Raw genomic sequence first — 57,671 nt, 5'->3', positions numbered from 1 at the left:
CACCCGGGCCACGCGGGAGATGCTGGCGGCCGGCGCCGACCTGGTGGCGCTCGGCCGGCCCTTCCTCGCCAACCCGGACCTGGTTACCCGGCTCCGCCTCGGAGCACCGCTCAACCCGGTCCGGGACCGGTACTTCATGTACGTGGGCGGGGCCGCCGGCTACAACGACTACCCCACCCTGGCGGATCAGGCGAAGCCGCCGTCCAGCCCCTCGACCGTGGCGTTGGACGGGGCACGGGGCGCCTGAAGATCGCGGGCCACGTCCTCCGCCGCGCCCAGCACCCGTACCGCCACGGCGAAGCCCGCACCGACCGAGCGTCCCCGCCGCAGCTCGCGGTCGGGTGGTGCGGGGGCTGAACCGCCGGTAGCCGGACAGCCACGACATGGTGCGCTCGATGTCCCAGCGACGCCGCCCTGATCGCTCGCTGGACTCGATGCCCATGCGGGCGATGCGCACTCCGATGCGCTTACCGCGTAGCCATCCACGCAGATCAGTACGGTCGTAGGCGTTGTCCGCGTGCAGGCGCTGGGGCTTGAAGTACCGGCCGTGGTGGAGGGTGTCTCGACGTAGTCGAGGTTCCAACGCCAGGCTGGTTCTTGGCGCGTTCGGCGAAGGTGTCCCCCGCGGTGTAGCCCGGTTCACCGGAGTCGTCGCCGAAGACGGCTACGGTCCGGACGGAGTTGGCGGAGCAGGCGCTTGAGGCGGGTGTCGCCGGGTGCGGTGCGGTCTGTTCACCGATGGCTTCCGCAGCGGGCGTAGGCTACGCCGCCGGCAACGGTCAGCAGTACGGCCACGGTCGTGGAGGTGACGGTTCCGGGATCCTGAACCATCCAGGTCAGGGCTTGGCCGCCGACGGAGGCGCGGGGTCCTGCCGCGACCATGGCCAGGGCCCAGCCGAGGGAGGGGACCCAAGCGGCGTGGGCGCCGACGAACACTGCGGCCAGGGCGGTCAACGCGGTGAGCGCCGCCACGGCTTGTGCGAGAGTGCCGAAGGAGACGACGGAGTGCCGCCGGCCGGCGATCAGGTGGGCGGCGGTGAGCAGGACGAGGAGGGTGCCGCCGAGCGACGTGAGGTGGAGTGCCCGGATCAGTCGCCAGGGGGCGGGTGTGCCGCGTTCCAGTTCCTCGTCGGGTCCGCAGAGGGTGCGGGCGAGGGGGGCCACGCCCAGGACGACGGCGATCAGGGCGATGGTCCGGGCTGTCGTCGGGTCGTCCAGCAGGTATGCGGCCCAGGTGAGGCCGGCCGCGGCCAGGAAGATCCCCACGGTGGCGGGGACGGCCCGGCTGCGCAGGTGCAGCATGACGCCGCGGAGATCCGGGGTCATCGACCCGCTCCCTGGCCCGTGATGACGGACAGCGGGTCCGCGCAGCTCAGCCCGGCCTTTCGGGCCTCGCCGATCCGCTGGTAGCGCATGTGGGGAGGCAGCGCGCGCAAAGTGTCGTACGCCCTGCGGGCCGCGGGACTCAGCCCGTCCGTGGTGGTACCCAGGAGCAGTGCGGTGATCGCGTCCGACGCGTCGCCGGCACGGGTGAGTTGCCGCTCCGTGGTGGCGCAGCTCAGGTCGACGGTGGCGGTCTGGGCCACGAGGGCGAGGAGCGTGGTGTCGTCCCAGCGGATGCCGCCTTCCCGGGTGCGGTAGGGAAGCTCGACCCGGACCGTGCCGGGATGCTTGGCGGGATCCCCGGGTGTGCGGTCGTCGAGCGTGGAGCTGACCGGGTCCTCCTGCACCCGGCGCGGGCCGTCGGGCACCTTGGCGTAGGCGTCGAGCACCTTCCGGGCGGGAGCCACGAGGTCGGGCAAGGTGCGGGCGTGCACCTTGGTGACGCAGATCCGGTGATCCGCCGGTGCGCACACCAGGGCCGTGGCCTGCGGGGCGGGCACGACCGCGCCCGACGGCGCCAGCAGTGTTCCGACGGCCGCCCCGGCCACGGCGGGTGCCAGGGCCAGCAGGCGGTCACGCGGTCCGGCCGCGACGGCCAGCAGTACGCCGGTGACGCCCAGGGCGGTGAACCAGATCCCCTGGGCCGCCGACAGCGAGGGCAGCACCCGGTGGAAGTCGTCCGTCACGGGCAGCGTGGGCAGTACGGTGTCGATCAGAGGATGGCTCTGCCTGCCGTCCCGTTCCTGGCTCACCGTCAGGATCAGGAAGAGCAGTACCGCGCCGAGCGGTGCCGCGACCGGCGCCGCCACCACGCGTCCGGTGCCCAGCCCGAGCAGGGTGACGGCGACCGTGGCGAGCAGTCCCACGGCGAGGCCGAGCGGCCACTGCCCGTCGTCGTATGTCGCGTGCCCGGTGACCAGCACCACGGCCCAGGCGGTCACCGCGGCCGGCGCTGCCGCCACCGTGCCGGTGATCACCAGGAAGGCGGGTGTCAGCCGGACCGGGACCGGCCGTGGTGTGGCGGCGAACAGTTCGCGGACGTCGGCGCGCCGCTCCCGGCCGCCGTGCCAGATCGCGGCGGCGAACGCCACCGGGAGCACGAGCCAGGCGGCCCCGCGCGCCGAGTGGACCAGGGCTGGCCAACTGGCCGCCCATTGCTGGACGTCCATCCACAGAACGACGCGGGTCAGTGCGGCCAGCACGAGGAGCAGGGGCAGGGCGAGCGAGCGCTTGGCCTCCAGGCGCACCATGCGGAACATCGCAGCCTCCAGTGGGCGGGGGAGAAGGACGGGGGGTGTCGTGCGGTGATCGGTGGCGGATGGTCGTGCCGCGGCGCTACGCCCCGGCCCTGCCCGACCGGTGAAGGCGCAGCAGCGCGGAGTAGCCGCGCTCGATCTCGCTGTCGCCCGGGTCGAGTTCGGTGCCGGCGGCCCGGAGCCGGTCGATGTGGCCGGCGAAGACGGTGTGTCCTTCGTCCATCAGCACGACACTGGCGCAGGCGGCTCCGACGTCCTCGACCAGGTGGGTGGAGACCAGCACGCAGGAGTGTGCGCCGATGTCGCGCAGCAGGTCGCGGAACTCCATGCGCTGGGCGGGGTCAAGGCCGACGGTGGGCTCGTCGAGCAGCAGGATGTCGGGGTCGTTGACGATCGCCTGGGCGATGCCGGCCCGGCGCAGCATGCCTCCGGACAGGGACCCCATGCGGTCGTCGGCCCGGCTGGTCAGGTCGACTCGGTCGATGGCGTACTGCACCGCGTCGGCGGTCCTGTGCCGGGGCACCTCCTTGAGCCAGGCCATGTACTCGACGAACTCCCGTACCGTGAAACGCCGGTAGTGCCCGAAGGCCTGCGGGAGGTAGCCCAGGCGGCGGCGCAGTGCGCGCAGGTCACGGCGGTCGCGGCCGGTGCTGCCCAGGAGTTCCAACTCGCCGCTGTGCGGGGTGAGCACGGTGGCGAGGGTACGGATCAGCGTTGTTTTGCCCGCCCCGTTGGGACCGAGCAGGCCGTGCACACCGGGGCCCAGGTTCAGGTCGACGCCGTCGACCGCGGTGCGGCGACCGCGCCGGACGGTCAGCGCGTGTGCGCGGATGTGATGGGCGTAGCGGGTGGGGGCGATCTCGCTCGCGGTGATGTTCCTGGGCATGTCTCGGCTCCTGGCGGCGCAAGTGGAGGGGTGCGGATCGAGGCGGGCGGGTTCAGTGACGGCGGGTGCGGGCCTCGCCGGGGTGCAGATGGGCGCTGCGGCACAGGACCACGGCGCCGCTCAGCAGCACGGTGGCGGCCCCCCACGCCGGGGTGGCGGACTCCCGCAGCAAGGGCGGGGGCGTGGTGTCGCCGAGGGCTGGAACGATGACGAGAAGGGCCCATCCCGTACTCAGCAGGGCAGCGGCACGCGAGACTCCCACCACGCCGCCCAACGCCAGACAGGCGCAGACCAGCGCGAGGGCCGGCAGCAGGACCAGGGCGGGCGAGCCCCCGGCGAGACCGCCGACGGCCGCCAGGGCGGGGATCACGAGGGTGAGGACGGCCAGGGTCCGCCTCAGGAGCAGGCCGAGCCCCGACCGGGCGGTGGTCGCGATCAGTTCGTGCGCCGGGTCGGCGTACGGGCCCCAACTCAGCGCCACGCCCAGCAACGGCATCAGCGGAGCCAGCAGCAGCGGCAGGGGGGTGCGGGCAACGGCCGATGACAGGATCAGGGCGGTGAGGACGACGAGTACGACCGCCGCCGTCCACGGCCCGAGGGTCGGCGCCGCCCACCGGGTCAGCGCGGCGCGGACCCGTCGCCCTCGCCGACGGGCCACCGGCACGAGCGCGGCCGACAGGCGGTCACCCACCTGTGCGATCAGCTCGGAGTCAGCCGGGCACCGAGTGAGGGACACCTCCCTCACTACGGCCTGGCAGACGGCGCACCGCTCCACATGGGCCTCCAGCGTCCATTGCGCCCCGGCGCCGGGAGCGGCCTGGGTGTGGGGGTTCAGCACGTAGTCCGTCAGCAGTTCGCGGGGAATGTGCGCCGTCATGACAGGGCCTTCCGCAAGTCGAGTCGTGCGCGGCGGGCACGGGTTTTGACCGTGCCCTCGGGGATTCTCAGCAGCACGGCGGTCTCCCGGACCGTCAGCCCGTCGAGAACCATCGCGGTCAGGACCTGGTGCAGCTCGGGCGCCAGCCGGCTGAGTGCCGCGCCCAGATCGCCGCCCACCTCGGCGTTCACGACTTCGTCCTCGACCGAAGGCGTCAGGTCGGCGGTGGCGGCCGCCGGAGGCGGGGTGCGATGCCGGCCGCGTACCCGGTACGCGTCCACCAGCCGCCGTGCGGCGATCGTCCACAGCCAGCCGCCGGCTTCCTCACCGCGCATGCTGTCGGCGAAGGACCCGGCCGCCCGCCACACCGCCAGGTACGTCTCCTGCAGTACCTCGGCGACCATCTCGTCGTCCGCGCAGCGTCGACGCAGCCGGGCCGTCAGCCACGGGGCACTGCGCCGGTACAGTTCGTCGAAGGCCGCGGTGTCCCCCCGGGAGATCCGCCGGACCAACTGCGCCTCGGTCATCGAGGCCGGTGAACGTCTCACGTCCTGGTCTGACGGGACAGGGAAGCCGCAGGATTTCCCCAGCCATGTGATCCACGCCACAACATGGGCGATCCCGTACGCAGCCTCGTGCAACGGGCCGGGATCGACCTGGGGTTGTCCGTCCCGCGGGCCGGCCGGCTTGCCGAGAAGGAGGACGAGCCGCGGCGGGAGATGCGGTGACTGATCTCCGGTGACCCTTCACCGATCTCCGTGCAGGCCGGCTTCACGCGACCCGCGGCACAGCCGCGTGGGGCTCTGCCCGGGGGCTGCGACGCCGCGTACCGGACTCTCAAGTCCAGTGCTGTGGAAATCCACTGATCGCGAGGTCAGGTAGATAGGCGAGGTCAGGTAGATACCGGAGGGAAGCCCTATGACGCAGGTGCGGATCAGCGACGCCGTCCGGGAGGTCGCGTTCGAGTCCAGCCGTGAGCTGGACGAAGTGCTGGACACGTACTACGCCCCCGATTACGTCCACCGCAGCGACGGCCACCAGCTTGACCGTGCCGGCTTCGCGAACATGGTGGCCGGCATACGCAGCCGGGTCGTGGAGGGTTCGGTGACCGTCCTCGACGAGGTGTACGAAGGCTCGCACTACGCGGAGCGGCACCGCTACACGATGAAGCTCATCGACGGGACGCTCGTCGATCGGGAGATCTACGTCTTCGCGACGCTGTCCGAGGACGGTCGCTTCCAGCGGGCCGACGAGACCGGCTTCGACGTCGGCTGAGAGCAAACCCATGCGCGCTGACGCACTGCGCAACCACCAGCGGATCATCGCGGCCGCCCGCGACCTGTTCGCTGCGCACGTTGCCACCCTCCGACGCGCCGCACGCGATCGAGGCGGTGGCGCGTGCGCTACCAGGTCCTCGACGTTCTTCAGGACCTGCTGAGGTGCTGGACCGGTGCCCGCCCCACCTGCGGCCGCCCTCTGCCAAGCCCCCGGGACGGCCGCGGAGTTCGAGGTCGTCGAGCTGGATCTGACGAAACCCAAACGGGGAGAGGTACTGATCAAGGTCGAGGCGACCGGCCTGTGTCACTCGGAACTGCACATGCTCACCGGTGACTGGCCGGTTCCGCTGCCCATGGGCGGCGGCCACGAGGCCACGGGCATCGTGGAGGAGATCGGTCCCGGCGTCGGGCGGGGTCGGTCAGGACCGCGTCCACGGTTTCACTTTTTCGCCAACCTAGGCTCCAGGGTGCGCAGCCCATGCCGCAGTCCACGATCCAGCGCTGGTCGGCAGCATCGGCGCAGGCCCGGGCCGGAGCGAGGGAATGAGCCCTCGGGTGCTCGCCGTTCCTCCCCCTCTTGCAACAGCTAGTGACCTGAGTCAGAGATTCGTCGGCAGTAGGCGGCGACTTTGTCGAGGATCTCGTCGGCGGTCTTCGTCCAGACGAAGGGTCTGGGGTGTTCGTTCCAGTCGGCGAGCCAGGCTCGGATGTCGCGCTCGAGCGCTTGGACGGAGCGGTGGACACCGCGGCGGAGCTTCTTGCTGGTCAGTTCGCCGAACCATCGCTCCACCAGGTTCAGCCACGATGAGCCGGTAGGTGTGAAGTGCAGGTGGAAGCGGGGGTGTGCCAGCAGCCACTTCTTGATGGCGGGTGTCTTGTGTGTGGCGTAGTTGTCCAGGATCAGATGCACGTCGAGGTCTGCGGGCACCTCCTTGTCGAGCTTGGTCAGGAACTTCTTGAACTCGGTGGCCCGGTGCCGGCGGTGCAGTGAGCCAATCACTTTGCCGCTGGCCACTTCCAGGGCCGCGAAGAGGGTGGTGGTGCCGGCGCGGACGTAGTCGTGGCTGCGGCGTTCAGGGACCCCGGGCATCATCGGCAGCACCGGCTGTGAATGGTCCAGGGCCTGGATCTGCGACTTCTCGTCCACGCACAGCACCAGGGCCTTCTCCGGCGGGTCGAGGTAGAGACCGACCACATCGCGGACCTTGTCGATGAACAACGGGTCCGTGGACAGTTTGAACGTCTCGGAGCGGTGCGGGGCCAGGGCAAAGGCACGCCAGATCCTGGAGACGGCCGACTGGGACATACCTGTCGCCGCGGCCATCGAGCGGGTGGACCAGTGTGTGGCGTTCGGCGGTTTCTCCTCCAGTGTCTTGACGATGACGCGTTCTACGTCGGCATCGGTGATTTTCCTCGGGACACCTGGCCTGGGCTCGTCGGACAGGCCCTCCAGACCGCGGTCGAGGAAGCGCCTTCGCCAGGTGCGGACCGTGTCCGGAGCAACCTGCAGCCGCCGTGACACCTCCATGATCGAATGCCCCTGGGCACACTCGAGGACGATACGGGACCGCAAGGCCAGAGCCTGAGCCGTCGACCGACGACGCACCCACCCCTCAAGTACAGCCCGCTGGGCGTCCGTTACCGACAACGGTGGGATCTTCGGTCCACGACGATTCACACCAAACCAACGACGAACCTCTGACTCAGGTCACTAGCAGAAAGGACGCCGCGGGCTGACCTACAGAGACTTTGGCGCTCCGTCGGCGACGGCCCGCGTCAGGGATTGCTCCAGCAGTGTCAGAAACTGCCGTAGGTCATCGGCTACCTTGTCGAGCTCCGGCTCGTCCAGCGACGCCGTCCGTGTCCGATGAACCGACCCATCAGGGCTCGCGACGTAGAACAGGCCGCCGCCGTTCGAGCCGATGACCAGACCAGGGCCCTTCTGGTTCGCGCCGACGTCGACAGCGCCGTACTCGTGGAGTCGCAGAAGGACGTCACTTGCCGGATCGAGGAAGTAGCCGTTGCCTACGTCCGCCCACGTGACGTCACCGACGCTGTCGTAGAAGGTGACCAGGTCAGTCGGTATGAGAGCCGCTTGGGCGAGCGCGTGAGCCGCAGCTTGATCGTCGCGGTCGGCCGACCGGACCTCGTTGGTGCCAGGAGGGAAGCCGTGCCGACGCTCGAAGTGGCCTGTCATCGCTGTGCGGGTGACGGAGACTCTGCCTGTCCACGAATGCAGCCAGACGGGTGACAGCGAACGGTCACTCATGAGACCGGTTCATGGCACGATCCCCGCACCTTCAGGGGGTGACCAGCGGCCTTGCATCCGAGGTCAGCGTTCACCGTCGACGAAGACACGCTCGGCCGGCAGCCGGCGCACGGTCGCATCCCGCGAGGTGTCGTACCTGGCCATGACCGCGGTCCAGGCATCAACGGCCGATGAGCACCGGAGCACTCGGCCCCGAGCGCGCCACCCGATCGGACCGCGCCACCGTGCCCACCCCGTCGTCCACGGGAACGCTGAGGTGCGCGGCACAGGCGGCGGAAGAGGCGAGGGAGTACTCGTGTGACCACGGTGAGCGAAGCCTTCTACAGCATCCTCCGACAGCACGGAGTGAGCGCGGTGTTCGGCAACCCGGGCTCCAACGAGCTGTCCTTCCTGACGGGGCTGCCCCCCGACATCCCCTACTACCTCGCGTTGCAGGAAGGCGCCGCGATCGGTATGGCCGACGCCTACGCGCAGGCCAACTCCGTTGGTCCGGGGGCGGCCAGGAAACAGAGTAGGGCCCTGCCCCCTCTGACCAGCTCGTGCACGGTAGGCGGTGAGACGTCGAGAGCTGCGGTAGGTCCCGGTGTTCACCTCTGTGGTGCCGGAAGCAGGTCCCCAGTTCACTGAGGGGACAGGAGGGCGGCGATGGCTGGGACGGTGTCACTGACGTGCTCGGGAGGGCCAGGTGGCAGGCGAGGTCCCGCCAGTTCTTGAGATGGGCGATGCCGTGCTCGACCGGACTACGAGCACCTCACCAGGCCGGAGCGGGGCACGCCGCTCGCCAAGGTGATCAGGCGGTCCGCCGCCCTGCGGGAGAGCGGGCAGCCGCCGACCATACACAGCGGCCCTGCCGTGCTCCGAGGCCGCCTTCCAGGCCTATACCGGCCACCTGGACGGCGTGCAGTACGACAGGCTCCGCCGGCGCGGCACGCGGGCCGACGACCATCTGTGCCGACTGTGCAAAGCGAGCCAAGAGTCCGCGTGGGATCACTGCCACGAACATGGCCATGTCCGAGGACCGCTCTGACCCTGCCGCGTCGCTTCCAGCTGGACGTGGTCCGCACGCGCCTGGAGCAGACAGGGCGGCACGGCCGATGCCGCCGACAGCCGTACGCCCGCGAGACGGAGCACACCCACGGTGTCCACCGCTTCCAGCTGCGATGCGGCGTCTGGCACACGACCGGCAACTGGACGGAGGACGTCACCGCGTCCGAGGTGACGGCGCTCGTGCGGGCCTTCGTCGACGCGACCCTCGCCGCACGGGAAGGCCGGCCTTCTCCCGGCGCGGCCCCGGGTACGGAGGGACCGGCGCCCGGCGGCGTCGTTGCACACGGCTTCGCGTGCATGACCATCCGACTCTCCGCGAATGCGCGAACGAGCCCCGGACCCCATCGGTCCGGGTGAGACCGAGTGCTTCAGGGCGGGATGCGCCAACTGAGGCACTCAGCCGCGGGCGTGCCGTGGAGGGGTGTCAGACCGTGGCCAGGAAGTCCCGGACCGCGTCCGCGAAGCCGGTCGGGTCGTTGGCGTACACGAAGTGGTCCGTCTTCAGCTCGACCAGGCGAGTGCCGGGGCGGCGGTCGACCATCTGCTGCGCCTGTTCGGCAGGCAGTACACCCCCGTCGGTGCCGCGCACCAGCAATGCCGGGCAGTTGGTGGCGGTCCAGTCGGCCCAGTGGTTGCCGTGCACCTGGTCCTCGGAGTCGTACATGTCCCTGGGTTGGAAGTGCAGGCCCCAGGTGCCGTCCGGCCGCTGGCGGACGGCGGATTCGAAGTGCGCGGCGAAGGGGCCCAACTGTGCCACGAACGCCTCTTTGGTGGCAGCGGTGCCGCTGGGCATGTTCAGGACGAAGGCCAGCGGGTTGCTGCCGTCCAGTCCGAGCTCGGCGCAGCCTTCGGCGTTGATGAGCGCGGTGACACGGTCGGGATGACGGGCGGCGAACTGGTAGGCGTTGATCGCGCCGAGCGAGTGGCCGAGGAGGACGGCCTGGTCCAGGTTCAGGTGGTCCAAGAGGGCTTCGAGATCGGCGAGATAGCCCTCCCGGCTGTAGTCGGCCGCCCGATCGGAGGTGCCGTGGCCGCGCTGGTCGGGCGCTATGACCCGCCAGTCGGGAGCGATGCGTGCGGCGAGGTCGGCGTAGGACATCCCGTCCGACATGTGGCCGTGCAGGGCGAGCAGCGGGCGACCGGGCCCGCCGAAGTCCACGTAGGACAGGGTTCGGCCGGCGATGGTGAGTTCGGAGTGCTTGATGTCGTTGGCGTCCATGACTTCACCGTACTCCGGATCTATACGGTTGTTCAATACGTTTGTTTAAGACGCCTGTTCACATTGCTACAGGTCGAACTCGAGGTGCTCGATGTCCGTGAAGCGGACTTCCTCCAGCTGGCCGGCGCGGCAGTTGTCCTGGCGCACCTCCTGGCCCGGCGCCTGCGCCGCCGCGGCGACAAGGTCACCTTCCAGCCACCGCGACCCGCACCGGCCCGTCGTACGGCGCTGATCACCGTTCCGACGGCTCCTTCTGCCGCCCGAGTCCCGGCGTCCGGGCTGGGGCAGTGCACAGGACCGGACAGCCCGGTCCCGCACCACCGGCGGACAAGGTCCCGCCTCGCACGACGAACGCGCAACGCATCGACCGCCACCTTCGCCGCTCTGCTCGGACTGACCCGCAGCGGCAGCAAGTTCGGGGACTACTGGGTCAACGCGCTGAAGGCCGTGTCCACCTTCCCTCGTGTCGCGGTCAGTGCGTCCCATCCGATGTATCAGCTTCGGCCCGGAGTGCGTCTCTCGGGGTGATCGCTACAGGACGTCCGGCGCCCGCTTGGTCAGTCCCCATCGGACGGCGGCTGGTCGACTCGGCCCCCCTTGTGCGGCGTGGGGATGTAGTCCTGCGCACCGCTGGGCAGTGCGGCGACGCAAGCCGATGAGCAGGCGTTCACCAGTAGGGGCAAAACGTCAGTGGCAACGCGCAGTGAAATCCACATCTGTTGGAGCCCAGCCTGTTCGATCGGACGGTCGCAGACGCTGCATCTGTGGATGGCTGTGGTGCCCCAACGTCTGGGATCGAGGTCTTCCAGGGCGAGCTCCGTGACGGAGTCCAGGTCAGGCTGCAGGCGGGGAAAAGGCGGTCGTAGCTTGTAGTTGCCGAACAGTGCGCGTGTACTCACCGTGCTGCGGGACAGCTTCTCGCACCGGGTGAGTTCGTAAGGAAACCAGTGCAACCGGTAAGAGGTGTAGGGCGTGAACTCCTCCAGGCTCGTCATGGCCCCGATCTCGGGCGGAATCCGGACCAGGTTGCTGCCGTAGAGCACAAGGTGCTTGACCATGGTCAGCCGCGCGATGCTGGGAGGCAGGGTGACGATCTGCCGCCGTTCCTCCGGGCTGAGCTCCACGAGAGGGCGGAATTCCTCGCGCCCGTCGGCCGCGGCTTCGTCAATCAGCTCCAGCAGACGCAGCCAGCCCGGAGCGGACGTGTCCTGGCGCTCGGTGTGAAATCCGACCCGGGCTCGCGGATGCGGCCGGGACTGATCGAAACACGCGCAAGCGTCCTGGCGGATCCCGCGTCGCTCCGGGGCCGGATCCGACGTGTCACCCCAGCGGTTCACGTAAGGCTGCGACTCTCTCCCGCTCGTCATGGCGCAAAGATACGAGGGTGCCGCAGACCCCAGGCCATCACGTCGTCTGTGGGGCTCGATCTTGCCGGTCACCGTGGTGTGACATCAGCGGCGCGGCAGGGTGACGACACCAGCAGCGTCGTCACCCTGGTCCACGTCCGAGACTCGCAGCGGAGCCGCTGGAGCTCATCGTCCTTGGCGGCCAGGACAGACAGGAGACAGACAGGAGGAGCCGATGACGCTCCTCGAGCTGGGTGAGCGGCTGGTTGAGGTCCCGCAGTCGGGCGATGCGGACCTCGCGTTGGTCGGGTTGCTGGCCAGCTGCCCAGACGGCTGCCCTCCGCTTCTCGAACTCGCCCTTGAGGTGGCTCCAGGTCCGGTAGAGGGAGGCGCGGGAGATTCCCGCCTCGCGGGCTGGCGTCTTGACGTCGCTGGCGCCGCCGGCGGGATCTGCCCCGCCAGCACCCGGTCGATGGCCGCGCGGACGCGCCGCTCGGTCTGGTCGCGTTGCCGGTGACACAGAGCCATGTCCCATGGAACCCGGCGCTGGCCTGCGGAAAAGGAGCGATCCGGGAGCTGGTCGACGAGCGGGCCGGGAGACGAGTACGGCGAAGCTCCCAGCAGTCGGTAGGCGGTCATGACACCGACTGCTGGGAGCTTCCTCATTGCCTACGAGCCCGGAGCCCTTTCGGTGCAGGCCCGGCATCGTCTGGAGGACGGCATCGTGCGTGAGCCCTCCCTTGGCGGTCAGGGGACATCAGCAGGGGAAAGCGCCGCTGTAGAGGGCGTGTCCGTAGGAGGAGCTTCCGGAGCCGAAGCCGTAGATGCCGTCATCGCTCCAGACCGCTTCGCGGAAGCCGTTGACGCAGGTCGACGTGGGCGCGATGGCGAAGCCCTCCAGGTTGTTGATCGGCATGACGGCCGGGTTCGTGTAGGTCACATCGGGAACGATCGCGCCGGCGGTGTTGACCTTCATGAAAGTGTGCGTCTCGCCGCAGGTGTTGTCGCAGGTCGCGACGATGCGCTGGGTTCCGGCGTCGAACATCACGTCCATCACGGACGCCTTGCCGGTCGCGACGGTGCCGAACGTGGTGAACGTGCCGTCGGAGTTCAGGCCGTAGACGTGCAGCGTGCCGTCCCACTCCAGACCGGCGAAGAACAGGCCGGACCCGTGGAGCGGGTAGTCGGCCGGGTCGTAGGCGGCGTGGGTGAGCGGGTCGATCCAGCCGTTCGCGGTCAGCCAGCTGTCGGGCACGAACCCGACGCCCTCGAAGCCCAGGTTGGCGTCATCCTTGCTGCCGGTGTTGAGCTGGGGGAACTGCGAGGTCATGTCCCACTGGTGGACCGGCGTCAGCGTTGATCCGGTCGCGGCCGGGTCGAACTCCATGATCGTGTCCTTGGGGACCGTGTTGTTGGCGTTGTCGCGCTCGGACGTCACGTAGATGTGGCCGTTGCCGCCGACCGTCACTCCCTCGGAGTCCGGCTGGCCCGAACCGCCCGCGAAGCGGATCTGTTTGCCGGTCGCACTCCACGACGGGTCCGGGACCCACTTGCCGTTGCTCTTGACCAGCTTGTACAGCCAGTTCTTGTTCTTCGCGGCCCACAGCACCGACGGGTTCGCCGGGTCGAACGCCAGCCCGCTCACGTCGCGGCCCTCCGGGCCGGTGGACGTGGTGAACGCGCAGACATTGTCCGTGATCGTGACGTCCAGCCCGCCCGGCCACGCCGACGTCCCCGGCGGAGTCGCGCTCGTGCCGGAGGGCGCCTCAGGGGTGCAGCCGCTGGTCAACGACCCCCCGCCGCCCAGCAGATGGCCGGTCTGACCGCCGCCACCACCAGCGCCGGAGCAGGAGTTGGCGCTGCCGAGCGTCGCGGTCGTGGAGGTCTGGAACCAGCCGGTGCCGTTCGTGCAGCGCTCATCGGACGGCTTGGCGCCGTCGGTGGCCCAGGTCACCGAGTCGATGGTGGTGCCGTTGCTGTCGAGGAGGAAGAGCGAGTCGTTGTCACCCAAACCGAGGGCGGAGTTGAACGTGACATAGCCGCGCGCAGGGATGCTCGTCGCGCTCGGAGAGGAGGACGAGATCGAGACCGGGGAGTGACTGGTGTCGTTGTCGACGTACTTCCACGACCCGATGCTGACCGCGCTCGTTCCGCCGTTGTACAGCTCCACGGTGTCCGAGCCGTCGGAGGTGACCTCGTTGATCCGCACCTGGCTCGCCGACGGGATCGACGGCGGGCAGACCGAGGCGTTCGCGGCGCCGAACGTGGTTGCGGTGGTCGCGGTCACCCACGCGCCGGTGCCGTCGCCCCCGCAGCGTGCCATCGCCGGTTTCGCCTTGTCGGTGGTCCACTCAACGCGGTCGACCACAGCGCCGCCGGCCGTGTAGATCACCAACTTGTCCGAGTCGCCGAGCCCCTTGGGCGAGTTGAAGGTGACGAACCCCCCGGCAGTGATCGTGGTGGCGGACGGGGTGAACGACTGCGGCGAGAAGCTGTCGTCGGACATCTTCCAGCCGCTGAGGCTCACCGCGGTGGAGCCGGAGTTGTACAGCTCCACGGTGTCATTGTTCGAGGAGGTGACCTCGTTGATGCGAACGTTCTGGTAGCCGGCCGGGTCGGCGGCAGCCGCGGGCTGAGCGGCAAGCAGCCCGGTGACAACGAGTCCTGAGAACGTCAAAGCCGCGGCACATACCGAGGCGACGCCGACGCGTGAGTGTGAAGTAGGCACGAGGCGGAACTCTGGTGAAACGACGTTGAAACAGCGTGTACTTCGACTGAATGCCACCTGCTGACCACCAGAACGCCAGGCCACATCGCCGCCACACAATCGCGACAGTCCTGCCGAATGGAGTCAGAAGCACCGGCCTGGCCCACGCGGCCAGCGGAACGCGCCACGACTGCGGCCGGGTCGTCGCCGGGGTCGGGGCACTGGTGGAGTGTCGGTATTCGAGAGTGCTCCCGGGCCGTGGCCACGAGATTTCGACAAGCGCGCCCGCGTCTTCCACGGCACCGTCACCGTGGCTTCGATCCGCCTTCGGTTCGAGCCGTGATCACTTGGCCTTCGTGACAAGATCTGGGCGTGACGACGTTGTTCCTGACGGTCGGCCTGCCCGGGGCCGGAAAGACCACGAGAGCTCGACAGCTGGCCGAGGAACACAACGCGCTGCGGCTGACGCCTGATGAGTGGATGCTCCCGCTGTTCGGCGATCCGCAGCCGGCCGGGAAGCGCGATGTGCTGGAAGGACGGCTGCTCTGGCTGGGTCTTGAGGCGCTGAAGCTGGGAACGAACGTGGTCCTGGATTTCGGATGCTGGTCTCGTGACGAGAGGTCCGCGATCCGCTGGTTGGTGACGTCTGCGGGCGCGTCCTGTCAACTCGTGTACGTGCCGGTCGACCATGAGACCCAACGTGTTCGGATCGCCCATCGCCAGTCGATCACCCCTGATCAGACCTTCGTGATGAGCGAGACGGACCTCTTGCACTGGAGGACGCTGTTCGAGGAGCCCGACACCGCGGAACTCGACGGACATGAGGTGGGAGGTCCGCCTCCCGGGTGGTCAGGATGGCTGGAGTGGGCCGCCGACCGGTGGCCATCGCTCGCGTGACTGTCCGGCCAACCTTGGTGCCGCCCGGTAGGCGCCTGTATCCGATCCCAGCGCCGGCACGGCGTTGTCGGTCCTCCCCTCTAGACTCTCGCCGACTTGATCGAAGGGCGGGAACACTGTGGAAGACCCAACGGGGATAGCAGCGTTGCGGCAGGTTCTGCCGCCGGACCTCGGCGCGGACGAGCACATCGATTGGCAGGCGGCCGAGGCGCGGTGGGGCACCAGGTTCCCGCGGGACTACATGGCTTTCATGTCCGTGTACGGCGTTGGATCGATCGGTTCGCAGCGCTCGATCGGCGAGGTCGGCATAGACGCGCCGCTTCCCACGGAGTCCCCCCTGTGGCCCCACGGTGACCTTCAGGAGGAAACGGAGAATGCCCGTGCCACCTGGGAGGATCTGGGAGGGCAAGAAGGTCTCGACATTGAACCGGAGCACATCCTCGCCTGGGGCAACACTTCCGGAGCCGACATCCTGTGCTGGCTGACCACCGGCTCGGACCCTGACCAGTGGCCCGTCCTGATTTTTGACCGCCAGATGCTGTTGGAGCCTTTCACGATCTTCCGTTGTGGCATGGTCGAGTTCTTGCGCAAGCTTCTCCTGGGCGAACTCGACTCGTACGGCGTAGAGTTCCGGCCCGTACCGCGCTTCGTACACTGGCGCGTGGCGGAAAGCCGCTCTGCGGGTCGGTCCGAGCTCTACGCACCCGGGCCGGGCGCGGGTCGTCGACGATGATGGTTCGCATCCTGGGGGTGTAACGCGTTCTGCCTGGCCAGGCGGAGATCCGGTGACTCGCACGGTGGTCCGATGACGGTCTTCCGGTGGCGATGGGACGATCGGGCCCAGGCCCCAGGAATCGGGCGGCTTCTGGGTGGCGGTGGTGACCGTCACCGCCCTATTGGTCATGAGCGTGATGGCTGCCCAGGTAATCAGCGACTCCGAGTGCTGGATGAGCCATTCGCAGTCGCGTACGCGTCTGCGGGCGTGCATGACCCGGGCCAGGGACCGCTCGACCACCCAGCGGGCAGGGTCGGGCGCGTCCCAGCACAGCCATTTGGTGGTCGGGGAGCGCCGGTTGCTCACGCTCTTGCCCGGCGGCGTCTGACGTCAGCCCGGCACCAGCACCTGCTGCCTCCGAGCCCTAACTGCCCGACGGCATGGCCTCACCTTTTCGAAGAACACAGCCCCTTCAGACCCTGCCTTCCCGGAGGGACAGCCCTGACCTCTGCTTTCGTTCAGGACTGAAAGGGCAGAGGTAGAAGCGGCTAGCAGCCTCGGCCCGGTCGCCCCGGCGGCAACTGAGCAGCAGACCGGTCGAGCAAAACCTTGTTCCGGAAGCCGACATGGGGCTTGGCGGGCGGCAGAGAGCCCCGCCGCTCGCACTCGGTCATGCCGCCAACCTCCCCCGTGCTCGACACGGTTGGCGGGGGGCTCCCCGCCAGGCACTCGGTGCGCACCGGGCATGCCGTTCAGCGACCTGGCGGGCCCTGTCGCACCAGGACTCCGCACCGAGGGCGGCGAAAGGGTCGCGGAGCTCTTCCGCCTCCTCGTCGTCCGCGGGGACCACGCGGGCGAACGCCAGGTGAACGCGGACCAGTTGGACCTCGCGCGCTCCGGCGGACGTGTCGAGCCGCTCCAACGCGGCCTTCGCCGCCCACTTCAGCCGGGGCCTTCCGGCACCGCGTACGGCATGCCTCCGAGCCAGTGGCGCGACACGCACGGTCGTGGTGCCGGGCGGCAGGTCAGGCGATTCCGTCCGGGTCAGCCGGTCGTTGGTCCTGTGATGCGCGTGCCCATGAGGGCGCCCCGTTCTCCGCACCGGCGCCCGGCAGTTCGGGGCACAGTTTCGTTCGGAGCTGCTCGAACGCGGTGGGAAGCGGTCGTCGCGGCAGGAAGGCGCTGATCCGCCGGGCGCAGTCCGCGGCGCCGGCCGTGGTGGTGTCGCACTCCACGTCGTACAGGCCGTGCGCGTGGACTCGCTGGAACTGGTGGGCCGCGAGACCCACCGGACGGTCGCCGCGTGCCTGTTCACGCCGTGCGAGTTCCTCCGGCGAACAGCGCACTCCGACGAGGACGACGTCTCTGGCGTTGAAGAGCCTCAGACAGTCCAGCAGACGCCATTCCTCGCTCAGCACATGGTCGACCACCACGTTGTTGCCGGCCATGGCCATACCGGCGACCGCCCGGTGGAATCCCATCCACGTGCGCCGCAGCACCTCGGGCAACCGTTCCGGACCGACGTCTCGACGGGTTCGCATCGCGTGGAAGGCGTCCACCGGCATGTGAAAGTACGGCTCGTCCAGGATCCGCAACAGCTCTTTGGCGATACTGGACTTGCCCGAGCTGGACGTTCCGTTCAGGAAGATGATCAGCCCGTTGCGGGCCGGAGCGGGGTCGGCACCGTGTTCGGGCGACTCCGGGGCATCGTTGTCCCAGGCTGCCGGCATTCGGGCTCCTTCGCTGTCACCGGTGACGTGTGCTCATTGTCGCCCGTGGACATCGTCAGGCCTCGTCCGGGCCGAACAGGGCTTCCTGATCGGGTGAGTGGCGAAGCCGGGGTCGTAGGTGACGAAGGGCCTCGCGGCCCGCCCGGTGCGGCAGTCGTCGGAAGCCCGCCGAGCGGTGCGGGCGGCCGGTCACCACGGGGGAAGCAACGGGCCCGGCCGGCAGCACAGTCCCGCGCCCTCGGCGGCCGCACGCCCGTATGGGCGGAGTTGCCGTGACCTCGGGCAGGTGCCGGGCGCGCGGGGCGGGTCCCGGGCATGCGAAAGGTCCCCGGCCTGTTCGAGGCCGGGGACCTTTTCGTGGAGCGCCGGGCAGGCCTTGCACCTGCATCTCCCCGCAGGAAGCGGGGCGTCTTTCCTTGGACCACCAACGCATCACCGGGCGCCGCCTGTTGGGCGACCAGTTCTAGATCAAGTGTACTTCACTCAGGCCGTCGGCCGAAACTTCAGGGTTCGTGAAGCACCGCGAGACATCCGGCGCACTGTCGCTTCGTGAGCCGGGGACTGCTTCCAGGGTGCCCGGGAAGGCCAGGACCGCGGCCCCACGGCCGGCACCGGCCCGATCCGGGCCGTGCGTGCGATGCCGGACGCCCCATGGAGCCTCGCGCGGCGTAGTCGACTCGGTTCATCCTGAGGGACGGTGGCGAAGGGCGCTGCCCGGGACCGAGGAGCGCCCCGCTCCCCTGGTGCTGCGCTCACCGTACGGGCTGCCTGTGCGGCGGCCCGTACGGTGAGCGCAGGTGCTGTTACCGGGTGCGATAGGCGTCCAGAATCGTCTGCGAGAAGGCGTTCCCCTGGCGGTCCGTGAACTCGGCCTTGAAGGAGACGGACTCGCCCGCGGCCGGGTTGAGCACGGTGACCTTGCCGTGGCGCACGGCGGTCCGGGACCAGTGCGCTCCCCGGTCGTAGGAGACGTACACGGTCAGCGATCCGAGGCGGTGGCCGGCTGCCGAGCCCTGAACGGTGAGCGGGACGGTCTGCCGGGCGCCGGCCGGCGCGGTGGAGTCCAGGCCGAGTTCCGGCCGGTAGCGCACCACGCTCGCCGGGAGCGGGGTGGGCCTCGCCGTGTGGCCCGAGCTGAACTCGGCGGACCAGGAGACCTCGGTGCCCACGGTGGACACCGCCGACCGAGCGCGGCTGACGGTGGTGACCAGCCGGTAGCGGGCCTTGCCCGGGGGCAGGTCGAAGGCGGTCTCGTCGAGGACGCCGGGCAGCGTCGCGTATTCCACGCCGTCGCGGAAGAGTGTCGTGGTGGCGCTCTCCCCGTCGTACACACTCTCCCCGTCGTGTCCCGCGCCGTCGGTGAACGGGTGCACCGCTCCGGTCAGCCGGTCGCCGTCCCTGACGAGTCCGGTCGCCGGCCCGGCGCCGGTGTCCGTGTCGAGCGCGGGACCGAAGACCCCGGTGTTGAACGTCTCGGTGTAGGCGCGTCCCGCGCGGTACTTCCTGGCCGGCAGCCGGTACCGGGCCTCGGTGTCCCGGACCGCCTGCTGCTCGAAGGTGTGCTTCCACTCGATGCCGCCCTGGAGGTACAGGGTGGTGGTGTGGGGCAGGTCGGTGGAGATGGCCGCCGGCGGTGTGCGGTACTCGGGCTCGGACACGATCGCGCCCCATCGCGGTGTCATGGTGGTGCCCTGCCGGATGGTGAGCCTGGCCAGTTCCTTGGCCTTCGCGTGGTGCCGGTAGCCGGTGAAGAAGGCGTCCTTGAGCTCGTCCGCCAGCAGGTAGTTGGTATCGCCGTGGGCGAGGTCGAGGAGGAGGGTGGAGGTCACCGTGCCGGGTTTCGGCTCGGGGCCGACCTGCTGGAGCCGGATGCCCTCGGCCATCGGAAAGGTGGAGAGGGCGATCGGCAGACCGCTGATGTCGTGCGGGATGATGTTGACACTGCCGGACTGGAGGGTGGCGGCGGGATCCTGGACGGTCACGTCGAGAGGCTTGGCCTGCCTCGCGTCGAAGGCGAGGCTGGTGTCCTTGGTGAGGCTGAGCCGGGGGGCGACCATCCAGTCCTCGCCGACGTAGGCGACACCTTCCTCGTCCAGCGTGATCACTTCGCCCAGGATGGTGTAGTCGCCGGCGTGCAAGCGCAGTTCGAGCGTGCCGTCGTCACTGGTGACCGGGTAGAAACGGTTGCCGGTCAGGTCGTATATCCAGGCTTTCCAGGTGTCCTCGTCGGGTTCGGAGCCGTCCCGCGCGGTGGCCTTCATCCGCAGGTCGTACATCTCGCCCTCGATCTGGACACCCCCTGCGGTGCGGACGGTCTGGCCGTCTCCCGTCGCCGTGACGGCCAGGCTGAACACGCCCTCCGTCGAGCCGGCGAGGCGGGGGTTCGCGGTGACGTCGACCGATGCGGTACCGCCTGCCGGGACGGTGAGTCGCCGGGTTCCGAGGGTGAAGAAGCCGTCGGGTACGGGGGCACCCGCCGGGCCGTCGGCGGTGGCCGCCAGGTCCAGCGTGACCGCCGTGGTGCCGGTGTTGCGGTAGGTGAGCGTCTTGGTGACCGGCTGGTCGTCGCCGTGCGGCCAGCCGGGCCGGTCGAAACTCAGCGAGGCGGGCCGGGCGGCGATGCTCTGGGTGATGGCGTGTGCCACGTCGACCCGTCCGCTGCCCTGTTCGACGGCGCTGTAGGGGCCCGGCTGGGCGGAGCCGACCAGCGCCTCCTTGAGCAGATCGGGGCTCCAGTCCGGATGCCGCTGGGCGAGCAGTGCGGCCGCGCCCGCCACGTGCGGCGTGGCCATGGAGGTTCCCGAGAGCGTCAGATAGCCGGGGGCGGGGTGCGGGACACCGCTCTGGTCGACGAGGCTCCCGTCCGCGGCCGCCGCGGTGATGTCCACCCCGGGCGCGGTGAGGTCGGGTTTGATCGCGCCATCCAGCCGGGGGCCTCGGGACGACATGTCGGCGAGCACGTCCTGCTTGTCGACGGCGCCGACGGTCAGGGCCGCGTCGGCCGAACCCGGGGTGCCCACAGTCATGGCGCCCGGTCCCGCGTTGCCGGCGGCGATGACGAACAGGGCACGGTCGGAGAGCCTGTTGACGGTCTCCTCCAGCGGGTCGGTCCCCTGCGTGTCGGAACCTCCCAGCGAGAGGTTGACGATGGTGGCGCCCTGCTCGACGGCCCACTCCATGCCGGCCATGATCGAGGATTCGGTGCCCCTGCCGTAGTTGTCGAGCACCTTGCCGCTGATCAGCTCGGCGCCGGGTGCCACTCCCCGGTACGTACCGTGTGAGGCGGCCCCGGTTCCGGCCAGGATGGAGGCCACATGGGTGCCGTGGCCGTTGTGGTCGGCGGCGTCGGGGGCACTGGTGAAGTTCCTCTCCGCGACCACCTGGGTGGCCAGGTCGGCATGGCGCGTGTCGACGCCGGTGTCCAGCACGGCGACCTTCACTCCTGTGCCGTCGTATCCGGCACGCCATGCTTCGGGGGCGCCGATCTGCTTCACGCTCACGTCCAGCGACGCCTTGACCAGTCCGTCGAGACGGATGGAGCGCACCCCCGCGGCGAGCCGAGGGCTCCGGCCGGGGCCGTCGGTGAGGGAGGTCCACACCCGCGAGGCCGCTGCCCCCGGCACGGTCAGCGCCTCGCTGCCGGTGGTGGCGATCTCCGCCCGCACCTTCGCACCGCCGGCCCTCGCGACGGTCCTTCGCTCCGCGCCCGTGTAACTGACGAGCAACGGTACTCCGTCGCCGACGAGTTGACGGTATTCCGGGCGGCTGAGCTCGGTGACGTCGAACAGCCGCATGTCCAGTCTTCCGGAGGCGATCAGGCCGCCGACATCAGTGGGCAGCACATAGGTGTGTCCCTTCGCCGAGAAGGTCTGAAACGGTATCGACTCCCGGCCCTTCGCCTGGCTCACCTTCGCCACTCTGCCGCGATGGTCGAGCCGCACCACGTCACCGGTGATGAGGGTGATCTGGCGGTCGGCCTCCACGACATGTTCGTCACCGGACCGCGTCGGCGGGGAGGCATCGCCCCGGGCACCTGGCGGCATGGCTGCCGCCGTCGTCCCGGAGGCGGCCATGGCCACTGCCGCGACTGCGGCCATGACGGTCATGACGGTTCTTCTCGGTGATCTTCGCAAGGTGCCGTACCCCTTTGCCCCGTGGGGGGAGTCCTCGGTGGGTCCCCTGGCCGCTGCAGGCGCCGTCGCCCCATGACGCGGACACGCTAAGTTTCCCAATTCCGCCCGTCAATCGGGCCATTCGCGACATAGGGGGTAACGTGGCTGGATTAGTCTGGACTTACTGGTCGTCACTTGCGGCCCGTTCCGTGGTCGGCGGCGCATGGTGACCGGGAGCGCCCGCCGCGATCGTTCCGCGGTGATCACGGCCGGGCGGCGGGGTGACTCGCCGCGGTTAGAACGGTCCCGGAGGCGATCCGGGTGCCCGGCTCGGTCCGGGCAGGCCACGTAGGCACCCGGACCGGGTGCGGGTCGACAAGGTGTACGACTCCCGCCGCAACCGGGCCTACCTGCGGAGACGCGGGATCCCAGCGACCGTCCCGGCCCGGTGACGTTCGAGCCGGTTGATCCCCGACTACCGCCGGCATGCCGCCGACGGTAGTCAGTCTTGTCGAACGTCGGCGGCCGACCGCCCTGGGAAGCTTTCGCTGCGCACCCGTGCGAACGGCCCATTCAGCCGCGAAGATCGGAGCCGTAAGCGACGCTGCTCGGTCAAGCGGTGATGTCGAGGACAGGGAGCTCTTGTGGTGGGGGAATTGTCCAGGTGGTGTAGCAAGTGGCTGGGCTCGCCGCCCGCCGAGACGCTCTTCGAACGCGCCCACCTGTCCACGGTCATGGGACTGCGGCTGGCGGACGGCCGTGAAGTCGTCGTCAAGGCAAGACCCTTGACACCCCGGCGGGCCGGCTGCCTGGAGGTGCAACGCCGCATGCACCAAGCCGGCTTCCCGTGCCCGGAGCCGTTGGCGGGCCCGGAACCTGTGGGCGGCCAGGGGCCGTTGAGGGGCCTCGTCGTCACGGCCGAGGCGTTGGTCCCCGGTGGCACCGTGCTGCCGCCGCATCCGGACGCGCCCGAACTGTTCGCGGAGGCGCTGGCCCGCCTGATGGCGGCAGCGCCGTCAGTCGCGGACGTGCCGTCGTTGGCTCCCGCGCCGCCGTGGAATGGCTGGGACCATGACGATCCGCGGCCCTGGCCGTGGCCGGACGACATGGACGTGGACCTCAACGACCACCCCGGCCCCGGCCGGCTGGACGAGACGGCCCGCCGCGTGCGCACCCGGCTGCGGCGCGCCGCTCTGCCCGAGGTGGTCGGGCACGGCGACTTCGAGTCCCAGAACATTCGCTGGAACGGCGACAGGCTGCACGTGGTGCACGACTGGGACAGCGCGGTCGCCCGGCCCGAGGCGGCAATTGCCGGGCTGGCAGCCGCGGTCTTCCCCACGGGCGGGCCTGAAGACCGGCCTGCGACCGTTGCCGAGACCGAGCGGTTCCTGGACGGATACGCCCGGGCCCGCAGACGGCCGTGGACGCGTGAGGAATCCGAGGTGGCCTGGGCCGCGGGGTTGTGGGTGCTGGCCTTCAACGCCAAGAAGGCATCAGTCGCCCGGCCGGACAGCTCCGCCGCCGCTCGGCTGGCCAGAGAAGCACCTGAGCGGCTGCGCCGCGCGGACGCCTGATCAACCGGCCTCGCACGTTCACTGTCCGACGACCGTCCTGGTCGCGCCCCTCGGCGAGCGGCTGTGACCAAGCGGGCCGGCATGCTGACGTCTCCCCCGGACTCCCTGCCCCACGGCCCGGCCGGCGGTAGGGTCAGGATGTGCGTTGATCCGTGTGGGCGGCGGCCATGTACAGCCGCAGACGGTGCGGGCGCCTCTCGAAGCAGGAGGCCGCCCCGGCAGGCATACCCGTCATCACGTCGCGGAGATCCACACCATGACTGCTGAGCAGCCTCTCACCTACGACGCACTCGTCGAACTCGCCACCGCTGATCCAGCCGTCGTCGGCCTCGTACTCAAAGGTTCCCGAGCCCACGACGGCATGATCACCCGGCACTCCGACCACGATCTGTACGTGGTCCTCGCTGATGACGTCACGACCGACCTCACCCGGTTCGCGGGCCACCGCACCGCCGATCTGGACCTCGTCATCGTCTCTCTCACCGAGTTCCGTGCAGCCGGGATGCCCGGTTTTGAACGCTACGCCCTCGCCCGAGCCCAGATCGTGCTCGACCGGCTCGACGGAGGCATCGCGCGGATCCTCGCCGACAAGGCTCGCCTGGATGCCGATGAGGCGTTCCAAAGCGCCCGTGGCTGGCTCGACGCCTACGCCAACTCGCTCTACCGATCCGTCAAGAACCACCGGGACGGCCAGGCTCTAGCCGCTCGCCTGGACGCCGCCGACAGCATCCGGTTCCTGCTGGAGCTGCTCTTCGCTCTCGACCGTCGCCCCCGCCCCTACAACAAGTTCCTCGAGTGGGAGCTCGACCGGTACCCGCTTCCGGGCTGGCACACCGACGTGTTGCTCCGCGCCGTGGACCACATCTCGGCAACAGGCGACGTATCCCGGCAGCGACACCTGTTCACCCTCGTCGAGGCGGTGGCCCGGGAGGCTGGACTCGGCGAGGTACTGGATGCATGGGGCGAGGACCTGGACCTCATGCGACCGCAATAAGGAGACAGAGAGACTTCCCGCTGCCGTGGCTCGCGGCAGCTCGCCGAACGGCTTCGCCGGCCCGCCGTGCCACGATGAGGAGGGTGCCCCGCTTGGCAGCAGCACCATGACGTGGTGAGCCCTGCGTGGGGAGGGGTGCACGCCCCCTCCGAATGGCCACGGTCGACTCGCCGGTCGCGATCTCGGGGCGGAAGATGAGTGTGCTCGGCCGTGTAAGGCGCAAAGGATGGCACATGTCCCCAAGGTTCACCGGCAGCTCCCGTCGCTTCGGTCACCGAGCCGTCGCGATGCCACGTGGCTGCGCGGTCGGGACGCTCACCCTGACAGGTCGCGGCGGCGGTCAGACCATGTCCGGCACGCCACGGTCGGCGCCGACCTCTTCGGCGGCTTCCGCGATCGTTTCCGCTCGCGCGCCAGCCTCGGCAGCGGCATCCTCCGCGGCTGCCCGCGCCCTGGGATTCGAGGCGTCCGTCGACGCCGAGGCCGCCCGGGCCGACACCGCCGCCGAGAGTGCGCTCGAGAACGTCCAGGGCCGCGGCAACGCCGTGTCCGAGAGCCTGCCCCGGCACCGGACCGGCGGACCGCCCGCCGCCCTGGTGACGATCACGAACAAGACCAACCAGAGGGCGTCCCACGGCGTGCAAACGGCGCACCTCGAGCCCGGCCACAAGGAGCGGCCCATCGCCTTCAGCGGACGGCCGCGAGGGGCCCACCTGACGGCCCGGCTCGCCAGGGCCCAGCGGTACCGACGTGTGTGAGGAGGCGCTGTGGGCAGCATGGTCGTCGTAGGCGTGGACGGCTCGTCGTCGAGCCATGCCGCGGTGGTTCAGGCCGCTCGGGAGGCTGAGCGGCGCGGTGCGGAGCTGCGTGTGGTGCACGCCTTCAGCTGGCCGGTCGGGCCCATGTACGCACCGCTGGACCCGTCCCCGCTCAACACGCTGGCGCACGACGCCGCACAGGACGCCCGGCGTGTGGCGCCCGGGGTGAAGGTCGACGAAGCCGTGATGATCGGCGGTGCGGTGTCGGTGCTGGTGGCCGAGTCGCGCGCCGCGGACCTCGTGGTCGTCGGCCGCCGGGGCATCGGGGGCTTCGTCGGCATGATGCTGGGCTCGACGGCGGTGTCCCTGGCCGCCCACAGCCACTGTCCGGTGCTGGTGGTCCGCGAGGAGCCGGACTGCTCCGGGCCCGTCGTGCTGGCCGTCGACGGCTCCCCCGAGGGCGAGAAGGCGGTCGAATTCGCCTTCGCCGAGGCCGAGTTGCGGCGAGCCGAGCTCGTCGCCGTGCACGCGTGGCTGCCGGACCACGCACCGGCCGGTACGGGCGTGGAGAGCCCGGAGCGCCTGCTGGCCCAGGCGGTCGCCGGACGCGCGGAGAGCTATCCGGACGTGACGGTCCGACAGGAAGTGCTGAGCGGCGAGACCCGCGAGGTCCTGGTCCAGGCCAGCAGAAACGCCCAATTGATGGTTGCCGGCGCCAGGGGGCGCGGCGGGTTTTCCGGGATGCTCCTGGGTTCGGTCAGCCAGGCACTGTTGCACCACGCGCACTGCCCGGTCGCCGTCGTCCGCGGCGGAGCGTGAGGGCAGCCGGGTGTGCGTGCGCTGCCGTCAGGCGAACACGATGCTGGACGCCGCCGGCACCGGCAGGGAACCGGCGCGTCGCGGGACGCCGGTCGCGGGGTCCAGGTCCAGCCATGTGACGTCGCCCGAGCGTTCGTTGGCCGCGTACAGCCGCGTGCCGGAAGGGTGCAGGACCAGATCGCGCGGCCATCGACCTCCGCACGGCACCGACGCGACCGGCTCCGCTCGCTCGCCGGTCGCGTCGAGCACCAGGACGGTGATGGTGTCGGTGCCGCGGACCGCCGCCCACAGATGGCGGCCGTCGGGCGAGACAACCGGCGCCGAGGGGGAGACGGCCTCGTCGGTGCCGTCCGGGAACAAGGGTGCCGTCCCCACCGGTTCGAGCACGCCGGCGGCGGCGTCCCAGCGGCACACGGTGACGGCCGGATCGAGTTCTCCGAGAACGTAGGCGTGGCTTCCGGACGGGTGGAAGGCCAGGTGACGCGGACCCGTGCCGGGCGGCAAGGACGTCTCGCCGTTCGGCACCAGCCTTCCCTCCCGCGCGTCCAGGGAGAAGATCCACACCTTGTCGGCGCCGAGGTCGACGCCGAGCACCCACCGTCCCGAGGGGTCGGACAGTACCTGGTGCGCGGGCGGGCCGGACTGGCGGGCGGGGTCGGGTCCGCTGCCCGTGTAGTGCCGCACGTCGCCGGCGGCTCGCAGGCCGCCGTCGGCGGCGAGGGGGAGCACGGTGACGCTGCCGGAGGCGTAATTGGCGGTCAGCAGGTGACCACGCACCACCGAGAGATGGGTGGGCGAATCCCCTCGCACTGCCACGGGGACGCCGAGCGGGCGGGGTTCGGGATCGGCAATGTCGTAGGCGGCGAGCGAGCCCTGTGCCGTCTCGGAGACGGCGTACAGGACCGGTCCCGGCCCAGCGTGATCGACGGTCAGGTAGGACGGGTCCGGTAGGGCATCGACAACGCCGATTTCGGTCAGCGCTCCCGTTGTCGGATGTACGGCGGCCACCACGATGCCGCGGCCGCCCGACGATGTGAACGATCCGATGAAGGCTCGATCCGTGTGTTCGTCACCCACAGCGTCCTCCGACCTCGCGCGGAGCCCGACGCCGACAGGGCCGCTTTCGCCGCCTGGGCCAGTGCCGGGACAGGCGTGTCACCCGGGTCATCTCACCGAGGCCATTTTACGGAGCCCTCCCCCACGCCCGCCTCGCCTGACCGGGGCATCGTCCGGTCGAGTCGCGAGCGGGCTCGGACCTTGCGACAGTGGCAGGTGTGAAGGGCTGACGCCGAATGCCGGAGTCGATGCGGCCGGCTCATCGTTGTCGCGGTCAGCAGTGAGTCGGCGGAGGAAGGACGGGCGGATGAAGGCGTTCGTGATGAAGGAAATCGGACGGACGGGCTTCATGGAGAAGCCCGTCCCGGAGCCGGGCCCGGGCGACGCGGTGGTGCAGACGACCAGTGCCCTGATCTGCACCTCCGATTCCCACACCGTGCACGGCGGCATCGGCCCGAGGAAGAACCTGACGCTGGGCCACGAAGCGGTCGGCATCGTGCACGCGGTGGGCAGCGAGGTGAAGGACTTCCGGCCCGGCGACCGCGTGCTGGTCGGCGCCATCACCCCCGACTGGGGCGACCTGGCCTCCCAGAACGGGTTCCCTTCGCAGTCGGGCGGACCGCTCGGAGGGTTCAAGTTCGCCAACCGCAAGGACGGGGTCTTCGCCGACTACTTCCACGTCAACGACGCCGACGCCAATCTCGCCAGGATCCCCGACACCATCGGTGACGACGTGGCGGTCTACTGCGCCGACATGCTCTCGACGGGATTCATGGGAGCGGAGAAGGGCAACATTCCGATCGGCGGGACGGTCGCCGTCCTCGCGCAAGGGCCGGTGGGCCTGATGGCCACGGCGGGGGCCAGGCTCCGCGGCGCCGGCCGGGTCATCGGGGTCGAGTCGGTGCCCAGTCGGCAGAAACTGGCGCGCGAGTACGGCGCCGATGAGATCGTGGACTTCACCAGCGAGGACGTCGTCGAGCGGATCCGTGAACTCACCGGAGGAGAAGGGGTCGACACCGCCATCGAGGCACTGGGCGCGGACATCACCTTCCAGACGGCTGTGAAGATCACCAAGCCCGGCGGCACCATCTCCAACATCGGCTACTTCGGCGAGGGCGAGTTCATCCGCATCCCCCGCGTCGAATGGGGCGTCGGCATGGCGGACCAGACAATCGTGACCGGGCTCTGCCCCGGAGGCCGGCTCCGCATGGAACGGCTGCTGCGTGTGGTGGAGGCGAAGCGCATCGACCCCACCCGCATGACCACCCACACGTTCCCCTTCGACGACATGGAGCGGGCCTTCGAGGTCGCGGACAAGAAGCTCGAAGACGTCGTGAAGGTGCTGATCACTTTCTAGGCAGTCGTCCTTTCCCGGACTTGCGCAGCGCGGCGGACGGTACTTTGCGGCGCCGCGGAAGCGAGGAGCTATGCACGACCCCGACCCCCCGTTCCGCCCGGTCCGCAGGCGCGAGGGCTACCTGCCGCTGGAGGACCTCGGCCTCATCGGGGACGGTACGACGGCCGCGTTGGTCGGCCTGGACGGTTCGATCCCGTGGATGTGCCTGCCCCGATTCGACTCCGACCCCCTGTTCTGCGGCCTGCTGGACCACGCACGAGGCGGCCACTTCACCCTCGCCCCGCAGGACCTGGTGGAGGCCCGCCAGCGCTACGAACCCGACACCGGTGTCCTCACCACCGAGATGCGCAGTACCACCGGCCTGGTACGGGTCACCGACGCGCTGACCGTGCGCACCGGCGCCGACCTCACCGACGACTCCCCGGCCGGACGGTCCGAGCTCGTCCGGTCGGCCGTGGTCCTCTCCGGACACGTCCGGCTGCGGGTGGACCTGGAGCCCCGCGGCGGCGGCACGACCCAGACGCTCTTCAGCGGCCTGGAACTGCGACCCTCCCGCCGGCCGGACCTGCGCCTGCACCTGCGCTCCAATCACCCCCTGCCCGGGCTGCACAGCACCCACGACCTGAGACAGGGCGACCACCTCGACCTCGTGCTGTCCTGGGGCCGCTTCCACCGCCACCACCGGTTCCAGACCGACACGGTGCTCGCGGACACCGCCGACGCCTGGCGGCGCTGGATGAAACACTTCGACTACTCCGGTCCCCAAGAGGCACTGGTCCGACGTGCCGCCATCACCCTGAAGCTGTGCGACGACTGGACCAACGGCGCCGTCGTCGCGGCGCCCACCTCCTCCCTGCCCGCGCCGGTCGGCGGAGTCCGCAACTGGGACTACCGCTACGCCTGGATCCGCGACGCCGCCTACGCCGTGTTCGCCCTGCGGCGCGTCGGCTTCACCGGCGAGGCGGACGCCTTCCTCGGCTGGGTCCTCGACGCCGTTGAGCAGAGCCGCAGCCCCCGGATCATGTACAACCTCGACGGCGGCCCCGTACCCGACGAGATCGAGGACACCGAGCTGGAGGGGTACCGCCGCTCCGGTCCGGTGCGGTGGGGCAACGGCGCGGCCGATCAGCGCCAGCACGACGTCTACGGCGAGATCCTGGACTGCGCCGACCAGTGGCTGCGCACCGACCAGTGGCTGCGCTCGGGCCGTGAGGTGCCGCCCGCGCTGTGGGCGGGGCTGGCGGGGCTCGCCGAAACCGCGGAGCAGGCGTGGCGCCAGCCGGACCAGGGGATCTGGGAGGTACGCAGCGACGGCCGGGTGTTCACGTACTCGGCCGGCATGTGCCAGGTGGCCCTGGACCGGGCCGCGGACATCGGCGAGCGGCTCGGACTGCCCGGGCCGACCACAGCCTGGCGTGCCTCGGCCGACCGGCTGCGTCGGCGCATCCTGGAGGAGTCCTGGGACGAGGACGCGCAGACGCTGAGCGCGCACCTGGACGGCGGCGGCGCGCTCGACGCGAGCCTGCTCGCGCTCCCGCTGCGCCACGTGGTGCCGGCCGGCCACCCGCGGATGGCCGCGACCACCACGGCCGTGGCCGAACGCCTGTCGGCCGGCGACGGCCTGCTCTACCGCTACCTCCACGAGGAGTCGCCCGACGGCCTGCCGGGCGACGAGGGCGCCTTCGTGCTGTGCAGCTTCTGGCTGGCCGACAACCTGACCGCCCAGGGCCGGATCGAGGAGGCCGAGAAGGTGTACACCTCGCTGTGCGCCCGTGCCAGCACGCTCGGACTACTGCCGGAACAGATCGAGCCCACCACTGGAGAGTTCATGGGCAACTTCCCCCAGGCGTTCAGCCACATCGGGATCATCGCCAGCGGCGTGAACCTCGCGCGGGCGAAGGCAGGCACACGGACATGATCAACCGGCTCGCCGTCTTCGGCGCGACGGGCGACCTCACCGCCCGCTACCTCCTGCCGGCCCTGGCCGCCCTGCGGGCCGCGGGACACATCGACGACGACTTCCGGCTGACCGGCGCGAGCAGGGAAGGCTGGGACACCGACCGCTTCCGCGGGTGGTGTGCCGACCAGCTCGACCGCCACGGCGGCTCCTGCCCCGTCGAGGCGAGGACGGCCGTCGCCGCTTCGGCCCACTACCGGCGGGCCGATGTCACCGACCCCGCGGACGTCGCGGCGGTCGTCGTCGGCGACGACCCGATCGCCGTGTACCTCGCCCTTCCCCCGGCACTCTTCCCGCACGTGGTCACGGCCCTGCACGAGGCGGGGCTGCCGCCGGGCAGCCGGATCGTGCTGGAGAAGCCGTTCGGCGAAGACCTGGCGAGCGCGCGCCGGCTCAACCGGCTGCTCGCCGGTCTCGTGCCCGAACAGGCAGTGTTCCGGGTCGACCACTTCCTCGCCATGACGACCGTCCAGAACGTGCTCGGAAGCCGGCTCGCCAACCGGATGCTGGAGCCCATCTGGAACAGCACTCACATCGCGGACATCGAGATCGTCTGGGACGAGACCCTCGCCCTGGAAGGCCGCGCCGGCTACTACGACGGCGTCGGCGCGCTGAAGGACATGGTGCAGAACCACCTGCTGCAACTGCTGTGCCTCGTGGCCATGGAACCCCCGATCACCCTCGGCGAGCGGGACCTGCGCGACCGGAAGGTCGACGTGCTGCGGTCCGTGCGGCTCCTCACCGACTACGACGTCGTGCACCGCACGCGCCGCGCACGCTACCTGTCCGGCCGGATCGGCGACCACGATGTCCCCGCATACGTCGACGAGGAGGGCGTGGACCCCGGGCGGCGCACGGAGACCTTCGCCGAGGTCGAACTGGAACTGGACAGCTGGCGCTGGTCGGGGACGATGTTCCGGCTGCGCAGCGGCAAGGCGCTCGGACGGGACCGCAAGGAGGTCGCGGTGCGCTTCCGCTCCGTTCCCCACCTGCCCTTCGGTCACGAAGGCCAGGCCGAGCCCAACGTGCTGCGTTTCGGGCTGGAGCCGGAAGGGATGACCCTCGACATGACGGGCATCGGCGCACGCGCCCAGGCCCTCACCCAGCTCTCATTGACGGCGCGGATGGAACCGCCCGACCTGCCCGCCTACGGCCGGCTCCTTCTGGACGTCATGAAGGGTGATCCCGCCCTGTCCATCCGGGGCGACGAGGCCGAGGAGGCGTGGCGGGTCCTGGCCCCCGTCCTGAACGCATGGGAGAGCAACCGGGTCCCGCTGGAGGAGTATCCGGCCGGCTCCGACGGTCCGCCTCCCCGGCCGCACGAGGGTGCCCAACGGCGGCGCAGCGACCTGCTGCACCCCGAAGCACTACCGGAAGATGGACCGCACTGAGCGCCGGTCCCCGTGCGTCGTCGTCACGGGCGTCGCAGGGATCGGCAAGACCACGGTGGCCCGCCTGCTGGCACAGCGGCTGGGCGTGCCCTTCGCGGACGGCGACGACTTCCACTCCGCGGCCGACATCATCAAGATGTCGGCCGGCACGCCGCTCGACGACGCCGACCGCCGCCCCTGGCTGGAGTCCGTCGGCCGCTGGCTGCACCAGCGGGATGTGGCGGGCACCGGTGCGGTGGTCGCCTGCTCCGCACTCAGGCGGCACTACCGGGACATCCTGCGAGCGTCCTGCCCGGGCGCATTCTTCCTGCACCTGATCGCCAGCCGCGAAGTGCTGGCGGACCGGATCGGCGGACGCACCGGCCACTTCATGCCGAGCTCGCTCCTCGACTCGCAGCTTGCCACGCTCGAACCCCTCGAACCGGACGAGCCGGGAGCCGAGCTCGACGCGACGCCGGCTCCCGACGTCCTCACCGACCTGGCCGCAGACCTACTGGCGCGGCAGCTTCACTGACTTCGTCGAGGGCAAGGCCGGTGTCCGCCATGGCATGCGGCGGGGAACACGTAGGCGGCCCGTGCCCCTTGGTGAAGGCCGGCGCGTCACCGGCCTGGCCTGCGGTGAGGTTTCAGGTTCGACAGGGAGGGGCGGGGTGGTCGAAGCGCACGGTGTCCTCGCTCCTCCGGCCTGCTGGCCGGGTCGTCAGGCAAGCCGAAACGGGTCAGGTGGTGTCCGGCCACGCCAGGCGCCGGGCGTAGTGGGTCCATACAGCGATGCACATGAGGATGGCTGTCATGCCGCCCAGGGTCATGACCGTCGAGGGTGAGCCGGCGTCGACGACGAGTCCACCGGTCAGAGCGCCCAGGGAGATCGTGGCCTGGAACGACGCGGTGAACATGACGGAAGCGGCTTCGGGGGTGTCGGGGCTCGCCTTGGTGAACCACGTCTGGGAACAGACAGGGACCGCCCCGTATGCCACGCCCCAGACGACGAGGAGGGCGATCGCTCCGACTGTGCCGTGCCCCAGAACGGGCAGGAGCAAGGTGGCGGCAGCAATCATGCCGGCGGCGATACCGAAGGTGGCCCGAGGGTGCCGTGTGACAAGAGAGCCGCCCAGGAAGTTGCCGAGGATGCCTGCCGCCCCGTAGATGAGCAGGAAGACGGTGATGAGCCCGGAGCTGACGTCGGTGACCTGCTCGAGGAACGGTGTGACGTAGGTGTACGTACCGAAGTGCGCCAACACGACCAGAACCGTCAGGAGTAGTGCAAATCGGATGGAAACGCTGTTGAGCATGCCGCGTAGTACGCGCAGGCGCGTGGTCTGGTGAGGTGGCAGTGGCGGCGTGACGATCAACAGCATGATCAGTACGGCGACGGTGAAGCCGCCCATCGCGATGAACGCGGTGCGCCATCCGGCCAGGTCCCCGATGAGTGTGCCGGCCGGAACACCCAGTACGGAGCCCAGGGGTACTGCGGAGAAGATCACTGCCGTGGCTCGGCCGACGGAGGCGGCGGGTACCAGGCGTTCGGCCAGTGAGGCGCCGATGGACCAGAAGCCGCCGATCACGATGCCGACGATGACGCGGGAGACCAGGACCAACCAGTAGTCGGGGGCTGCTGCTGCCAGGAAGTTGGCCGCGGCGAGCAGGACCATGAAGACGCACAGCATCAGGCGGCGGTCGATCCGCGCGGTCACGACGGTGACGACGGGGGCGGCGATCGCCGCGAGGAAGCCGGGCATGGTCATCATCAGTCCGGCCATGCCATCGGAGACGGTGAAGCCGGCGCCGATCTTGGTCAGAAGTCCGATGGGGAGGATTTCCGTGGTGACGATGGAGAAGATGCCCAGCATCACCGCGACGACGGCCAGCCATCCGGTCACCGTGGAGCGGGGCGGTGATCCGGGCCCGCCGGAGTCGCACGTCGTGGCGGTGGTGGATGCGGCCATGGATTCCGTCCCGTGATGTGTGTGCTGTTGCGCTTTCAGTTCAGCAGGCGGAACGGGGCAGGGGCTGGCAGATATGCGACACCACTGCTGTCCCGAAGGGTGGCGTCGTAATCCTGCTCATGCTCACGGTCGTTGCAGGTCACAGGTTTGTTGGGGGCTCGGGCTCGGCAGTCGTGCATGGCACAGATTCCCGATGACAAGTCCGTCGCCCTGGACGCCAAGGGCCTTCGTTCCCTGGCTCACCCCGTGCGTGTGCAGCTCCTCGGCCTGCTGCGGACCCACGGACCCGCCACGGCAACGCAGTTGGCCGGCCGTCTGGGTCTGAACTCCGGAGCGACCAGCTACCACCTGCGCCAGCTCGCCGCGGCCGACTTCGTGGAGGAGGACGCGGAGAGAGGGAACGCGCGGGAACGCTGGTGGCGTTCGGTGCACCAGCTGACGCGCTTCAGCTCCGAGGACCTCGCGGAGCGGGAGCCCGAGGCGGCTCTGGCGTATCTGCAGTCGGTGCACAACACGCACACCATGCGCACCCAGCAAGCGCTCAACGGTCTGCAGACGCTGCCGCGGCCGTGGCGGGAGGGCTTCGACATGAGCGACGCCGCACTGCGACTCAACCCCCGCGGAGGCCCGGGAGATGCGCGACGAGATCTGGGCCGTGATCGACCGGTACCGGCGGGCCTCGGGCGACCAGGAGCCCCGGGACGCCGAGCGGGTGTGGGTGAACGTCCATGTGCTGCCGGACGTCGACATCGCCGAGCGGGAGGAGGGCTGATGCGGTACGAGTACGCAGGTACGACCGGCCGGGCGCGGTTACGGCCGCTCGGCGGGGTTCTGGCGGCGCTGCTGTCGCGCACAGCGGCACCCGGATCTCGGCCACCGCCATTCCGTGGTTCGTGCTCGTCACGACCGGCAACGCCACACAGACCGGTCTGGTCGCGTTCTGCGAGATGGGGCCCTATGTGGCGGTCAAGGCCTTCGTCGGGCCACTGGTCGACCAGGTCGGGCCCCGCCGGATCTCCTGGAGTGCGGACGTCGTCAGCGCGGTTGCCGCCTTGCTGCTTACCCTGCTGCACGCCGAAGGCATGCTGTCGTTCGGGGCCTTGCTGGCCCTGGTCGCGGTCATCGGCACGGTCCGCAGCCCCGGGGATCTCGCGAAGGACGTCATGATCCCGGAGGCGGCCGGACTCAGCCGGGTGCCGCTGGAACGGGCCACCGGGCTGCAGGGCGTGTTCGAGCGCTTGGCCGGAACCGTCGGGCCAGCCGCCGGGGGCGCTCTGGTGGGGCTGGTGGGCCCGATGGCCGGGTTGGGGGTCAACGCCGCCTGCTTCGTGCTGGGTTCGCTGCTCATCGCCGTGGCCTTGCCTCGCGGCATGGGACAGCCACATCGGCACCCTGTCGGAGAGGAAGCGGGAGAGGGCCCCACGCGATGCGCAGGGCGGTTACTGGCACAGCTTCCGGCAGGGCTTCACGTTCCTGCGCACGGAGCCGATGCTGCTGGCGCTCTACGCGATGCTCGGCGTCACGAATCTGCTGGACGCCGCATATGTGGCCGTGCTCGTGCCTGTCTGGGCCAGGGAGTCCGGTTACGGTCCTGCCGCGATCGGACTGGTGCTGGCGGCGTTCAGCATCACGGCGACGGTCGGCAGTCTCGTCGCCGCGGCGGTGGCCCACAGACTGCGGCGTCGCCCGGTGTTCTTCCTCGGCTGGCTCGTCACCGGGGCGCCGCGGTTCCTCGTCCTCACGACGGATGCGCCGCTGTGGGTCGTGGCGGTGGTGATAGGCATCGGCGGCCTTGGTGGCGGCTTCATCAATCCGATCATCGGTGCCGTCACGTACGAACGCGTCCCCCCGGAGATGGTGGGCAGGGCGCGAGGTATCGGTGACGCCCTCACCTGGGCCGGGATTCCACTGGGTGGCCTGCTCGGAGGCGCCGCCGTGGCGGGGACGGGTCTCGCACCCGTGCTGGTGGCTGCGGCACCGTGTACTTCCTGACGACCAACCTCACTGGTCTGCGCCCGGAGTGGCGGGAGATGGACCGCCACCGCGGCAAAGAACGAGCCGAACCGGGCCTGCCGGTCGCCCCGGCGGGCGCCGCCCCGTCGGCCTGGACCCGGGCCGCGGGGCGGGTTCCCGCACGGTCACCCCTCCGGCTCGCACCACTTCGAAGCCGTACCCCGCATGCTGTGCCGAGCCGAAGACCGGTGATCCGACTTCCGAGACGAAGCGGGGGGCGCCATCCACCACCGGGTGGAACCGACTTGGACCTTCATCCTCGCGGAGGAGACAGAGGCGATGTGAGCAGCGGAACTGGAGTCCTCGCGTCAGTTGCGGTGTGTCTCGACGTTGCTCGGAGGCTGCGGAACACGACAGTCACCGTTCCGCCTTGCGACGGCGCCGGTCTGCGATTCGGCCGTTCCCGGCGGCGACGGCACCGGCGGTGACGGATCCCATCAATTCCGTGGACGGGCGCGAACAGGGACCGGCCACTCCCCCACCCTGGGAGAAGTCGTACCGACGGACGTCGTCCGGGCTGTGCAGACGTTACGCGATGAGCACATGGCACAAGCCCGTGCGGTGGTGGAGACCGTGGTCGCTCTGCACCGGTGACCGCACCACCGTGCGGATGGCTGGACACCAGTGCGGTGCGCACCACCGTCCATCCGGTGCGCATCCACTCGATGGGTGACACGCACCGGTGCCACCCGTCTCTCGCGGAGTTGCTGGATATCGACCGTTGCCGCTCAAGGTTCAGCGCGTGTGCCATCGAACGTGGGTCACCACGGTGTGGGACTTCCGGAGTCGGTGGCTCAAAGTCAACGCAGCAGTTCCTGCAGGGTCGCGCGGGTTTCGGCTATCCGCTGCCTCCAGGCTGCGCTGCGCAGGGTGGCGAAGTCCCGTGCGACGACGGGCTCGGCGCCGCTCGCACAGTATCCGTAGACCGAGGAGGCAATGTCTTCGGTGAGGAGGTGGTCGTAGTGGAACGACCCCTCGAAGCCTGCCCAGGCCACGGCTCGGCCGTCCGCGCACAGGCGGCGCAGCGCCTCGCACGTATAGGTGGACAGGGCGAGCGAGGTGTCGTGGAAGGTGAGGTCGTACGACATGAGGCCGAGCGGCGCGATCGCTGCCGGCTGCTCCTGCAGCTTGTAAGGGTGCACCTCGTCGGGTGCGAGTCCGGCAAGGTGGAACGTCTCCGGCGGCAGCGGTTCGTTGCCCGCGCCGATGACGAACACGGTCACCACGGCGGAACCTGCGAAGCAGAGACCTTCTTGTACCTCGTCCACGGTATGTCTTTCTTGCTGTTCACGGCTTGGCATCCTCAGTCTCGCAGGGAACGAGGCGTGTCCCGGGTACTCTCCCGGTCTCCGAGGGTGCGTCCTGTGTGCCACCGGGCGCCGTCGGAACTCGTGAACAATCCGATCCCGCCAGGCGGTCCAATTGCCCTTCGAACCGCAGGGCCTGTCCGAGGCGTCCTCGTGGCGTGGGCGACGCTGCACGGCCGCGTCGGGCGGTGGCACCGTCTTTCCCGCGCTCGTCGGCATCGAGCGGCCGGGCCGGGGTTCAGCGGGCCGGTGTGACCGTCACTCAACGTTCGGACAAATGCGCCTGGGCGCCTCTCGTCACGAGGCGTCGGAAGCCGCACACGCTGCGTTCGTCGAAGGCTTTCCCAAGTGGTCGCAGATCACGACACCTCGGGCATGGCTGCGGACAGTCGCCACGCGTGCCTATCTGCGACAGGTCCGGCAGCTCCCGGTCGACCTCCGCAGCGCGGTGTCGGCCGGAAGTCGCGCACGCGTCGACGCCGCCGGCGAGGCCCGGACGCGGGCGGCCGAAGCGGAACCCGCGTGGACAGGCTTGCCGGTGTGTGACCCGCTCGATCGCGCGCCGTGCAGTCGATGCGCTGTCCCGTCCAGTCGGACGGGCGGATCAGCGCAGTCCGGCGAAGAGATCGTTCTCGGGTGTGGCCGCGCCGGTGGCGTCCTGGACACGTAGGAAGGTCTCCATGCCCATCAGCTCACCGAACCTCTCCTTGCCCATCTTGAGGAAGAAGATGTTCTCGCCCTGACTGGCGTGCGCGGCCAACGCGTCGAACTTCTGACCGCTGAACCCGGTCGCGTCCACCCACGTGGTGATCTCGTCGTCGGGGAGGCCGATCTCGGCCATCGCGGCGGCCTCGGCAGGATCCGGCTCGGGCATGTCCGCGTGGAACTCGCGCATGATCTCGCCGAACCGCTGCATCATCGAACGAGGCATCGTCGTCCAGTACACCTTCGGTGTCAGCTCGGTCATCTCCAGCGCCGCCATCGTGATGCGGTGGGCCTGGATGTGGTCGGGGTGGCCGTAGAAGCCGTTCTCGTCGTAGGTGACGACCACATCAGGTCGGTAGTGCCGCATGAGTTCCGCGAGCCGGGCCGCGCCTTCCTGTACGGGGGTCTGCCAGAAGGACCCGGGGGCGTCGTTGCTCGGCCAGCCCATCATCCCGGAGTCGGCATAGTCCAACGTCTCCAGGTCGCTGACCTTCAGGACGGCACAGCTCGCTTCGAGTTCTTGACGGCGCATCAAGGCGACCGCCGCGGGATCGTGCCCGGGATCGCCCGGCTTGACACCTCCCGGTCCGTCACCGCAACCGCCGTCGGTACACGTCACGAGAACCGTGCGGATGCCTTCCGCCGCGTATCGCGCGAGGACCCCTCCGGTGCCGGTGGCCTCGTCGTCGGGGTGGGCGTGCACTGCCATGAGCGTCAAGGGCCGGTCGGTCATGAAGCGATCCTCCTGCGGAAATACGTCTTGGTCTGAGTACGCGGCGGGTGTACCGCGATCTCGGGGCCCGGATCCTGGTGCGGCGCCGGTCTCTCGGTCGATGCAACCGTGCCGGCCGGACCGGCTGTTCCCGGCGCGGCCGCTTTGGCCTCCAGGACGCAGGTGGGAGTGTCGGCGCACGTTGCGGGGACGGAACGCGTCACCCCTGCCTGCGCAGTTGCCGCAGCGTGCCACCATACCTTGCGCTGCGGCTTCCGCTCGCGGTGATCCTGGCTGCCTGGATGGGCACGACAGTGCCGGCAGCGGTCTGGTGGACCATGTCGTCGAAGAGGACGTCCTGGGGGGCGGGGGATCATCCCGGCACCTGCCAGGATGATCCCCTCATGTACAGGCGCCTGCTCCGCGATGGCACCTTCTACGAGTCTCGGCCGACGAGTGCGATCAGCTGAGGCTCCGCTAGCAGCACCACACGGTCGGCTGCGGGATCGAAACCGAGCACCGGATCGCCGTAGTCGCCCTCCGCCGTCATGACCACTGGTTTGCCCAGCCGACGGCCGATCGCGCAAAGGAAGCCGCACAGAGTGTCCACTCCGGCCTGGCCCTGCAGCTCACGTAGGTCGACGTCGAATTCGATCTCTTCGGCTGACATCGGACGGAAGATCGCCAGCACATCCGACACCGGCCGGACCTGCAGATCGACCGTCTCCGCATCGGCGGGACGCGACAGCACCTCCACGGCAGACGGCAGTGCCCCGACGACCCCGCCCTCCGCCGACCTTCCGCGCCTCCGCCGCCTGCTCCCAGCGCCGGCCGGGGTGGTCGACATCGTCCGGCTCGGGCAGGTGCATCGAGCCGGGCACGAGGACGCGCCGGCCGCGCACGATCGTGCGGCCGGCCGCCTCATGGGTGGCCCGCTCCTGGGCGGCCCCTTCGTCGGCGGCCGCCGTTATTGCGTTGCCTCCTTTGCGGCCCGAGGGCGATTCGGGCCAGATCGACGCCACTGGGCTGCTGTTCCTGGGCATCAGGCGTCCTCCTGGACCCGGTGGTGGGCGCACACGCTGCGACTCGCCAGAGGCGCACGGCTGCATGGAACGCGCCCGTCCCGGCCTGTACAGACCCGGTCTGCGGTCACGCCGGAGGTCGGCGGTGCATGGTCGGCGGCCAAGGCGGCGGCTTCCTCGCGGCACAGCCTGCACAGGCCGTCCCCGAGGGTCCGGCCGGTCAGCAGGATCCGCGCCGCAGTCGCCGTAGGAGCTGCGCGACGGCCGTCCGGTGCCCGCTGGTGCACCACGGTCGGGGCCGGCCTGGCTGCTGCGTCGTCCAGCTCGCAGGTCGCGCACAGCCCCGATGGACCGAGGCGGCTGCCGTGCTCGGGGCACAGGCCCTCGGAGTTGCGCTGCTCGCGCTGCTGGGCTGCGCTCCTGTCCTGGACGATCTCCACGCAGACCTCGCACGCAAGCAGCACCGGTCCACCAGATCACCCCGGCCTCACAGTCCGGGAAGTCGCGCAACTGGCGGCCCACCTCACGGCCCACCTTCCGCGCCGCACCGCTTTCGACACGCGAGCATCGCGCCTGTGCCTTGCCGGCCCTGTTCGGCGTACCGTCGCCGTGAACCCGGGATGCGAATCGACCGGCCGTGACCCGCCGATCCCGCTTGCGTCATCGCCGCCGCTGGTCGACCCGCAGCTTCGGCTGCTTCATGGTGCGCGGTCCGGTGATCACCGAAGTGACGCCAGGGACGACGGCCGGCCCGAACTGGGTGGGGCCGGCCGCCGACGGGGTGCACAGACCGGTTCAGCGCTGCAGGGTGAGGACACCCGGCCGCCACGGCAGCTGGTCGTACGGGCCGCTCGCGGTGGGGGACTTGCCCTGGTAGAGGAACTGCAGGTTGCAGGGGTCGATGGTCATGGTCTGGTCGGGGTTGTTGCGGACCAGGTCACCGTGGCTGATGTCGTTGGTCCACGTGGCACCGCTGTTGGCCTTGCCCGCGAAGGGGTTGCTCTCCGAGGCGGCCTGCGGGGTCCACGAGCCGCTCAGGCTGGAGGCGGTGAAGGAACGGAAGTAGCGCCCGTTCGCGCCCATCGCCTCGACAATCATGAGGTACTGGTTCTGGCCCTGCACCTTGTACACCTGCGGCGCCTCGAAGAGGTTGGCCTTCGTGTCGCTCATGATCGTCGTGTACGACGAGCCGAAGTTGCCCGGGAAGTTCCCGATCGGCATGCTCGCCCGGTAGATCTTGCCGTTGTCACCGGCGAAGAACAGGTACATGTTCTGGCCGTCGGCGATCAGGGTCTGGTCGATCGGACCGGTGTCGGAACCTGAGATGCTCCCGGTGAACAGCGGCTGCGGAGCGGACCAGCCGTTGGGGTTCGTGGGATCGCTCGACGTGCGGTAGATGAAGGGCCAGGCACCCCACTGGTACGCCAGCACCCAGATGTTCTTGGGCGCGAAGTAGAACAGCGTGGGCGCCACCGCGGACTGGCTCATGCCGGTCTGGCCGGCCGACGCCATGTCCGACCAGTTCGTGAAGGGTTGGAACATCATCGAGCCGTACGACGACCCCGAGACGTTCGACGCGTAGACCAGGTGCTTGCCGTTGTGCGTCACAGTGGTGAAGTCCTTCACCGCGGTCCACCCGTTCGCCGGCTGCGCCAGGGCACCCGTCGACGTCCACCGGTACGTCGACGGAAGAGAACACGTGCCGTCCGGCGGGGTCGTCCCGGACAGGCCGGTCCACTTCTGGTTGCTGCCGCCGTTGCACGTCCAGATCTGCACCGCTGTGCCGTTGGCCGTACCGGCGCCCGCAGCCTCCAGGCACAGCCCGGACTCGACGCCGACGACCGTGCCGTCGGAGTTCACCCGCCACTGCTGGTTCGCGCCGCCGGAACAGGTCCAGATCTGCACCCGGGTACCGGCCGCGGTGGCGTGGCCCGGAACGTCCAGGCACTTGTTGCCGTACACGGTGAGCTGGTTGCTGTCCGTCAACGTCCACTGCTGGTTGGTCCCGTTCCAGCAGTCATAGATCTGCAAATACGTGCCGTCGGTCTGGCTGGCGCCCGGCACGTCGAGACACCGGCCGGAACCGACGCCGCGCAAGGCGCCGCTGGAAGCCGCCTGAGCCGGGGCGGCGACGAGCATCGCCGCCAGCGCGGCCAGGGTCGCAACCACGGCGGCGAGCACCGCAGACGGATGCCTGCGGCTGAAACTTCCTCTGTGCATGGATACTTCCTCAACCTTGAGTAGGCGGTTCCGGTCGGCCTCGTCGGAGGCCGGCCGGACTGTCGGTGGGTGCGGTGCGCAGCAGTCTGTGAGCACCACGGCAGACGCCGAGATGAGTTGGCGCGGTCATGACATATGCGTGCGGTACGGCCCCCTTGCGACTCCGACTTCAGGTAGCGCCACCCTGAATGACCCTGACGTGAGAGGGGGCGGTTCGATTTGTTCGTCATGTCGAACAGGGATCGAAGTGTCGAGCAACCCGAATGATAGAGAACAGGTGAACGGCGTCAATACCTCTCGCATGGATCGCCATTCACACCGAAATTGTTCGGACCCCCATGCGTCGAACGGCATACGTCACACCGTCAAATGGTTGGCCTGTACGGCACTTGACCCCGTAAGGAAGCGATGTGCGGACGGTGCCGACACCCGGTCGACCCTGCCCCAACGTCCGTGGCACACCGGACTCCCCGCACGCCACCACAGCTCCCCTCCGGCGTCCGCCGACGGCAGCACCAAGGCTAGCCACCCGACTGATGGAATTCCGAAAGTTTCGTATGCCGATCGGAAATTTCTTCCGCGGGGAGTATTGACGATCCATGGTCACCACCTCAATCATCCCTGTCTGAGAAACCAGCCCCAGTTCGAGATATCGAGCCGTATCGGCCTGGGCAGTCAGTGCTGCACGACAGATCCACGACCAGCCGCACGACAGATCCGCGCTCCACAGCACCTGCGCCACCCCGTTTCGTTCCGGTGAGGTTCGCACCAGCGCATCCTGGCTCTTCGCACAGTTGGAGAGATACGCGACGCAGGGTGACGGTCCCCCGGCTGAGCCGCGATGGAGTACTCCATGCCTGTGTCGAGACACCTCCGCCGGCCGTACGGCACCCGACGGCCGGCCGGGTGCGGCGCGTCCCGGTCGGGATCGTCCTGGTCCCGTGACCGCGGTGTCCGGTGATCCCGTGCTGCCCGGGCTCCGGCCCGACCCCGTCCGTCTGCCGTATCGGAGCGGACGACGCACTCCCCTGCACTTCAGTCCATCCGTGATTCCTACCTCGGAGGCACAGTCATGGGCTCTTATGCCCTTCCCAGACCCGTTGTCCGCCGGAAGATCCGCGGCCTGCTGCTGGCGCTGGTCGTCGGCGTCCTCGGTGTGGTCACCGCACTGGTCACGCCGCCGGCCGCACACGCCGCCGAGAGCACGCTCGGCGCCGCGGCGGCGCAGAGCGGCCGCTACTTCGGCACCGCCATCGCCTCGGGCAGGCTGGGCGACTCGGCGTACACGTCGATCGCGGGCCGTGAGTTCAACATGGTGACGCCCGAGAACGAGATGAAGATCGACGCCACCGAACCGCAGCGGGGCCAGTTCAACTTCACCGCCGGCGACCGCGTCTACAACTGGGCGGTGCAGAACGGCAAGCAGGTGCGCGGTCACACCCTGGCCTGGCACTCCCAGCAGCCCGGCTGGATGCAGAGCCTCAGCGGCAGCACGCTGCGCCAGGCGATGATCGACCACATCAACGGCGTGATGGGCCACTACAAGGGCAAGATCGCCCAGTGGGACGTCGTGAACGAGGCCTTCTCGGACGACGGTTCGGGCGGCCGCCGGGACTCCAACCTGCAGCGCACCGGCAACGACTGGATCGAGGTCGCCTTCCGCACCGCGCGCGCCGCCGACCCGTCGGCCAAGCTCTGCTACAACGACTACAACATCGAGAACTGGACCTGGGCGAAGACCCAGGGCGTGTACAACATGGTCCGCGACTTCAAGCAGCGCGGCGTGCCGATCGACTGCGTCGGCTTCCAGTCGCACTTCAACAGCGGCAGCCCCTACAACAGCAACTTCCGCACCACGCTGCAGAACTTCGCCGCCCTCGGCGTCGACGTGGCCATCACCGAACTCGACATCCAGGGCGCCTCGTCCACGACCTACGCCAACGTGACCAACGACTGCCTGGCCGTCTCGCGCTGCCTCGGCATCACCGTCTGGGGCGTGCGGGACAGCGACTCCTGGCGCTCGGGTGACACGCCCCTGCTGTTCAACGGCGACGGCAGCAAGAAGCCCGCCTACACCGCCGTCCTCAACGCACTCAACGGTGGCACCACCACGCCGCCCCCGGCGGGTTCCGGTCAGATCAAGGGCGTCGGTTCGGGCCGTTGCCTGGACGTGCCCAACGCCAGCACCACCGACGGCACCCAGCTCCAGCTGTGGGACTGCCATAGCGGCACCAACCAGCAGTGGGCGTACACCGACGCCGGCGAGCTCAGGGTCTACGGCAACAAATGCCTGGACGCCGCCGGCACAGGCAACGGCTCCAAGGTCCAGATCTACAGCTGCTGGGGCGGCGACAACCAGAAATGGCGCCTCAACTCCGACGGATCCATCGTCGGCGTCCAGTCCGGCCTCTGCCTCGACGCCGTCGGGGGCGGCACCGCCAACGGCACCCTGATCCAGCTCTACTCCTGCTCGAACGGCAGCAACCAACACTGGACCCGCACCTGAGAGGACCCGCCACAGACAAAAGGGTGAGGCGATGAGGGCCTACGGTGCGGCTCCTCCCGCCCCTCCGGCAGGACATCGTTGATGGTCCCGAGGGTCGCCGCCGTGGTGCCGGCGACCCTCGGGACCGGCATGCTCGCGGGGGTGCATCCGGCGCCCGCCGAGGCGGCGACGGTGAACACCAACGCCTGGTACGTCCTGACCAATCGCAACAACGGCAAGGCGCTGGACGTCTCTGGGGCGTCCACCGCCGAGGCCGCGGGCGACTCCACCGCCGACAGCAGCGACGACGCGCAGGGCATGGCCCGGTTACGGGCGCCGCGGCCAATCGGCCGCCCCCAGAACCACGTCCGACGTGAACACCCGTCGCAGTATCAGGAGTTGTCCGGACGATCTCTGAGGCAGCGGCGCCCAGCATCCGTGAATCTCGCTATCAAGGGTCTTGCCGAGTGAGATAGAAGGGCGTCATGGATACCGCCCTACTTGAGCAGATGCTGGACGAGGCCTTCGATCACGATGTTGTGCACCACGGATACACCAACTACATGCGCGACTACGAGGTCATCGTCTACGCGACGGCTGATCCGCGTACCGGCATCGCGCCGGGCCACCTGCGGTATCTCTTCCGGTACTGCGTTGAGGCCCGGTGTGAGACGTCAGTGCCGGCGGAGACCTGGCGGATCTCCTTGGACGACCGGCTCATCGACTACGAAACCGGTGTTGACCTCGACGGATACGTCTGGGGGGTGAAGTGGCACGCCCTGTACCCGGGAGCCAAACTTCTTCCTGAGTCCGAGGCGACCCGCCGCTGGTCGAAGGCCCTCGGGATCGACATTCACGAGGTACGCATGGAAACCAACGCGCACAACGTGACCTTGCTCTTCTCGGACCTTCAGGTGAGTGAGGTCCCGGTTGGATATGCGCCCTTCGTCACGGAGTAGGGATCAGGGTTTGTGCGCAACGGGAGTTGTGTCAGGTGGCGGAACCGGAGTGCGGTGGCGTGACCTGCCCCGCAGGTTCGGGCCGTGGAAGACCGTCCACGAACGTCACCGCCCGTGGTCGGCCGACGGAATCTGGGAACGTCTACTCCGTCAGGTCCAGGTCGCGGCAGATGCCTCGCAGCCGACAAGGCCTACGGCAAAGGTCCCAATCCGCGAGTACCTGCGTGCGCGGGGAATCCACCACACCAACCCGGAGAAGACCGACAGCCAGGCCGCCCGCCTGTGCGAAGACTCACGAGGCGGACGGCCGGCCGGCTTCGGCGAGGACCGGTACAAGAGGCGCAACACCGTCGAGTGGGCGATCAACCGCCTGAAACAGTCCCGGGCCGTCGCCACCCGCTACGACAAGCACGGCCACGTCTACTTCGGCACCGCAACCGTCGCAGCCCTCACCATCTGGCTCCGCACGTGATCGCCCGGACAAGTCCTACGCGGACCTCACGGAGTTCAAGCAGGAGATGGCTGACAGGAATCAGGACGACATCGGCAGCCCCGGGCCGTGCAGCGGCTCGGGCGTTGGACACGGCAGCGCGTGGAGGAGCATCCGCTCCCCCGCGGATACGCGTGTGAGGCCCCGCGCCGGCGCAGCAGCGCGGGGCGGGGCCTCAGCACTCGGATAGGGGCGTCGGGCGGCAGGGTTTCTAGTCGGAGACCTCAGACCACACCGTCGCCTGTGCCCTGTCACCGGTGTCGGAGTCATCGCTCGTCGACGTGACCGTCAGCACGGCGATGCGCCCGGCATCAGTCCGGACGCAGACCACCGTTCCCTTCTTCACCTCCACTCTCGTCCCCCCTTGGGTGGAGAGGAGGTCGGAACAGTCCCGCCTGTTGGGCATCGCCGAGCCTGTCCAGAGCGCCAGTCGGGGCTCGTTCACCACGCTGTAGGCGTCTATGTGGGACGGGTCGAACGGGGCGATGACAACGTCCGGGTCAGGGTCACCCAGGCCGATTTTCGGAGGGACGACGTCGAGGTCCGGTCCCGCGTTCGCGATACGCACAGGCCCTGTGTACTGGATCGCTTTCGAGTCAGAGCTCGAACTCACGCTTGGTGCCGGGACGTCCGACGAACCGGACTCAGTGGGCTGGTTGGTCGGCGGAGTAGCGGTCGCTGGTGGCACGGTCTTGCCTGGCGTCTTGGAGGCCTGCACCGATGGCCGGGGCATGGCTTGCGGCTTGTCGTCGTTGCCACCGTCGGTCAGTAGGGGAATCACGGCGATGATCAAGCCGAAGACTCCACCGCCGACAGTTGTGAGGACTGCGCTGAGGATGCCGACTTTGCCGGTTTCACTCAGGCCGCTGAACCAGTTCCGTAACCGACGCAGGCGGGACTGTCGCAGTGGGGGTGATGAGGGGCCTGGTCCCGAGCCAGCCCCTGAGTCAGGCGCCGGGTTCGGTCCATCGCTTCGGGGTGGCGGTGCTGAGGACAACGAACCTCCCATCGAGCAACGTTAGTTGCAGTCTAGGAGAGTAGAGGAGGCTGGCCGCCCATGTTGGTGGTGTTCCCTGGCAAGTCTTCGTGCTCGGCGGTCGGTGTCAGTGTCAGGGTGTGCGGGCCGCGGCGGTGTCGCGGAGGAGTCCGGCGAAGGTCAGGGCGGCGGGGGTGAGCGAGTGGTCGGCCATGCGAACGAGGAGGATGCGGCGGACGGGGGCCGGCGGCTGGAGGGGCAGGACGTCGACGCCGGGTCGGATGCCTTCCAGGGCCAGGGTGGGGGCGAGGGCGACGCCGATGCCGGCGGCGACCATGGCCTGGGCTTCCTGGTAGTCGTGGGCCTCGTAGGCGATCTGGGGCTCGAAGCCGACGGCGCGGCAGCCGCGGACGAGGGCTTCGGCCACCGGGTGGTGGTCGGCGCGGGTGATCCAGGGGTCGTCTGCGAAGTCGGCGAGTGAGGCGGCGTCGCGGCCGGCGAGGGGATGGTGGGCGCTGACGAGAAGGGCCGGCGGGTCATCGAGGAGTGGGGTGACGACGATGTCCTCGCGGTCGATCCGGCTCCAGTCGTAGTCCCACATCAGCGACATCTCGATCTCCCGGTTCTCCAGCATGGTCCAGAGTCCGGCGATGCGGGCGCTGCGGACGGTCAGCCGTACGTCGGGGTGGGCGTCCCGGAAGGCGATCACGGCCTGGGGAAGGAGCGAGGCGCCGACGGTGGGGAAGGTGCCGATGCGGAGCGTGCCCGCGCGCAGGCCGGCGAAGTCGGCGAGCTCGTTTTCCGCCGCCCGCAGTTCGCGTTCGATCCGTTGCCCTCTCTCGGCCAGTGCGCGTCCGGCGTCGGTGAGGGTGACGCCCCGGGCGTGGCGTTCCAGCAGGGGCTGTCCCGCCTCCGTTTCCAGGCGGCTGATCTGCTGCGACACCGCTGACGGTGTGTAGTTGAGGGCGCGGGCTGTCGCGGTGACCGAGCCGCGCCGGGCGACCTCGGTGAACAGCAGGATGCGCCGGACGTCGAGCATGCCGCCACCTCCAGCATTCACTTCAACTTAATAGCTATGCAGATTTTCGAGATTGTACTTCACGCTGCCGTAACCCACCGTGGAGGACACCACGCACGGCGAGACCGTCGGTGGACTTCCCCTTCCACGTCTGTGAGGAGTCAGTTGTGCTGCGTCTGCAGGGCGAGATGATCCGCGGAGGAACCAGCAAGTGCTGGATCTTCGACCACCGCGACGTGGCCGCCACGGGCGTGGACGTCGATGCCCTCCTGCTCGCCGCCTTCAACGCCGCCGACCCCCGTCAGATCGACGGCGTGGGCGGCGCGTCCTCCACCACCTCCAAGGCCGCCGTCGTCCAGGCGTCGGCCCAACCCGGTGTGGATGTCGAGTACGCCTTCGCACAGGTCGGGATCGGCGACGAGCGGGTGGAGTGGGCCAGCAACTGCGGCAACTGCGCCACCGCCGTGGCCCTGTACGCCATCCACCACGACCTCGTGCCGATCAGGTCGGACACCACCACGGTCCGCATGCTCAACGTCAACACCGGGGCCCGCCTCACCGGCACGATCCCCACGCCCGAGGGCGTGGCCCCGGAGGAGGGCACGGCGGAGGTTCCGGGCACGTCGGCACGTGGCGTACCGGTCCTGCTCGGATTCCAGGACCCGGCGGGTTCGACGACCGGCCGCGCTCTGCCGACCGGCAGGACCCTGGACGAACTCAGGGGCCCGGACGGTCCCGTCGAGGCCTCGCTGGTGGATGCCGGTGCTCCGGCCGCCTTGTTCGAGGCCAAGGCGTTCGGCCTCGACGGTACGGAGACCCTCACCGAGTTCGCCACCGCCGTACCCGCGCTGACACTGCTGCGCCGCCAGGCGGCGCTGGCCATGGGTTTGGCCCGCGAGGGCGATCCCGTCAGCCACGCGGTGCCCAAGGTGGGCGTCGTCGCCCGGCCCGCCCGTTACCGCACGTCGCAGGGCGTACTCGTCGACCAGGACGAGTACGACCTGGCCGTGCGCATGGTCTCCATGCACGCTCCGCACCCGGCGATCGGCCTGACCTCCGCCGTGGCCCTGGCCACGGCCGCCGCCACCCCTGGCACCCTCGCCCACCGCGTCGCCCGGCAGACCGCCGACGGCACGCTGCGCCTGGGCACCCCCGCCGGCGTGGTCACCACCCGAGCCGTCCCCGCACCGGACGGCGCGTCCCCCACGGTGCTGCTGCACCGCGCCGCCCGGCGTATCGCCCGAGCCGAACTCCTCGTTCCCGTCCTGGAAGGACGCCCCGCATGAGCCGCAACGACGCCGCCCCGGGTACCGTCATCGCACCACCGGGCCGCACCCGGCGGATGCTGTCCCACCTCTACGTCCAGTGCTTGATCGCCGTCCTCCTCGGCGCCGCCGTGGGCGGGCTGTGGCCGTCGGTCGGCGCCGACCTCAAGCCGCTCGGTGACGGCTTCATCGCGCTGGTGAAGATGTTCATCGCGCCGATCATCTTCTGCACGGTCGTCCACGGCATCGCCTCCATGGGCAACGCCCGCGCGGTCGGACGCGTCAGCCTGAAGGCCCTGATCTACTTCGAGGTGCTGACCACCGTCGCCATGGTGATCGGCCTGGTCGTCGTCAACGTCGTAAGGCCGGGCAGCGGTCTGCACATCGACCTCTCGACCCTGTCCCCCAAGGGCCTTCCGCCGGAGGCGACCACGGCCCACGAGGGCTTCGCCGAGTTCCTCCTCGCGATCATCCCGACCACCCTGGTCAGCGCCCTGACGGGCAACGAGATCCTGCCGGTGCTGCTGGTGTCGGTGCTGTTCGGCTTCGGCCTGCACGCAAGCGGGGAGGCCGGCCTGGGCATCGCCCGGGGCATCGAGAAGGTGTCCACGGTCCTGTTCACGCTCATCCGGTGGATCATGCGACTGGCTCCGATCGGCGCGTTCGGCTCGATGGCCTTCACCATCGGCAATTACGGTCTGGGCACTCTGCGTCATCTGGGCCTGCTGGTCGGCTCGTTCTGGCTGACCGCCCTCTTCTTCGTCCTGGTCGTCCTCGGGACCGTGATGCGCCTGAACGGACTGCGGCTGCTGCCCTTCCTGCGCTACATCAAGGAGGAACTGCTGATCGTCCTGGGCACCTCGTCCACCGAACCCGTCCTGCCGCGCATGATGGCCAAGCTCCAGCACGCCGGCGCCTCGAAACCGGTCGTCGGGATCACGCTGCCCGCCGGGTACTCCTTCAACCTCGACGGCACCGCCATCTACCTGACCATGGGCTCGGTCTTCCTCGCCCAGGCCCTCGGCATCGACCTCAGCCTCACCCAGCAGCTGACCATGCTCGCCGTCATGCTGCTCACCTCCAAGGGCGCCGCGGGCGTCACCGGCTCCGGCTTCATCGCCCTGGCCGCCACGCTCAGCGCCGTCCCGCACGTCCCGGTCGCCGCCCTCGCGCTGATCTTCGGCATCGACCGGTTCATGTCCGAAGCCCGCGCCCTGACCAGCCTGGTCGGCAACGGCGTCGCCACCCTGGCCGTCGCCCGCTGGGAGGGCGAGCTCGACGAGCACCGAGCCAAGGCCGTCCTGCGCGGCGAGATCCCCTACGCCCCTGCCCCCGCTCCTCCTGCGGTGCCGGCCGAGCCCGGTCCGAAGGAGACGCCCGCACCCACCCGCGACCCCGTCCCCGCCGCAAGCTGACGTCACGTGGGGGGCCCGGCCCGGAGCGGACGCTCCGGGCCGGGCCCCCCATTTCTCAGCAAGGTGCTGTCCGACTTACGTGGTGTGCGCCGCTGGTCAGCTCTGCTCGGGGCGTTCGATGGACACCTCGGGCAGTTTCCGGGCCAATGGCGCGGGCAGCCACCAGGCATACGTGCCGAGCATCTGCATGACGGCGGGGACGATCAGGCAGCGGATGAGCACGGCGTCGAGCAGGATGGCGACGGCCAGGCCGAGTCCGAAGTGCTGGAGCATGCGGTCCGAGCTGAGGACGAACGCCCCAAAGACGAACATCATGATGGCCGCGGCGGCGGTGATGACCTTGCCGGTGGCAGCGAGTCCTTCGCGTACGGATTGTGCGGGGTCCTTGGTGCGCGTCCACTCTTCGTGGATGCGGGAGACGAGGAAGACCTCGTAGTCCATCGACAGCCCGAAGACGATCGCGAAGATCAGAGCCGGGATGAAGGCCTCGATGGGGCCGGGCTGGGCGCCGAACCAGCCGTGCTGGAACACCAGGGTGATCACTCCGAGCGCGGCGGAGATGACAGCAGGTTCAGGATGGCTGCCTTGACGGGGATCCAGATGGACCGGAAGACCAGCAGGAGCGGGAGCGAGGAGACACCGACCACGACGGCGACGAACAGCGGCAGCCGGTCGGTGGGTGTCTCGGAGACGTCCTGGGAGGCGGCGGTGGCACCGCCGACCAACACCTCGGCTCCGGTGGCGTGTTCCAGGGGCGGGGCCACGTCGTCGCGCAGGCGGTGGACGAGGTCCGCGGTCCCCTCGTCCTGCGGTGAGGTCGTCGGGTAGACGAAGACGGTGGACAGGGCGCCGTCCGCGGAGGGCACTGCCGGGCCGGCTCCGGCGACGCCGTCGGTGGTGGCGAGCTTGGTCGACGAACCGGCCGTCGTCGCCCAGGGTCGCGGGGTCGGAGTGGTCGCCCCACACGTACGCCCGCCGGTCCTGGAACAGGTCCGTCCTGGTGTCTCGGCCGCCCGGTGCGGACGCGGAAGGGCACACCAGCACAACGCACCGGGCCGCACCGCGCTTGGATGTCGCGGGTTCGGCCGGGTTCGCGCACCTGACCGCCGCCGAGCACCATCACGGCCCGGTGATGGAAACGCGAAGGACGGACGGAACGTGCCGTCCGGGGGTTCTCCCTACCCCGCACGGGCCCGCTGGCCGGGCCTCGGATGGGCCCACTGACCGGATGGATCAGTTCCTCTTGATCGCTGAGGCTGGGCACGTCGCACCTGCTCGTCCGATCGGAGAACCAGTGTTCAGCTTGAAGTCCTCGCGCCGCATGGCGCGCACCGCCGCGGTGGTCCTGGCGGGAGCGGCGTGTGCCGCCATGACGACCGGCAGCGCCGAAGCCATCGTCAACGGGAGGGATTCCACGCAGGGTTACCCGTTCATGGTGTCCATCCCGGTGACAGGTGTGGACGACCCTACGTTCAAGGGTGTCTGCGGGGGATCGTTGATCGACGGGAAGTGGGTGCTCACAGCCGCCCACTGCGTGGACCCGACGCTTGTCACCCTGGACGGCACCGTCCGGATCGGCAGTGAGTGGAAGAAGTCCGGAGGCACTGTCCGGTCCGTCGCGAAGACGGTGTCCCACCCGGGCTACAGGAACGGTGACGGCACCGGCCCCAACCGCAACGACGTCGCTTTGATCCGCCTGAACAGCCCGGTCGCCGAGGAGCCCATCCGCATCGCCGACAAGCCGGGACGGCCCGGTACCCCGACCCGCATCCTGGGCTTCGGCACTGTCGACGACGCACCCGACCCCACCAAATGGGTCTTTCCCGACCGGCTCCAGGAACTCGACACGCGCAGGGGTGCGGTCTCCGACTGCGCGCCGGGCTACGCGAACAGCACCCGTCTGTGCACGATCAGCCAGGTGCCCAAGGCCATGGCATGCAACGGCGACTCCGGCGGCCCCCAGCTCCAGCAGGACCGCAAGGGCCGCTGGGAACTCATCGGCGTCACCTCGGGGCCCGGCGCCCCAGGCGTGCGCTGCAGCGAGGGCCCGGGGCTCTACACCAGCGCGCCCGCCTACGCGGACTGGATCCATGAGGTGACAGGCCGCAACGGCTGATGCGGGACGCCGCCACGTTGCCGGTGCGGCCGGTGGCGCGGGAGCAGTGCGCATCAGGTGGGGGCGAGGCGATGGAGCGGTCCGGTCGAGGGCGGCGCGTTTCCCTGACACGGGGTGCAGGCACCGCAGTCCGGTCGGCACAGGATCGCCGTCGCACGGGGACGCGGTCATCGACGTACGGCCGGACGCGTTCGACATCCAGCTCATGCGCCACCCGCACCAGGTGACCGCCGGGACGGGCGTCACCTCGGCGTGCCCGGAAGCCACCTACGCCGGTCGCCGAGACAGGCATCGGCGGCATCCGGAAGCAACGTCTCCTTCCTCAGGCCCGGTTGAAGGTCAGGCGCGGTGCCGCGTTGCGGGCCAGGGAGTGGGCCTGGTCGGGCCACCAGGTACCGGCAGGCGGGTCGACGATGCCGTACTCGGGGTCGATGGTGCCGCCGGTGTTGCGCGTGCAGCTGCCGTCGGACTCACCGGGGATCTTGATCCACAGGTAGGCGTCGACGAGGGGTACGCCGGTGTCGGCGGTGGGGCGCGGGCCGAGACCGCGCCCGGGTGCGTTGCACCAGGCCTCCGGATCCCCGGTGTACTTGCCCGGCTCGGGGGTCCAGGCGCCCAGACCGTTGCGGCTGGTGTCGATCACGAAGTGACGCAGCCCGTCGGCCGGCGGGGTGCCCACGTTCTGGTCGTACCAGGCGTCGGTCCACCGCCAGGTGGTGGGATCGGTGGAGGAGACCGCGTTGCCGGGGGTGCCGTCGTTGGGGGCGGCCGCCGAGTAGTACTGGTCGGCGCACCGCTCGGCGTGGCCACGCGCCTCCTCGGGTCCTGCGGTGGCGAACCACATGCACTTGGCGATCCAGGTGCCGTATCTGGTGTTGTGGTCGGTGGGATGGGTGTTGGACACGTTCAGGGCGAAGCCGTCACTGCGGCTGACCCCGGCGTCCAGCAGTCGCTGGGCCATCTCACCGACGGGCCGCCATTGGACGTTCCCCGCGTCCAGGTAGACAGCGGTGCGCGGCTTGGCCTTCAGGGTCTTCACGGCGTAGGCGAGGTCGGCGAGGCGGGCGGCGGTGAGTTCGCCTGTCGGGTCGGTGGTGGGTCCGCAGTCCTCGGGGAGGAGGGCCGTGCCGTCGGGTTCGACGACGACCACCGCCTTGCTGGTGCCGATGCCGGCGGCGAAGGCGTCGATCCATTGCCGGTAGGCGGCGGAGGATGCGGCTCCGCCACTGGAGTACTGCGTGCAGTCCCGGCCCGGGACGTTGTAGGCGACCAGGACCGGGGTCCGGCCCACGGTCCGGGCCCGGTGGACGAGCTTGCCGACCTTGCCGCGCACCTCCTCGGGCGTGCCCTCGGTGAACCACTCGGCCTGCGGCCAGCTGGCGAGCTTGGCCATGTTCACGGCGTTCTCGGTGTCGCCGGCTCCGAAGTCCGCGAGGGCCTGCTTCGCGGCCTTGCTGTGCGGGTCCACGTAGAACTTCGTGGCCGGGGTGATCACGTCCTGCGTGGGTGTGGCCTGCGCCTGCGTCGCGGTCAGAGCGGCGCCTGCGGTGAGGGCCGCGACGACGACGGCCGCGCGGCGCCGAAGGCTGCGTGGATTCATGGTTGCTTCCTGGTCGATGAGGTGGTGGAGGCAGATGCCCGCCGCCCGGGTGGACTGCCGATCCGCCTGTGCGGGCGGCGGGAGTCCGGGATCAGTAGCCGTAGATCATCTTGTAGGCGACCTCGGGGAGGAACTGTCCGGCCGTGGAGCCGGCTCCGACGCCGCAGTTGCCGTCGGACTCGCCCGGGGTCTTGATCCACAGCAGCATCTCGGCGCCTCCGCCCGTCCGGGTGGGGGTGCCGATGCGGCGGCTCGCGGGGTTGCACCACTGGCCGTTGGAGCCGTTGCCGTTGCGGCTGGTGTCCACGACGAACGGCTTGGTGTAGCCGTAGCGGGCACTGAGCTCGCTGTTGACGGCGTTGCCGAAGGCGGTGTTCTCGGCGGTCGTGAAGTAGTTGGAGACGTTGAGCGAGAAGCCGTGGGCCTGACGGAGGCCGGCTTCGTGCAGGCGCTGGGCCATGGTGGCCGGACTGACCCAACCCGGGTTGCCGGCGTCCATGTAGACCCAGGTGTTGGGGGCCTGCCGGCTGAACTGGGCGAGGGCGTTGGTGAGCATGGCCTCTCGCTCGTCGATCTGAGCCTGGGTCATACAGCCGTAGTCCCCGAGGGAGTCCGGTTCGAGGATGACGACCGCCGGGCGGCCTGCGATCCCGCCGGCGAACTGGGCGATCCAGTTCGCGTAGGCGGACGGCGAGGCGGCCCCGCCCGCGGAGTGCCCGCCGCAGTAGTCACGGTTGTAGATGTTGTAGGCGACGAGGACGGGCAGTTTGTCGGAGTAGTCCGCCGCTCCCACGTACGCCCCCGTGGCCGTGCCGATGGTGCCGCTCCAGGAGCCGAACCAGCGGGCCATCGGGGTGTTGGCGATGGAGGCGTTGATCGCGGGCGCACGGCCGTCGCCGGGGTTGGCGGCCACCCACCGCTTGGCGCTGGAGTCGGGGTCGATGTAGAACCCGCTGGTCATGGTGGTCGGGTCGGCCGCGTGGGCGGACGGTGCGAGGGCGAGCGCGGACGGCAGGGCGAAGAGGGCTGACACCAGTATTCGCATGCTGCGGCGCATGACTGTACCTCGATTTCCTGAGCGGGACTCGAGTGCATTGGGAGCGCTCCCACTGGAAGCGGTCCCAATCGTGGGGTGGGCTCGTTGAGCTGTCAATACTCGGCGCGATACTCGGCTCAGGACTCGGCTTCTACCGAATTGTGAGGCCAACGGAGCACGATGAACTGGAAGCGCTCCCAGACCACCACTCCGGACTACCGCCGACCTGTGAGAGACTCCCGGCCCATGGCAGAAGATGCGCCGCGTCGGCAGCCGACGCTCGACGAGGTGGCCGAACGCGCCGGCGTCTCCCGCTCCGTGGCCTCCCGTGCCCTCAACAACGCTCCGCACGTCAGCCGCGCCAAACGTGAAGCCGTCGAACGGGCCGTCCGGCAACTCGGTTACGTCCCCAACCCGACCGCTCGCGCCCTGGCCACCCGGCAGACGGGAGCGGCCGCCCTGGTCGTCTCCGGAGAAGATCCTTCGATCTTCGCCGATCCCTTCTTCGCCCAGGTCATCGTGGGGGCGTCGGCCGCTCTCGAGGAGGCGGACCTGCATCTGATGCTGTGCCTGGCCGCTTCCGACCGCGGCCGCAAGCGGGTCGCGGAACTCCTTCGCTCCAGGGGCGCCGACGGCGCCATGCTGATGGCGCTGCGCGAGGACGATCCGCTGACCCGGGTGGCCGAGGAGGCGCAGATACCCGTCGTGTTCGGCGGACGCCCGGTCGGTACGACTCCCCGGTGGTACGTCGATGTCGACAACGTCGGCGGTGCGCGGAAGGCGACCGAGCACCTGCTCTCGCGCGGCCTGACTCGTGTGGCCGCGATCTGCGGGCGGCTGGACACCGAGGCCGGGCGCGCCCGGTACCGCGGCTACCGGGACGCCATGCTCGCCGCCGGCCTCGATCCGTTGCCGCCGCAGGAGGGGGACTTCACCGAGCACAGCGGAGCCGCCGCCATGGCCGCACTGCTGGCGAACCGCCCCGACGTGGAGGGGGTGTTCGCAGCCGGCGACAACATGGCGGTGGGAGCCCTGCGCACGCTGCGGAAGGCCGGCCGGCAGGTCCCCGCCGACGTCGCCGTGGTCGGATTCGACGACCTGAGCGTCTCCCGGATCTCCGATCCGCCGCTCACCACCGTCCATCAGCCCATAGAGGCTCTGGGCCGGGAGATGGCGCGCATGCTGGTCGCCCTCGTCAACGGGCAGGACCCCACTGCGCTGATCCTGCCGACCCGCCTGGTCGTCCGCTCCAGTGCCTGACGGCTGTGGCGGGCCCCGGCCGGAGCCGGCGCCCCTGCTGCCGGCAGGTGGTCGGGCGGTGCGATCGGTGGACCGGTTCAGGGCGTGGACAGCTCGAACCGTGTGACGCGGACCGCACCGCCGAGTGCCTGCGTGGCGTGGTTGAAGAGGGCGAATCGGTAGCCCATGAAGAACCGCCAGTCGTTGCCCATGGAGAAGTCGGGTCCGAGACGGGTGAAGGTGGTGCCGTCGGTGCTGTAGGAGAAGGTGCCGGGGCGTGGTGCGCCGGGGCGGATGTCCGCGGTCGCGCGCAGCCAGACGCGGCCACCGGAGACGGGCGCGCTCGCGACCTCGTAGCCGGTGCCGGTGGTGTTCCAGTCGGTGTCCATGGTCAGCCCGGTGACCATCACCACCCGTGGCACGCCGCCGTCGCGTTTGACACCGATCCACGCGGAGGAGTCCCGCAGCAGTGCGAGTCCAGCTCGGTCGCCGTCCCGCATGGCGGAGTGGTCGAGCTGGACGGTGGCCGTGGAGGTGGGGCCCTGGATGCGGTGCGTGAGGGTGTTGCGGGCCCAGTACAGGTCGTTGGTGACGGTGGCGGTCCGGAGGGTCAGCCCGTTGCCGACCGACCACTTGGTGTCGTCCGGGTTGTGGTTCCACTCCCACCTCGGCTTGAGGGTCGTACCGTCGAAGGTGTCGACGCCGGTCATGGGGGTGACCTGACGGGGCGGAGGGGGCACGGCGGGGCTGGGATACGAGGTGCCCCACGCGCCGTCGACGAGTTGTACGACGGGCCAGCCGTCCGAGGTCCAGGTGACCGGGGCCAGCGCGGGCATCCGGCCGCCGGGATAGGCGTCCACGAAGGCCAGGTAGTACCAGGCGCCGCTCTGCGTCTGCACCAGCCCGCCCTGGTGCGGGACGCCGCCGCCGGGGATCGGCCCGCGCAGGTCGAGGAGGACCTGTCGCATCGTGTAGGGGCCGAAGGGGCCGCTGGACGACTTCAGGACGTACTGGCCGTTCGCGGGGCGGGTCAGGAAGATGTAGTACTGCCCGTTGATCTTGTAGAAGCGTGAGCCTTCGAGGGTGCCGACGCTCGACGGCGTCGTGAACACCTGCTGTGCGCGGACCTGGTTGCGGCCGTCGGGCGAGAGCTGGGCCACGCTGATGGTGGTGTTCCCGTACGCCACGTACAGGGAGTCGTCCGTGTCGACGAGCAGCCCCGCGTCGTAGTAGGGCGTGCCGATCGTCGTCAGCCTGTTCCAGGGCCCTTCGACGGCGGTGGCGGTGTAGACGTACGTCCGGGCGAAGTCGATCTGGCCGAGCCAGTAGAAGGTTCTGTTGCTCGGCCGGTAGGCCAGTGACGACGCCCAGATTCCCCTGACATAGCCGCGGGAGCCGTTCAGGTCGTACTTGGCGCCGAAGTCGAGCACGGGCACCGAGTGGCCGGCGATCTCCCAGTGCACCAGGTCGTACGAGCGCAGTACGGGCGCGCCCGGCGAGTAGTGCATCGTCGAGGCGGA

At 69.6% G+C, this 57,671-nt stretch carries 45 protein-coding genes, 1 tRNA gene and 6 pseudogenes (2 of these 52 only partly in view); 26 read left to right on the top strand and 26 right to left on the bottom strand.

Annotated elements, in window-relative coordinates:
• On the top strand, positions 1-247 hold the final stretch of the coding sequence (locus tag OO52_RS19920; protein ID WP_030648019.1) for an alkene reductase. Its footprint begins 893 nt before the window's first position; only the last 247 of its 1,140 coding nucleotides appear in the window; the start codon falls outside the window, past its left edge; it ends in the stop codon at positions 245-247.
• Between the two features lie 485 nt (positions 248-732).
• Here the strand turns inward: OO52_RS19920 and OO52_RS49775 are convergent, their stop codons facing one another.
• The 5 genes from OO52_RS49775 to OO52_RS19895 all read right to left on the bottom strand — a co-directional run bounded on the left by OO52_RS49775 (position 733) and on the right by OO52_RS19895 (position 4,929).
• Entirely contained in the window at positions 733-1,326 is a 594-nt protein-coding gene (locus OO52_RS49775) for a hypothetical protein (protein ID WP_030648016.1), read from the bottom strand.
• Complete coding sequence (locus tag OO52_RS19910; RefSeq protein WP_030648013.1) at positions 1,323-2,642, bottom strand: hypothetical protein; 1,320 nt, start codon at positions 2,640-2,642, stop codon at positions 1,323-1,325. The genes OO52_RS49775 and OO52_RS19910 overlap by 4 nt, the downstream gene beginning before the upstream one ends.
• A gap of 76 nt (positions 2,643-2,718) precedes the next feature.
• Positions 2,719-3,525: an ATP-binding cassette domain-containing protein gene (locus OO52_RS19905; protein WP_030648010.1), complete on the bottom strand. Its 807-nt coding sequence runs from the start codon at positions 3,523-3,525 to the stop codon at positions 2,719-2,721.
• Positions 3,526-3,577: 52 nt separating this feature from the next.
• Positions 3,578-4,402 carry a hypothetical protein gene (locus tag OO52_RS19900; protein WP_051818659.1) on the bottom strand — a complete coding sequence of 275 codons (825 nt, stop codon included), beginning with the start codon at positions 4,400-4,402 and terminating at the stop codon, positions 3,578-3,580.
• Positions 4,399-4,929: an RNA polymerase sigma factor gene (locus tag OO52_RS19895; protein ID WP_030648002.1), complete on the bottom strand. Its 531-nt coding sequence runs from the start codon at positions 4,927-4,929 to the stop codon at positions 4,399-4,401. The genes OO52_RS19900 and OO52_RS19895 overlap by 4 nt, the downstream gene beginning before the upstream one ends.
• Before the next feature lie 391 nt (positions 4,930-5,320).
• Here OO52_RS19895 and OO52_RS19890 point away from each other — a divergent pair, with 391 nt between their 5' ends.
• On the top strand, positions 5,321-5,677 hold the full coding sequence (locus OO52_RS19890; protein ID WP_030648000.1) for a hypothetical protein: 357 nt from the start codon (positions 5,321-5,323) through the stop codon (positions 5,675-5,677).
• 175 nt (positions 5,678-5,852) lie between these two features.
• Complete coding sequence (locus OO52_RS54605) at positions 5,853-6,269, top strand: alcohol dehydrogenase catalytic domain-containing protein (RefSeq protein ID WP_078877041.1); 417 nt, start codon at positions 5,853-5,855, stop codon at positions 6,267-6,269.
• Here OO52_RS54605 and OO52_RS19885 read toward each other — a convergent pair.
• The gene (locus tag OO52_RS19885) at positions 6,266-7,357 is read right to left on the bottom strand and encodes an IS630 family transposase (protein WP_037629636.1); all 1,092 of its coding nucleotides are present in this window, start codon (positions 7,355-7,357) and stop codon (positions 6,266-6,268) included. The two genes, OO52_RS54605 and OO52_RS19885, sit on opposite strands and share 4 nt — an antisense overlap.
• Before the next feature lie 60 nt (positions 7,358-7,417).
• Positions 7,418-7,876, bottom strand: a complete 459-nt coding sequence (locus OO52_RS19880) for a hypothetical protein (protein WP_030647996.1) — start codon at positions 7,874-7,876, stop codon at positions 7,418-7,420.
• A gap of 369 nt (positions 7,877-8,245) precedes the next feature.
• Between OO52_RS19880 and OO52_RS19875 the strand changes: the two genes are divergently transcribed.
• Both OO52_RS19875 and OO52_RS54600 read left to right on the top strand, forming a co-directional pair.
• Positions 8,246-8,575, top strand: a complete 330-nt coding sequence (locus OO52_RS19875; protein ID WP_030647994.1) for a thiamine pyrophosphate-binding protein — start codon at positions 8,246-8,248, stop codon at positions 8,573-8,575.
• Between the two features lie 271 nt (positions 8,576-8,846).
• Positions 8,847-8,975 carry an endonuclease domain-containing protein gene (locus OO52_RS54600; RefSeq protein ID WP_158712531.1) on the top strand — a complete coding sequence of 43 codons (129 nt, stop codon included), beginning with the start codon at positions 8,847-8,849 and terminating at the stop codon, positions 8,973-8,975.
• Positions 8,976-9,419: 444 nt separating this feature from the next.
• Here OO52_RS54600 and OO52_RS19865 read toward each other — a convergent pair whose 3' ends face one another.
• From OO52_RS19865 to OO52_RS47515, 4 genes and pseudogenes are all read right to left on the bottom strand, one after another.
• Positions 9,420-10,214 carry an alpha/beta fold hydrolase gene (locus OO52_RS19865; protein WP_030647990.1) on the bottom strand — a complete coding sequence of 265 codons (795 nt, stop codon included), beginning with the start codon at positions 10,212-10,214 and terminating at the stop codon, positions 9,420-9,422.
• Between the two features lie 66 nt (positions 10,215-10,280).
• Positions 10,281-10,385, bottom strand: a pseudogene (locus OO52_RS54595) (telomere-protecting terminal protein Tpg); the annotation flags it as partial.
• Positions 10,386-10,771: 386 nt separating this feature from the next.
• On the bottom strand, positions 10,772-11,581 hold the full coding sequence (locus OO52_RS19855) for a leucine-rich repeat domain-containing protein (protein WP_234337911.1): 810 nt from the start codon (positions 11,579-11,581) through the stop codon (positions 10,772-10,774).
• Between the two features lie 736 nt (positions 11,582-12,317).
• A complete protein-coding gene (locus OO52_RS47515; protein WP_234339797.1) occupies positions 12,318-14,237 on the bottom strand; it encodes a lamin tail domain-containing protein in 1,920 nt (639 codons plus the stop codon).
• A 402-nt stretch (positions 14,238-14,639) separates the two neighbouring features.
• Between OO52_RS47515 and OO52_RS19835 the strand changes: the two genes are divergently transcribed.
• Both OO52_RS19835 and OO52_RS19830 read left to right on the top strand, forming a co-directional pair.
• Positions 14,640-15,164 carry an AAA family ATPase gene (locus OO52_RS19835; protein WP_030647982.1) on the top strand — a complete coding sequence of 175 codons (525 nt, stop codon included), beginning with the start codon at positions 14,640-14,642 and terminating at the stop codon, positions 15,162-15,164.
• A 145-nt stretch (positions 15,165-15,309) separates the two neighbouring features.
• Positions 15,310-15,897 (top strand): SMI1/KNR4 family protein, encoded by a 588-nt coding sequence (locus tag OO52_RS19830; protein ID WP_234339796.1) that lies wholly within the window; start codon positions 15,310-15,312, stop codon positions 15,895-15,897.
• 1,007 nt (positions 15,898-16,904) lie between these two features.
• Here OO52_RS19830 and OO52_RS19820 read toward each other — a convergent pair.
• The 3 genes from OO52_RS19820 to OO52_RS19810 all read right to left on the bottom strand — a co-directional run bounded on the left by OO52_RS19820 (position 16,905) and on the right by OO52_RS19810 (position 21,715).
• Positions 16,905-17,609 carry a chloramphenicol phosphotransferase CPT family protein gene (locus OO52_RS19820; protein ID WP_078877035.1) on the bottom strand — a complete coding sequence of 235 codons (705 nt, stop codon included), beginning with the start codon at positions 17,607-17,609 and terminating at the stop codon, positions 16,905-16,907.
• 358 nt (positions 17,610-17,967) lie between these two features.
• Positions 17,968-18,040 (bottom strand) — tRNA-Gly (locus tag OO52_RS19815).
• A 372-nt stretch (positions 18,041-18,412) separates the two neighbouring features.
• Positions 18,413-21,715, bottom strand: a complete 3,303-nt coding sequence (locus tag OO52_RS19810) for a S8 family peptidase (RefSeq protein WP_037629629.1) — start codon at positions 21,713-21,715, stop codon at positions 18,413-18,415.
• 662 nt (positions 21,716-22,377) lie between these two features.
• On the opposite strand from OO52_RS19810, the gene OO52_RS19805 reads away from it, so the two are divergent.
• The 4 genes from OO52_RS19805 to OO52_RS19790 all read left to right on the top strand — a co-directional run bounded on the left by OO52_RS19805 (position 22,378) and on the right by OO52_RS19790 (position 25,866).
• Positions 22,378-23,295 carry a phosphotransferase gene (locus OO52_RS19805; RefSeq protein WP_030647972.1) on the top strand — a complete coding sequence of 306 codons (918 nt, stop codon included), beginning with the start codon at positions 22,378-22,380 and terminating at the stop codon, positions 23,293-23,295.
• Positions 23,296-23,551: 256 nt separating this feature from the next.
• Positions 23,552-24,289 (top strand): hypothetical protein, encoded by a 738-nt coding sequence (locus tag OO52_RS19800; RefSeq protein ID WP_030647969.1) that lies wholly within the window; start codon positions 23,552-23,554, stop codon positions 24,287-24,289.
• A 347-nt stretch (positions 24,290-24,636) separates the two neighbouring features.
• Positions 24,637-25,047, top strand: coding sequence for a hypothetical protein (locus tag OO52_RS19795; RefSeq protein ID WP_051818653.1), 411 nt, complete (start codon positions 24,637-24,639; stop codon positions 25,045-25,047).
• A gap of 18 nt (positions 25,048-25,065) precedes the next feature.
• On the top strand, positions 25,066-25,866 hold the full coding sequence (locus tag OO52_RS19790; protein WP_030647963.1) for a universal stress protein: 801 nt from the start codon (positions 25,066-25,068) through the stop codon (positions 25,864-25,866).
• A gap of 27 nt (positions 25,867-25,893) precedes the next feature.
• Here OO52_RS19790 and OO52_RS19785 read toward each other — a convergent pair whose 3' ends face one another.
• Positions 25,894-26,943 carry a lactonase family protein gene (locus tag OO52_RS19785; protein ID WP_030647960.1) on the bottom strand — a complete coding sequence of 350 codons (1,050 nt, stop codon included), beginning with the start codon at positions 26,941-26,943 and terminating at the stop codon, positions 25,894-25,896.
• A 286-nt stretch (positions 26,944-27,229) separates the two neighbouring features.
• Between OO52_RS19785 and OO52_RS19780 the strand changes: the two genes are divergently transcribed.
• From OO52_RS19780 to OO52_RS19765, 4 genes are all read left to right on the top strand, one after another.
• The gene (locus OO52_RS19780; protein ID WP_030647957.1) at positions 27,230-28,279 is read left to right on the top strand and encodes an NAD(P)-dependent alcohol dehydrogenase; all 1,050 of its coding nucleotides are present in this window, start codon (positions 27,230-27,232) and stop codon (positions 28,277-28,279) included.
• A gap of 70 nt (positions 28,280-28,349) precedes the next feature.
• Complete coding sequence (locus OO52_RS19775; RefSeq protein ID WP_030647955.1) at positions 28,350-30,197, top strand: glycoside hydrolase family 15 protein; 1,848 nt, start codon at positions 28,350-28,352, stop codon at positions 30,195-30,197.
• Entirely contained in the window at positions 30,194-31,627 is a 1,434-nt protein-coding gene (locus OO52_RS19770; protein ID WP_030647951.1) for a glucose-6-phosphate dehydrogenase, read from the top strand. Before OO52_RS19775 ends, OO52_RS19770 begins: the two co-directional genes overlap by 4 nt.
• Positions 31,614-32,141: a gluconokinase gene (locus OO52_RS19765; RefSeq protein ID WP_078629875.1), complete on the top strand. Its 528-nt coding sequence runs from the start codon at positions 31,614-31,616 to the stop codon at positions 32,139-32,141. Before OO52_RS19770 ends, OO52_RS19765 begins: the two co-directional genes overlap by 14 nt.
• Positions 32,142-32,346: 205 nt before the next feature.
• On the opposite strand, the gene OO52_RS19760 is transcribed toward OO52_RS19765, so the two are convergent.
• Positions 32,347-33,573: an MFS transporter gene (locus OO52_RS19760; RefSeq protein WP_030647946.1), complete on the bottom strand. Its 1,227-nt coding sequence runs from the start codon at positions 33,571-33,573 to the stop codon at positions 32,347-32,349.
• Positions 33,574-33,750: 177 nt separating this feature from the next.
• Here OO52_RS19760 and OO52_RS47505 point away from each other — a divergent pair.
• From OO52_RS47505 to OO52_RS54235, 3 genes and pseudogenes are all read left to right on the top strand, one after another.
• Positions 33,751-34,345 (top strand): annotated as a pseudogene (locus OO52_RS47505) (helix-turn-helix domain-containing protein).
• A pseudogene (locus OO52_RS54240) lies at positions 34,302-34,919 on the top strand (MFS transporter); the annotation flags it as partial. The pseudogenes OO52_RS47505 and OO52_RS54240, both read left to right, overlap by 44 nt.
• 142 nt (positions 34,920-35,061) lie before the next feature.
• Positions 35,062-35,565, top strand: a complete 504-nt coding sequence (locus OO52_RS54235; protein ID WP_063738798.1) for an MFS transporter — start codon at positions 35,062-35,064, stop codon at positions 35,563-35,565.
• An 821-nt stretch (positions 35,566-36,386) separates the two neighbouring features.
• Here the strand turns inward: OO52_RS54235 and OO52_RS19750 are convergent.
• From OO52_RS19750 to OO52_RS19730, 4 genes and pseudogenes are all read right to left on the bottom strand, one after another.
• Positions 36,387-36,854: a hypothetical protein gene (locus OO52_RS19750; protein WP_158712529.1), complete on the bottom strand. Its 468-nt coding sequence runs from the start codon at positions 36,852-36,854 to the stop codon at positions 36,387-36,389.
• A gap of 643 nt (positions 36,855-37,497) precedes the next feature.
• Positions 37,498-38,331, bottom strand: coding sequence for a PIG-L family deacetylase (locus OO52_RS19745; RefSeq protein ID WP_030647940.1), 834 nt, complete (start codon positions 38,329-38,331; stop codon positions 37,498-37,500).
• A gap of 415 nt (positions 38,332-38,746) precedes the next feature.
• Positions 38,747-39,109, bottom strand: a pseudogene (locus OO52_RS19740) (hypothetical protein); the annotation flags it as partial.
• Between the two features lie 1,018 nt (positions 39,110-40,127).
• Positions 40,128-41,552, bottom strand: a complete 1,425-nt coding sequence (locus OO52_RS19730) for a non-reducing end alpha-L-arabinofuranosidase family hydrolase (protein WP_030647932.1) — start codon at positions 41,550-41,552, stop codon at positions 40,128-40,130.
• A gap of 1,072 nt (positions 41,553-42,624) precedes the next feature.
• On the opposite strand from OO52_RS19730, the gene OO52_RS19725 reads away from it, so the two are divergent.
• The 4 genes and pseudogenes from OO52_RS19725 to OO52_RS54590 form a co-directional block, all read left to right on the top strand.
• A complete protein-coding gene (locus OO52_RS19725) occupies positions 42,625-44,058 on the top strand; it encodes an endo-1,4-beta-xylanase (RefSeq protein WP_030647927.1) in 1,434 nt (477 codons plus the stop codon).
• 102 nt (positions 44,059-44,160) lie between these two features.
• Positions 44,161-44,508, top strand: coding sequence for a hypothetical protein (locus OO52_RS54230; protein WP_324608301.1), 348 nt, complete (start codon positions 44,161-44,163; stop codon positions 44,506-44,508).
• A 14-nt stretch (positions 44,509-44,522) separates the two neighbouring features.
• The gene (locus OO52_RS19715) at positions 44,523-44,996 is read left to right on the top strand and encodes a hypothetical protein (protein ID WP_030647922.1); all 474 of its coding nucleotides are present in this window, start codon (positions 44,523-44,525) and stop codon (positions 44,994-44,996) included.
• A 43-nt stretch (positions 44,997-45,039) separates the two neighbouring features.
• Positions 45,040-45,160: pseudogene (locus OO52_RS54590) on the top strand (transposase); the annotation flags it as partial.
• A gap of 537 nt (positions 45,161-45,697) precedes the next feature.
• Here OO52_RS54590 and OO52_RS50895 read toward each other — a convergent pair.
• Positions 45,698-46,279, bottom strand: a complete 582-nt coding sequence (locus OO52_RS50895; RefSeq protein WP_158712527.1) for a hypothetical protein — start codon at positions 46,277-46,279, stop codon at positions 45,698-45,700.
• Positions 46,280-46,595: 316 nt separating this feature from the next.
• Positions 46,596-47,501, bottom strand: a complete 906-nt coding sequence (locus OO52_RS19700) for a LysR family transcriptional regulator (RefSeq protein WP_030647918.1) — start codon at positions 47,499-47,501, stop codon at positions 46,596-46,598.
• 146 nt (positions 47,502-47,647) lie between these two features.
• On the opposite strand from OO52_RS19700, the gene OO52_RS19695 reads away from it, so the two are divergent.
• Positions 47,648-48,766: a PrpF domain-containing protein gene (locus OO52_RS19695; protein WP_030647916.1), complete on the top strand. Its 1,119-nt coding sequence runs from the start codon at positions 47,648-47,650 to the stop codon at positions 48,764-48,766.
• Positions 48,763-50,160: a C4-dicarboxylate transporter DctA gene (dctA, locus tag OO52_RS19690; RefSeq protein WP_030647914.1), complete on the top strand. Its 1,398-nt coding sequence runs from the start codon at positions 48,763-48,765 to the stop codon at positions 50,158-50,160. The genes OO52_RS19695 and dctA overlap by 4 nt, the downstream gene beginning before the upstream one ends.
• 96 nt (positions 50,161-50,256) lie before the next feature.
• Here dctA and OO52_RS19685 read toward each other — a convergent pair.
• Positions 50,257-51,068 (bottom strand): annotated as a pseudogene (locus OO52_RS19685) (MMPL family transporter); the annotation flags it as partial.
• 386 nt (positions 51,069-51,454) lie between these two features.
• Between OO52_RS19685 and OO52_RS19680 the strand changes: the two are divergent.
• Positions 51,455-52,276, top strand: a complete 822-nt coding sequence (locus OO52_RS19680; protein WP_037629624.1) for a S1 family peptidase — start codon at positions 51,455-51,457, stop codon at positions 52,274-52,276.
• Between the two features lie 322 nt (positions 52,277-52,598).
• On the opposite strand, the gene OO52_RS19675 is transcribed toward OO52_RS19680, so the two are convergent.
• Complete coding sequence (locus tag OO52_RS19675) at positions 52,599-53,876, bottom strand: glycoside hydrolase family 6 protein (RefSeq protein ID WP_030647905.1); 1,278 nt, start codon at positions 53,874-53,876, stop codon at positions 52,599-52,601.
• Between the two features lie 91 nt (positions 53,877-53,967).
• Entirely contained in the window at positions 53,968-54,933 is a 966-nt protein-coding gene (locus OO52_RS19670; protein ID WP_030647902.1) for a glycoside hydrolase family 6 protein, read from the bottom strand.
• Positions 54,934-55,158: 225 nt separating this feature from the next.
• Here OO52_RS19670 and OO52_RS19665 point away from each other — a divergent pair, with 225 nt between their 5' ends.
• Positions 55,159-56,172, top strand: coding sequence for a LacI family DNA-binding transcriptional regulator (locus OO52_RS19665; RefSeq protein ID WP_030647896.1), 1,014 nt, complete (start codon positions 55,159-55,161; stop codon positions 56,170-56,172).
• 77 nt (positions 56,173-56,249) lie between these two features.
• Here OO52_RS19665 and OO52_RS19660 read toward each other — a convergent pair whose 3' ends face one another.
• Positions 56,250-57,671: the 3' portion of a glycoside hydrolase family 43 protein gene (locus tag OO52_RS19660; RefSeq protein ID WP_030647894.1), read on the bottom strand. It continues 189 nt past the right edge of the window; 1,422 of the gene's 1,611 nt are visible here — the last part of the coding sequence; the start codon falls outside the window, past its right edge — the gene reads right to left on this strand; it ends in the stop codon at positions 56,250-56,252.

Source organism: Streptomyces flaveolus, from assembly GCF_000716535.1.
GTDB lineage: Bacteria > Actinomycetota > Actinomycetes > Streptomycetales > Streptomycetaceae > Streptomyces > Streptomyces flaveolus_A.
Note: the sequence above shows the minus strand (reverse complement) of the source record. Positions and strands in the feature narration are given on the sequence as shown.

Excerpts from the sequence above, each read along its gene's own strand:
- OO52_RS49775 (WP_030648016.1), bottom strand. The coding sequence starts at position 1,326 with ATGACCCCGGATCTCCGCGGCGTCATGCTGCACCTGCGCAGCCGGGCC.
- OO52_RS19910 (WP_030648013.1), bottom strand. The coding sequence starts at position 2,642 with ATGTTCCGCATGGTGCGCCTGGAGGCCAAGCGCTCGCTCGCCCTGCCC.
- OO52_RS19905 (WP_030648010.1), bottom strand. The coding sequence starts at position 3,525 with ATGCCCAGGAACATCACCGCGAGCGAGATCGCCCCCACCCGCTACGCC.
- OO52_RS19900 (WP_051818659.1), bottom strand. The coding sequence starts at position 4,402 with ATGACGGCGCACATTCCCCGCGAACTGCTGACGGACTACGTGCTGAAC.
- OO52_RS19895 (WP_030648002.1), bottom strand. The coding sequence starts at position 4,929 with ATGACCGAGGCGCAGTTGGTCCGGCGGATCTCCCGGGGGGACACCGCG.
- OO52_RS19890 (WP_030648000.1), top strand. The coding sequence starts at position 5,321 with ATGACGCAGGTGCGGATCAGCGACGCCGTCCGGGAGGTCGCGTTCGAG.
- OO52_RS19880 (WP_030647996.1), bottom strand. The coding sequence starts at position 7,876 with ATGACAGGCCACTTCGAGCGTCGGCACGGCTTCCCTCCTGGCACCAAC.
- OO52_RS19865 (WP_030647990.1), bottom strand. The coding sequence starts at position 10,214 with ATGGACGCCAACGACATCAAGCACTCCGAACTCACCATCGCCGGCCGA.
- OO52_RS19855 (WP_234337911.1), bottom strand. The coding sequence starts at position 11,581 with ATGACGAGCGGGAGAGAGTCGCAGCCTTACGTGAACCGCTGGGGTGAC.
- OO52_RS19820 (WP_078877035.1), bottom strand. The coding sequence starts at position 17,609 with ATGCCGGCAGCCTGGGACAACGATGCCCCGGAGTCGCCCGAACACGGT.
- OO52_RS19810 (WP_037629629.1), bottom strand. The coding sequence starts at position 21,715 with ATGACCGTCATGGCCGCAGTCGCGGCAGTGGCCATGGCCGCCTCCGGG.
- OO52_RS19800 (WP_030647969.1), top strand. The coding sequence starts at position 23,552 with ATGACTGCTGAGCAGCCTCTCACCTACGACGCACTCGTCGAACTCGCC.
- OO52_RS19795 (WP_051818653.1), top strand. The coding sequence starts at position 24,637 with ATGTCCGGCACGCCACGGTCGGCGCCGACCTCTTCGGCGGCTTCCGCG.
- OO52_RS19790 (WP_030647963.1), top strand. The coding sequence starts at position 25,066 with ATGGTCGTCGTAGGCGTGGACGGCTCGTCGTCGAGCCATGCCGCGGTG.
- OO52_RS19780 (WP_030647957.1), top strand. The coding sequence starts at position 27,230 with ATGAAGGCGTTCGTGATGAAGGAAATCGGACGGACGGGCTTCATGGAG.
- OO52_RS19775 (WP_030647955.1), top strand. The coding sequence starts at position 28,350 with ATGCACGACCCCGACCCCCCGTTCCGCCCGGTCCGCAGGCGCGAGGGC.
- OO52_RS19770 (WP_030647951.1), top strand. The coding sequence starts at position 30,194 with ATGATCAACCGGCTCGCCGTCTTCGGCGCGACGGGCGACCTCACCGCC.
- OO52_RS19765 (WP_078629875.1), top strand. The coding sequence starts at position 31,614 with ATGGACCGCACTGAGCGCCGGTCCCCGTGCGTCGTCGTCACGGGCGTC.
- OO52_RS19760 (WP_030647946.1), bottom strand. The coding sequence starts at position 33,573 with ATGGCCGCATCCACCACCGCCACGACGTGCGACTCCGGCGGGCCCGGA.
- OO52_RS54235 (WP_063738798.1), top strand. The coding sequence starts at position 35,062 with ATGCTGCTGGCGCTCTACGCGATGCTCGGCGTCACGAATCTGCTGGAC.
- OO52_RS19745 (WP_030647940.1), bottom strand. The coding sequence starts at position 38,331 with ATGACCGACCGGCCCTTGACGCTCATGGCAGTGCACGCCCACCCCGAC.
- OO52_RS19730 (WP_030647932.1), bottom strand. The coding sequence starts at position 41,552 with ATGCACAGAGGAAGTTTCAGCCGCAGGCATCCGTCTGCGGTGCTCGCC.
- OO52_RS19725 (WP_030647927.1), top strand. The coding sequence starts at position 42,625 with ATGGGCTCTTATGCCCTTCCCAGACCCGTTGTCCGCCGGAAGATCCGC.
- OO52_RS19715 (WP_030647922.1), top strand. The coding sequence starts at position 44,523 with ATGGATACCGCCCTACTTGAGCAGATGCTGGACGAGGCCTTCGATCAC.
- OO52_RS19700 (WP_030647918.1), bottom strand. The coding sequence starts at position 47,501 with ATGCTCGACGTCCGGCGCATCCTGCTGTTCACCGAGGTCGCCCGGCGC.
- dctA (WP_030647914.1), top strand. The coding sequence starts at position 48,763 with ATGAGCCGCAACGACGCCGCCCCGGGTACCGTCATCGCACCACCGGGC.
- OO52_RS19675 (WP_030647905.1), bottom strand. The coding sequence starts at position 53,876 with ATGAATCCACGCAGCCTTCGGCGCCGCGCGGCCGTCGTCGTCGCGGCC.
- OO52_RS19670 (WP_030647902.1), bottom strand. The coding sequence starts at position 54,933 with ATGCGCCGCAGCATGCGAATACTGGTGTCAGCCCTCTTCGCCCTGCCG.
- OO52_RS19665 (WP_030647896.1), top strand. The coding sequence starts at position 55,159 with ATGGCAGAAGATGCGCCGCGTCGGCAGCCGACGCTCGACGAGGTGGCC.